Raw genomic sequence first — 57490 nt, forward strand, 5'->3', positions numbered from 1 at the left:
ATCACCGACCGGGTGGTGACCGTGTCGTCCGGCGCACACCGGATGCCGGGCAGCCCGCGCATCCACTTCGACAACCTGAACCTCACCGGTGAGTACGCCCCGATCAAGGCATACAGCCAGTCGAAGCTGGCCAACCTGCTGTTCACCCTGGAACTGCAGCGCCGGCTCGAGGCGGCGGGCTCGTCCGTGCGGGCGCTCGCCGCGCATCCCGGGTGGGCCGCGACCAACCTCCAGAGTCACGACGGCAGCGCACTGCGCCGCCTGCTGATGCGGTTCGGCAACCGCTTCATCGCCCAGGACAACAGGGCGGGCGCCCTGCCCACCCTGTACGCCGCCGTCCAGGACCTGCCGGGTGCGAGCTACGTCGGTCCGGACGGCCTCGGCGAGATGCGCGGCGCCCCGGCCCTGGTCGGCCGTTCCGCGGCGGCCAGCGACCCGGTCACCGCCCGCCGCCTGTGGGACGTCTCCGAGGAACTGACCGGCGTCGCCTTCCCGCTGTCCGCGGCCGTGGCACGGGTGTGAGCGGTGACGGGTCTGCTCCTCGTGTCCGTCCTCCTGCTCGGCATCGCCTGCCTGGTGACCGCGGTCGCCCAGTGACCCGCCGCGGCCCGGCATTCGTGCGGCCCCTGCGCCGGCACGCGCCGGACGGACCGGGTGGCGACCCCGCCGGTGCGAACGGTGGCCACTTCGCCCTCCCGGCTGCCGCGGTCACCCTCCTGCCCGCCCGACCTGGGCACGCTCCGGGCGCCTGCGGCCCGGCACACGTGTCGCCCTGTGCCCGCAGACACCCGGCGGAGTCGGAGGCGACCCGCGCCTCCGGGCCACCCTGCCGTATCCCGGTTTCTGACGACGGCGGCCGGGCTCAGGCTGTCGGCCCCGCCGCCGGTGGGCGGCCCGAGGAGCCCTCGCCCGGTCTGCGGTCGGCCGGTCTGCGCGGTGGGATGGGCGTCGAGGTGAAGTCGCGCGGGCCGGTCCACAGGGCCGGGACGGCATCGCAGCGGCGGCACAGCCGGTAGGCGATCGCCTCGTAGTTGACCCGCCAGCCGTGGAAGTGCGGCCAGGCCTCCTCGGTGGCGCGTTCGACGCGGAAGCCCGCCGCCTCCAGCATGGCGACCGCCGCCCCGAACTCGACGGGGTCGAGCTGGATCGGGGCGCCGGGGTCGGGATCGGGATCGAAGGGGATGCGCAGGGCACGGGCGACGTCGCGCAGGGCGGTGAACCCCGCCCGCAGCACGAGGCGCGCCTCGGGCGGAGCGCTGCGCGGGGTGAGCGCCAGTTGCATGGCCGCCGCGTCCATCACGGCCACGAGGCCGACCAGCCAGTGCCGGTAGGGCCGGGGCGAACGGAACGCCAGCAGGACGGGATAGGTGGAGTGGCTCTCGCCGATGTCGGAGGCCAGCCGCTCCCAGGCCCGGTACAGCTCGGGCAGCGCGGTCTCGGTGTCGACGAGGTACTGCCGGGCCAGGATCTCCGGGCCCCAGGCCGGTTCGCCGGCCCGTGACTGCAGGAGGGTCACCTCCAGTTCACGGCGGTTGTAGGCGGCGTAGAGCGTGGGCAGGTAGGCGATCTGCAGGGCGATGAGGACGGGGCCGGTGGCCGCCGCCACGAAGTCCAGCGCGGACAGCCGCAGCCGGGCGCCGCTGGCGAAGCCGAGGGTGAACAGGCTGGAGCCGGCCTCCCGGAAGGAGCTGCCCCAGGCCAGCCCGGCCAGGGCGTGCAGCATCAGCCCGAAGCCGGCCAGTGCGCCGCCCAGCCAGGTGGCGAGCATGCCGATCAGGATCAGCGGGGCGAGCCAGGTCTGCGCGCGGTCGATGGCGCCGTAGTCGCCGCGCGGGGCCGCGAGGCGCAGCAGCCGGCGCAGCGTCCACCACAGCCGGTACACCAGCGTCGAGTACAGGCCCCGGGGAACCACCAGGGTGCGCAGCACGCTGAAGGCCATGGCCGCCAGCAGCAGCCCGCCGGCCACGCCGGAGATCCATGTCATGCGGTCATTGTGGCCCCGGCCGGCGTCCGGCGATCAGACCACGAACTGGAGGTGCTGCCGGGCGGGCCGCCCACCCGGTGAGCCGGACCCGGACGTCTCGGTGCGGGCGGGAGTCCGTGGACGGGGCCTACGGCCGGGCCAGCAGCGTGCGCACGCCCTCCGAGGTGAGCGTCAGCGGGTGCTCGGAACCCGCGTCGATGGTGAGCGACAGATCGTCGGCGGGCCACTGCGAGGCGAGCGCGCCCAGCGGCACAAGGCGGTAGCGCGAGACGAAGGGCAGCAGGTCGGCCAGCTCCCCCTCCGACGTGAACACGGGCACCACCGGGTCGCCGCCCGGCTGCTCCAGAACGGGCAGCGCGACGGCCGACGGGTCGGCGGCGTCCTCCTGGTTCGCGTCGTCGGGTACGGGCACGAGCACCTCGCTGCCGGCGAGTGTGTCCAGCGCCGCGGTGTCGTCGGTGTTCACGGCCAGCGCGTCCAGCGCCTGCCGGGCCGGTGTGGCGGTGTGGTCGTTGGCAGGTGTGTCCATGGCAGATCCCCAGGTAGCGGCGGTCGTACGGTCCACCCGGGGCAAGATCGCCCCAGGGCGGGTTCTGCTCGCGTACCCGGACCCCGGCGGGGCATTCCTGTGACCGCGGGGAATTACGGGATGTCCCAGCCCGCCCCGGCCCGGTCGGCCGTCCGCCGTCGGGGACGATCCGCGCCGGCCCGGCGGTTCAGGGCAGCGGGCGGCACTCCAGTGCCTGCTCGTCGGCGCCGCCGCGTCCGTCCGGTTCCACGCGGTGCACGCGGGCGTGCGGCAGGCGGGTCACCGTCTCGGTCAGCCGCCCGTCCGTGAACAGGGCGCCGGTTCCGTCGTCCAGCGCCCATCCGGCCGGCAGCGATCCGGCGGCGACGGCGGATCGGTAGGAGGGGCGCCGGCCCGGTTCGCTGTCGTAGTGGGGGCAGACGGAGCCGGGCAGCAGTCCGAGTCCGTCCTTGAGGAAGGTCAGCGGACCGAAGGAGTCGGTGTGCGAGCCTTCCGCCCAGCAGTTGGCGCCTGCGCTGATGCCGCACAGCAGGGTGCCGCGGTCGTAGGCCTCGCGCAGCAGCCGGTCCACACCGTGCACGCGCCACACCGCGAGCATGTTCGCGGTGTTGCCGCCGCCGACGTACACGACGTCCTGGGCGAGCAGGTGGGCGCGCAGCGCCTCGTCCTCCAACTCCCTTCTAAACAGGGGCAGTACGGAGGGCATGCAGTGCCGGCGGGGCCGGAAGGCGTCGAGGAAGCGCTCGATGTACGCGGGCTCGTCGCCGCTGGCGGTCGGCAGGAAGCAGATGCGCGGCCAGTCGGTGCGCACATGGCTCAGCATCCAGTCGTCCAGGAGGCCGTCGTCGTCGGTGCCGAAGCCTCCGCCGAGGAGGGCCACGCGCCGCCGCGGGGGCGGGATGGGGTTCGTTCCGGGTCTCACTGCGCCTCCGCGAGCAGTTCGTCGACCGTGGTGACGGTCACCAGCGGCCGGTAGAGGTCCATGATGTGCAGCGCCCTGGCGTGCGCGTCGTCGTCGGCGCCCGCGCAGGCGTCCGCCGCGACCCGTACGTCGATGCCGGCGTCGGCGGCGGCGAGCGCGGTGGACAGCACGCAGCAGTCGGTGCTGACGCCGGCCAGGACCAGGCGGCCCTCCGGCTCCGCGAGAGCGGCGAGGGACGGGTTCCACTTGCCGAAGGTCGGGGCGTCCAGGACGCGCGTGGCGAGGCCGCCGAACTCCTCGGTCAGCTCCCACAGCGGGGCGTCCGGCGGCTGGAGGGCGAAGGGCCAGCGGTCGTAGTAGGCACGCCAGGCGCCCTCGGGTCGCGCGGGGGCTACGAAGCGGGTGAAGACGGTGCGGTCGCGGTGGGCCGGCAGCAGGCGTCGTACTCCCGCCGCGGCCTCGGCGTAGCGCGGGGCCGCCCAGGGGCTGCCGGGTTCCGCGAAGACGCGTTGCATGTCGATGACGGCGAGCAGGCCGCGGGTCATACGACCGCTCCCGCGTCCGCCGGGCTCGGGGCCTGCGCTTCCTGATCGCGCACCCGGGCGCGGCCCAGGGCGAGGGTGCCGAGGAAGCCGAGTGCCAGGGCGGCGAGGACGCCGAGGTTGGCGTAGGCCCAGGCGCCGGACTTGCCGCCGAGGCCGAGGGGCCGGAGCAGGTAGCCCTGCCAGGTGAGCCAGTGGGCGGCCGAGTTGGTGACCAGGCCCCAGCCGAGGGCGGTGGCGGCGACGGTGAGCAGGAGCGGGGTGAGGGGTACGTCGCCGTAGCGGCCGGAGGGGCGGTAGAGGTCGGTCTCGTCGTAGTCGCGGCGGCGCAGGGCGAGGTCGGCGAGCATGATCCCGCACCAGGCGGCGATGGGGACGCCCAGGGTGGTGAGGAAGCCCATGAACTGGCCGAGGAAGTCGTCGGCGACGAACACGATGTAGACCGAGCCCGCGATCATGAGGACGCCGTCGACGAGGGCGGCCAGGTAGCGGGGGATCCGCAGGCCCGCGGAGAGCAGGGCGAGGCCGGAGGAGTAGATGTCGAGGACGGCGCCGCCGACCAGGCCGAGGACGGCGACGACGGCGAACGGCACCAGGAACCAGGTGGGCAGCAGGGTCGTGAGCGCACCGATGGGGTCGGCGGCGACCGCGGCGCCGAGCTTGTCGGAGGAGCCCGCGAGCAGCAGGCCGAAGACGAGCAGGAGCAGCGGGGCCACCGAGGCGCCGAAGGTGGTCCAGCCGATCACGCCGCGGCTGGAGGAGCCGCGCGGCAGATAGCGGGAGTAGTCGGCGGCGGCGTTGACCCAGCCGAGGCCGAAGCCGGTCATCATGAACACGAGCGCGCCGATGAACTCCTGGGTGGAGCCCGGCGGGATCGCGCTGACGGTGCTCCAGTGGATGTGGTCGGCGACGAGGACGACGTAGACGACGGTCAGGACGCCCGTGACCACGGTGATCACCGTCTGCAGCCGCATGATCAGGTCGAAGCCCATGACGCCGCCGGCGACGGTGAGCGCGCCGACCAGGATCAGGGCGACCACCTTGGTCTCGGTGCCGCCGCCCCAGCCGAGGCGGGAGAAGACGGTGGCGGTGGCCATGGTGGCCAGCGCGCACAGCACGGTCTCCCAGCCGACGGTGAGCACCCAGGAGATCACCGAGGGCAGGCGGTTGCCGCGTACGCCGTAGGCGGCCCGGCCGAGCACCATCGTCGGCGCCGAGCCGCGCTTGCCGGCGACGGCGATGAAGCCGCACAGCAGGAACGAGAAGACGATGCCGACGACTCCGGCGATCAGCGCCTGCCAGAAGGAGATCGAGAAGCCGAGGGCGAAGGCGCCGTAGCTCAGCCCGAGGATGGAGACGTTGGCGCCGAACCAGGGCCAGAACAGGGTGCGCGGGGTGCCCTTGCGCTCGGTGCCGCCGATGACGTCGAGCCCGTGCGTCTCCACCTGGAGCTGCCGGGCCGGCGCTCTGCCCTCGGGGTTGTCCGCGGAGCCTGCCATCGACGACCTCCCGTGTTCGCGCGTGATGGCTGGAGGCTAAGTGGGGTCCGGTCGGCCGTCAATGATCAATGGTCCGGACCACGGCCGGGCTCGCCGTGGACCGGGTGGGGCGCCCCGGTCCGACGGCGGGAGCAGGCGGTTCAGCGGGCCCAGAACGGCAGGGGGGCGCAGGTGTTCGCGCAGGTGTAGCCGCCGGGCATGAGCAGGCCCGCGTCGTCCTCGTTGTTGTCGCCGCCCGCGAAGTACACCTCGGGGACCCAGCCCCAGCGGCCGTTGTCGGCCACGGTGCTGCCCCACCAGTAGTTCTCGGCGGCGCCGTCCCGGAAGGTCTGGCCCTGCATCTCGGTGACGAACCAGTTCGCCGCGCCGCCCTGTTCGAGGTACCCGACGACCGGGGCGCCGGGTGAGCGGGAGGCGAACACCGGGACGTGGCCGCGGGTGAGGTTGCAGTGCAGGACGGTGGTGCCCGGCCAGACCCGGCCGGAGAGCGGGTCGGTGAGGTCCCGCTTGACGGGGCTGTGGCAGGGGACGTCGTCGGTGGCGTGGGCGGCGGGGGCGGTCAGGGCCGCCAGGGCGGCGAGCGCCGCGGCGGCCGTGAGGAGTCCGCGCTTGATGTGGATCATGCAGAACGGAACGACCCGTTCTGCCCGGGGGTCACGGCGGTGTGGGTCAGGCGGGGGTCTCGGGACGGCCGGGCGCGGCCCAGTGGGTGTGGAAGGCGCCGGGGCGGTCGGTGCGCAGATAGGTGTGGGCGCCGAAGTAGTCGCGCTGGCCCTGCAGAAGGGCGGCGGGCAGGCGGCCGGCGCGCAGGGTGTCGTAGTGGGCGAGCGCGGCGGAGAAGGCGGGGACGGGGATGCCGCGGCGGGCGGCGGAGGCGACGGTCTCGCGCCAGGGCACCTGCGCGTCGGTGATCTCCATGGCGAACTCCATCTCGCCGAGGAGGCTGACCAGTTCGCGGTCGGCGGCGTAGGCGGCGCGGATGCGGTCGAGGAAGGAGGCGCGGATGATGCAGCCGCCGCGCCAGATCTTCGCGACCGTGCCGAGGTCGATCTTCCAGCCGTACTCGGCGGCCGCGTCCTGGATCATCTTCAGCCCCTGGTCGTAGGCGATGACCTTGGAGGCGTACAGGGCGTGCTCGACCTGGGAGGCGAAGCGTTCGGCCTCGGTGCGGGTGAGCTGGGGGCGGGTGCCGCCGGGCAGCCCGGCGTAGGCGGCGCGCAGTTCGCTCTGGCCGGAGGCGGCGCGGGCGAAGGTGCCCTGGGCGATCGCGGTGACCGGTGAGGCGAGGTCGAGCGCGGTCTGCACGGTCCAGCGGCCGGTGCCCTTCTGGCCGGCGGCGTCGGCGACGACGTCGACGAAGGGGAGGCCGGTCTCGGCGTCGGTGTGGGCGAGGACGTCGGCGGTGATCTCCACCAGGTAGGAGCCGAGCCGGCCGCGGTTCCAGTGGCGGAAGACGTCCGCGATCTCGGCGGGCGTGTATCCGGCCACCTGCCGGAGCAGGTCGTAGGCCTCGGCGATGAGCTGCATGTCGGCGTACTCGATGCCGTTGTGGACCATCTTCACGAAGTGCCCGGCGCCGTCGCTGCCGATGTGGGCGGCGCAGGGCTCGCCGTCGACCTTCGCGCTGATCCGCTCGAACATCGGCCCGAGGACGTCGTACGCCTCCGCCGAGCCGCCGACCATGATCGACGGCCCCTCCAGCGCGCCCTCCTCGCCGCCGGAGACGCCGGTGCCGACGAAGTGGATGCCGCGCTCGCGCAGGGCCGCCTCGCGGCGGCGGGTGTCGGAGTAGTGCGCGTTGCCGCTGTCGATGATCATGTCGCCGGGCTCCAGGAGCGGGGCGAACTCGTCGATGACGGCGTCGGTGGCCGCTCCCGCCTGCACCATGATCATGAGGCGGCGGGGGCGTTCGAGGGCGGCGACGAACTCCTCGGCCGTCTCGGCGGGCACGAACGCGCCCTCGTCGCCGTAGACCTCGATCAGCGCGCGCGTGCGACCGGCCGAGCGGTTGTGGACGGCGACGGTGTAGCCGTTGCGGGCGAAGTTGCGCGCCAGGTTGCGGCCCATCACGCCCAGGCCGGTCACGCCGATGGCTGCGGTTGCGTTCATGGAGTTCGTCCCTCGATCGGAGCGGTGGCGGGGCGGGCGTGCCCCATGCCCGTCAGGTACGGACGGGCGGCCGGATCGTCTCGATGTCCGAGGCAAGCGGATGTGACGAACCCCGCTCAAACGATCGATCAACCAGGGTTTAACATATGAGCGCCGCCTAGCTCGAAAGATGGATCAGTGACTGCTGTCAACGACGACTCGTTCACCAACTGGAAGACCCGCGAGGAGATCGCGGAGTCGATGATCCCCCTCATCGGGAAGCTGCACCGCGAGCGGGACGTCACCGTCCTGCTGCACAGCCGCTCCCTGGTGAACAAGTCGGTGGTGAGCATCCTCAAGACCCACCGCTTCGCCCGGCAGATCGCCGGCACGGAACTGTCGGTCACCGAGACCATGCCGTTCCTGCAGGCGCTGACCGCGCTCGACCTCGGCCCCTCCCAGATCGACCTGGGCATGCTCGCCGCGACCTACCGGAGCGACGACCGCGGCCTGACGGTGGAGGCGTTCACCGCCGAGGCCGTCGCGGGTGCCACGGGCGCCAACAAGATCGAGCGCGGCGAGGGCCGGGACGTCGTCCTGTACGGCTTCGGCCGCATCGGCCGGCTCGTGGCCCGGCTGCTGATCGAGAAGTCGGGTTCGGGCAACGGCCTGCGGCTGCGCGCGATCGTGGTGCGCGGCGGCGGCGAGCAGGACATCGTCAAGCGGGCCTCGCTGCTGCGCCGGGACTCCATCCACGGCCAGTTCCAGGGCACCATCACCGTCGACGAGGCGTCCAGCACGATCTTCGCCAACGGCAACGCGATCAAGGTGATCTACGCGAACGACCCCTCCGAGGTCGACTACACCGCGTACGGCATCCGCAACGCGATCCTCATCGACAACACCGGCAAGTGGCGCGACCGCGAGGGCCTGTCCCAGCACCTGCGTCCCGGCATCGACAAGGTCGTGCTGACCGCGCCGGGCAAGGGCGACGTCCCCAACATCGTGCACGGCGTCAACCACGACACGATCAAGCCGGACGAGCAGATCCTGTCCTGCGCGTCCTGCACCACCAACGCGATCGTGCCGCCGCTGAAGGCCATGGACGACGAGTACGGCGTGCTGCGCGGCCACGTGGAGACGGTCCACTCGTTCACCAACGACCAGAACCTGCTGGACAATTACCACAAGGCCGACCGCCGCGGCCGCTCGGCGCCGCTGAACATGGTCATCACCGAGACCGGTGCCGCCTCCGCGGTGGCCAAGGCGCTGCCCGACCTCAAGGCGCGCATCACCGGCAGCTCGATCCGTGTGCCGGTCCCGGACGTCTCGATCGCGATCCTCAACCTGCAACTCGCCCGGGAGACGGACCGCGAGGAGGTCCTCGAGTACCTGCGCGACGTGTCGCTGACCTCGCCGCTCAAGCGCCAGATCGACTTCACCACCGCCCCCGACGCGGTCTCCAGCGACTTCATCGGCTCACGGCACGCCTCGATCGTGGACGCCGGCGCGACCAAGGTGGAGGGCGACAACGCGATCCTCTACCTCTGGTACGACAACGAGTTCGGCTACTCCTGCCAGGTGATCCGGGTCGTCCAGCACGTCTCCGGCGTCGAGTACCCGACGTTTCCGAGTCCGGCGGCCTGACCTGGGAACCCGTCTGGTCAAGGGTCGGCAATGCCACCTTTGGCCAGACCGTTCCAGGGAATGAATCCGGCCACAGAGTGGATCTGTTCTCTGGAGGCGCCGTGACCACATCATCGGAACCGCGGGTGCAGGGCCTGGAGATACGGTCGATCGACTACGTCCCGCTGGACGAGCGCCACGGCAAGCTGTGGCACCTCGGCCCGCTGTGGTTCATGTCGAACGCCCAGATCGCCACACTGGCCGTGGGCCTCATCAGCATCACCGAGGGCGGCAACCTCATCTGGTCGCTCATCGCGATCGTGGCGGGCACCGTCCTCGGCACCTTCTTCATGGCCTTCCACTCGGCCCAGGGCCCCCAGCTCGGCCTGCCGCAGATGATCCAGTCGCGGCCCCAGTTCGGCTACGTCGGCGCCCTGCTCGTGTGGCTGTTCGCGTACGTCCAGTACGCGGGCTTCAACGTCTTCAACACGATCCTCGCGGGCGAGGCCATGCACACCACCGTGCACGGCGGCGTGAAGCTGTGGGTGGTCGCCGTCACCGTGCTCGCCCTGGTGATCGCGCTGGTGGGCTACGACATCATCCACAAGGCCGAACGGTTCCTGACGTACACGTTCCTGGTCGTCTTCGGGATCTTCACCGTCGGGGTCCTGCTCACCCTGCACTACCCGGCCGGCTCCTTCGACCTCGGCGCCTTCAAGTGGACGCCGTTCCTGGCGCAGTTCGGCGTGGTCGCCGGCTACCAGATCAGCTGGGCGATCTACGTCTCCGACTACTCCCGCTACCTGCCGCCGAACGTCACCGTCCGCAAGACCTTCTACTGGACCTACTTCGGCTCCGCCCTCGGCGGCATCTGGCTGATGGTCCTGGGCGCCCTGCTCGCCGCCTGGGCGGGCAAGGACTTCGACACGATCAGGTCGATCAACGCGGCGGGCGACAAGGTGTTCAGCGGCTTCGGCGCGATCGTGCTGCTGTTCGCCGCGCTGGGCCTGGTCTCCGTCACCGCGCTGAACATGTACGGCGGCTCGCTCACCCTCATCAGTGCCATCGACTCCTTCAAGCGGGTGCGGCCCACCCTCGCCGTCCGCCTGGTCACCATCGGCCTCACCGCGGCCCTCTCCCTGGTCGGCGCGCTGGCCGCCACCTCCCACTTCCTGGAGAACTTCAACAACTTCCTGCTGCTGGTCCTCTATCTCTTCATCCCCTGGACCGCGGTGAACCTGATGGACTACTACGTGGTGCGCCGCGGCCACTACGCCATCGCCGAGATCTTCAACCCACGGGGCATGTACGGTCGTTGGGGCTGGCACGGCATCATCGCCTACCTGGTCGGCTTCGCCGTCATGATCCCGTTCTTCTCGGTCGGCACCCTCTACACCGGCCCGGTCGCCGACGCCCTCGGCGGCGCCGACATCTCGCTGTTCATCGGGCTGCCGGTCTCCGCGCTGCTGTACTGGTGGCTGACCCGCTCGATCGACGTGGCGGCCGAGCAGCGGGTGGCCCAGGCCGAGGCCCAGGCACTGGAGCTCGCGGCGCACGAGCATCGTGAGCCCTGAGACGCCCGCCTTGTCACCGCCGCACTAACAGCGTCGCCCGGGCACTCAACTCCCGCAAAACACACCCCTCGACCATCCCCTTCGCACGGGCGTCACTGCCATATTCGAAAGCCACTTCGGAGGTGGCTGTGACGCGAGAGGCGACGACATCCCGGGCCGAGGACACGGCGGCGCACGCCCCCGACCGCACCGCCGCGCGGCTCGCCGAGCTGGAGAGCCGCCGGATGCGGGCGGTGGCCCCGGGCGGCGCGAGACGCCGGGGGCTGCTCGGTGCGCGGGAGCGGATCGAACGGCTGCTGGACGCGGGCTCCTTCACCGAGACCGGTCTGTTCGTGCGGGCCCACCGGGCCGGGGACGGCGCCCGGCGCCCGTACGGGGACGGGGTGGTCACCGGGCACGGCACGGTCGACGGCCGTACCGTCTGCGTGTTCGCCCAGGACTCCACGGTCTTCGGCGGCAGCATGGGCGAGTCCTTCGGCGAGAAGACGGTGGCCCTGATGGACCTCGCACTGAAGATCGGCTGCCCGGTCGTCGGGCTCAACGACGGCGGCGGGGCCCGCATCCAGGAGGGCGTCGCCTCCCTCGCCCTCTACGCCGAACTCGTGCGCCGCAACGTCCGGGCCTCCGGGGTCGTCCCGCAGATCTCCGTCGTCCTCGGCCCCTGCGCGGGAGGCGCCGCCTACTCCCCTGCGATCACCGACCTCACGGTGATGGTGGACGGCGCCTCCCACATGTTCGTCACCGGCCCCGACGTCATCGAGGCCGTCACCGGCGAGCGCACCAGCGCCGAGGAGCTGGGCGGCGCCCGCACCAGCAACACCGTCAACGGCAACGCGCACTTCCTCGCCGCCGACGAGGAGGACGCCCTGGACACCGTGCGCGACCTGCTGTCGTACCTGCCCGCCAACAACCTCGAACGGCCCCCGGAGTACGCCCCGGGCTGCGCGCGCGACGGCGCCTGGCTGGACGAGGTCGTGCCCGACCGGCCGGACCAGGCCTACGACATGCGGGACGTCCTGCACACGGTCGTGGACGACGGCGAACTCCTGGAGGTCCAGGCCCTGTTCGCGCCCAACATCATCTGCGCGCTGGCCCGGGTCGAGGGCCGCTCCGTCGGCGTCGTCGCCAACCAGCCCCTGCACGCGGCCGGTGTGCTGGACATCGACGCCTCGGAGAAGGCCGCCCGCTTCGTACGGTTCTGCGACGCGTTCGGCATCCCGCTGCTGACCTTCGCTGACGTGCCGGGCTACCTGTCCGGCGTCCGCCAGGAGCAGGCGGGGATCATCCGCCGGGGCGCCAAACTGCTGTACGCGTACGCCGAGGCGACCGTCCCGAAGGTCACCGTCGTGGTCCGCAAGGCCTACGGCGGCGGCTACGCGGTGATGGGCTCCAAGCACCTGGGCGCGGACGTCAACCTCGCCTGGCCCACGGCCCGCATCGCCGTGATGGGCGCCGAGGGCGCCGTCGGCATCCTGCACCGGCGCGAACTCGCCGCCGCGGCCGACCCCCAGGCACTGCGCGCCCGACTCGTCGCGGCGTACGAGAGCACCCACGGCACGCCGTATCTCGCCGCCGAGCGCGGCTACATCGACGCGGTCATCGCCCCGCGCGAGACCCGCGAGCAGGTCTGCCGCGCGCTGCGGACCTTGCGCGGCAAGCGTGCCCCGATGCCGGAGCGCCGGCACGGCAACATCCCCCTCTGAAGCCGCTGAACTCGCTGAGTATGTGCGGCCCCTGCCCTCTCTGATCCCGCGCACCGCTCCCACCGCCGCGCCCCACACGCCGACCACGTCAGGAGCCATGCCCGATGGACAGCCGCCGTCCCCCGCACGCGCCCGCCCACCGCAGCCTGCCCGCATGCGTGCGGCACTGGGCCGAGACCACCCCGGACCGCCGGGCGTTCACCTACGTCGACCATCCCGCGCCCGGCTCCCGCGGCGTCCACCGCACGCTGACCTGGCGGCGCCTGGACCTGCGGGTGCGCGCCCTGGCCGCCCGGCTCGCCGAGGACGCCGGACCGGGCGACCGGGTGGCGCTGCTGTGTCCGCAGGGCACGGAGTACGTCACCGCCTTCCTCGCCGCGCTCACCGCCGGTCTGGTCGCCGTACCCCTGTATCCGCCGGACCTGCCGGGGCACGGCGGCCGGCTCGCGGCCGTGCTCGCCGACGCGCGTCCGGCGGTCGTGGTGACCACCAGCCCGGCCGCCGGCATGGTGCGGGACTTCTGCGCGGACACCGGGGCCCGCGTCGTCGTCGCGGACCAGGTGCCCGACGCGGCCGCGGAGGGATGGCAGCCGTCGACGACGCCGGAGTCGGCGGTCGCGTACCTGCAGTACACCTCCGGCTCCACCCGCACCCCGGCGGGCGTGGAGATCACCCACGCCAACGTCGTCGCCAACGCCCACCAGGCGCTGACCGCCTACGGCGCCGACACCGAACCGTTGACCTGCGTGGGCTGGCTGCCGCTCTACCACGACATGGGGCTGGTGCTGAGCGTGGCAGCCCCGGTGGTGCGCGGGCTGCTGTCGGTGCTGATGGATCCGGCGGCGTTCCTGCACGAGCCGGTGCGCTGGCTGCGGCTGCTGGCCGCGCATCCGCGCGCGGTGAGCGCGGCACCCAACTTCGCCTACGACTACTGCGCCGCCGCCGTCACCGAGGCGCAGAAGGCGGATCTGCGGCTGGCCGGCGTCGCCGCGCTGATCAACGGCAGCGAGCCGGTACGCCCGGGCACCGCGGACCGCTTCCACGCCGCCTTCGCCGCCCAGGGGCTCGATCCGGCGACGCACTGCCCGTCGTACGGGCTGGCCGAGGCCACCGTCTTCGTCAGCGCCGCCCGGCCTGGCCGGCCGCCGCAGCGTTTCGCCCTGGACCGGGACGCCCTGGCGGCCGGCAAGGCGCTGCCCGCGCGGCCCGACGACCCCAGGGCCGTGCTGCTCGCGGGCTGCGGCACTCCGGCGGGCCAGCGGGTGCGCATCACCGATCCGGTGACGGACGCCGTCCTGTCCGAGGGCGAGGTCGGCGAGATCCGCGTCCAGGGGCCGAACGTCGGGCGCGGCTACTGGAACCAGGAGGAGCACAGCCGGCGCGTCTTCGGCCCCGGCGGCTGGCTGCGCACCGGGGACCTCGGGACCCTGCTGGACGGGCAGTTGCTCGTCACCGGCCGGCTGAAGGACCTCATCGTGGTCGACGGCCGCAACCACTACCCGCAGGACGTGGAGGCCACCGCCCAGGACGCCCACCCGGCGCTGCGGCCCGACCGGCTCGCCGCCTTCGGCACACCGGGGGACCCGGGCGAGCGGGCGGTCGTCGTCGCCGAGCACGTGCGCGGCACCTCCCTGGCCGAGATCGACGTACCGGCCCTGGTGGCGGCCGTGCGCGCGGCCGTGTCGGCCCGGCACGGGCTGCGGCTGGCCGACGTCGTCCTCGTGCCCCCGGGCACCGTGCCGCGGACCTCCAGCGGCAAGGTGTCGCGGGCGTTGACCCGTGAGCGCTATCTGGCGGGCGCGTACCCGGCCGAGGGGGTGCGGTGAGCGCCGTCGACGAACGGGCGGTGCGCCGGCTGATCGCCCGGCGGGTGGCCGAGTGGGGCGGCACGGAGGCCGAACACGCCCCGATGGACCGCCCGTTGGCGGATCTCGGCATGTCCTCGCGGGACGCCGTGACGCTCGCCGGGGAACTGTCGGTCCTGGCGAGGCGCGAGCTGCCGGCCACGCTGGTGTGGGAGGCGCCGACCGGGGAGGCGCTCGTTGCGCGGCTGTGCGGCCCCCGGGCAGCGGCCGCCGCGCCGGTCCCGCGGGAGACGGCCGCCGCCCCGGCCTCGTTGCCGTCGATCTCCGGGGAGCCCGTGGCGGTCGTCGGTGTCGGCTGCCGGCTGCCCGGCGGGGTGCACGGCCCGGACGACTACTGGCGGCTGCTGTGCGAGGGCGCCGACGCGATCCGCCGGGTGCCCGAGGACCGCTGGCGCGACTTCACCGCCTTCCCGCCCGCCGACGCACTCCCCTACGGCGGCTACCTGGACGACATCGCCGGGTTCGACGCGGAGTTCTTCCGCGTCACCCCGCGCGAGGCCGCCGTGATGGACCCGCAGCAGCGGATCCTGCTGGAGGTCGTCCAGGAGACGCTCGACCACGCCGCCGTCCCGGCCACCTCCCTGGCCGGCACCAACACCGGTGTCTTCGTGGGGGTTTCGGCACCCGAGTACGGCGGGCTCACCGGCGCCGACACGAAGACGGTCGACCCGTGGGCCCCGGCGGGCGCCGCGCTCAGTGTGACCGCGGGGCGCCTGGCGTACGTGCTGGACACCCGGGGGCCCAGCATGGCCGTCGACACCGCCTGCTCGTCGTCGCTGGTCGCCGTGCACCACGCGTGTGTGAGCCTGCGGACGGGCGAGAGCGACACGGCGATCGCCGCCGGAGTCAACCTGCTGCTCTCCCCCACCGTCACCGTCGCGTTCCGGCGGGCGGGCGCCCTGGCCCCGGACGGGCGCTGCAAGCCGTTCTCCGCGGGGGCGGACGGCATCGGGCGCGGCGAGGGCTGCGCCGCCGTGCTGCTGAAACGGCTGTCGGACGCCGAACGGGACGGCGACCGCGTGCTGGCCGTCATCAGGGCGACGGCCGTCAACTCAGACGGCCGCTCCAACGGCCTGCTGGCCCCCAACCCGGCCGCCCAGCAGGCCCTGTTGACCACCGCGTACGCGCGTGCCGGTGTCCGGCCGGCGCACGTCGACCACGTCGAGGCGCACGGCACCGGCACCCCGCTCGGCGACCCGATCGAGGCGGGCGCGCTGGCGGCGGTCCTCGGCGCGGACCGCGACCCCGACCAGCCGCTGCTGCTGGGCTCGGTCAAGGGCAACCTCGGTCATCTGGAGTCGGCGGCGGGCATCGCCGGGCTGGTCAAGACGGTCCTCGCCCTGCACCACGACCTCGTCCCGCCGTCCCTGCACTGCGCGGACGGCAGCGCCCTGGGCGGCGTACCGCTGCGGGTGGTGACCGAGCCGGAACCCTGGCCGCGCTACGGCGGCACGGCCGTGGCGGGCGTCTCCGGGTTCGGATTCGGCGGCACCAACGCCCATGCGGTGCTGGAGGAATGGCGTCCCGCGCCCACTCCGCCCGCCCGCAGTCGGGCGGCCTTGCTGCATGTGCTGTCCGACCTCGACGGCGAACGGCTCCGGGACACCGCGTCGCGGCTGGCCGACTGGCTGCGCACTCCCGCGGGCGCCGGGGCGCACCCGGCCGACGTCGCGCGCACGCTCGCGGGGCGGACCGGCCGGGGACCCGTGCGGGCCGCGGTCGTCGCCCGTGACCGGGCCGAACTCGTCGAGACGCTGGACGCGTTGGGTTCCGGGAGGGCGCATCACGGGGTGGTGACCGAGGACCGGGACCGTGTCGGGCGCGGGCCGGTGTGGGTCTTCTCCGGGTACGGCAGCCAGTGGGCCGGCATGGGGCGCCGGCTGCTCTCCGAGGAGCCCGCCTTCGCCGCGGCCGTGGAGAAGACGGATGCCCAACTCGCCGCCGAGTGCGGGTTCTCCCTCTACGACCACCTCGCCTCCGGCGGTGACCTGGAACGCCTGGAGGTCGCCCAGCCCGTGCTGTTCGGGGTCCAGGTGGCCCTCGCCGAGCTGTGGCGTGCCCACGGCGTCGAACCCGCCGCGGTCATCGGCCACTCCATGGGCGAGGTCGCGGCGGCGGTGTGCTCGGGTGCCCTGGACCTGTCGGACGGGGCGCGGGTCGTCGCCGTAAGGGCGCGGCTGCTCGGTCGGCTGCGGGGCGGCGCGATGGCCGTGGTCGACCTCGACGAGAGCGAAGTCGCCGCGCTGCCACGGGACTTCCCCGGTGTTCATGTCGCCGTGCACTCCTCACCCGGCCGGCAGGTCGTCACCGGCGAGGAGGAGGCGGTGGCCCGGCTCGTGCGGCGGCTGCGGGACGAGGGCCGGGCCGTCAGGGCGATGAAGGTCGTCGGCGCCGGTCACTCCCCGCAAGTCGACCCGCTGCTGGTCGAGTTGGCGGAGCAGCTGGCCGATGTCCGGGGCAGGCGGTCGCGCGTTCCCGTCTACTCCACCGTCCTGGACGACCCGCGTGGGGAGAGCGTCTTCGACGCCGCCCACTGGGTGGCGAACCTGCGGCGCCCGGTCCGGCTGGACCGGGCCGTCGCGTCGGCCGCGGCCGACGGTCACACCGCCTTCGTCGAGATCTCGCCCCACCCGGTGCTGCTGGGGGCCCTCACCGGGTCCGCGCCCGGCGCGCTGGCCCTGGGCACGCTCCACCGCGACGCCGACGACTCGGCCGCCTTCCTCGGCCGGCTGGGCGCCCTGTACACGGCGGGCCTGCGGCTGCCGCTTCCGCCCGGGCGCGTCATCGACCTGCCCGCGCCCCGCTGGCGGCATGTGCGGCACTGGTGGACGGACGGGCGGACGGCGGCCCCCGCGACGCCGAAGCAGGAGCCCGCTGAGGCCGACGACTCCGTCACCGCCCGCCTGCGCCACCACATCGCGACCGTCACCGGGCATGCGCCGGCCCGCCTCACTTCCGCCACCCGACTGGCCGACCTGGGACTGGACTCGCTGATGGCCGTCCGCGTCCGCACCGCGCTGGAGCGCGAGTTCGGGACCGAACTGCCGCTGCGCGACCTGATGGGCGCCGCCTGCCTCGGCGATCTCGCCGACCGCCTCCGACAAGCCGTCCCCAAGGGGGAGTTCGCGCCGCTGCGTCCCCTGAACACCACCGGCTCCGGGACCCCGCTCTTCCTGGTCCACGCGGCAGGCGGGACGAGCGACGTCTACCGGACGCTCGCCGAACGCCTCGGCGACGACCGGCCGGTGTACGGCCTCGACCGGATCGAAGAAGCCCGTACGGTCACCGAGAAGTCCCGCCGCTACGCCCAGGTCATCACCGCCGCCCGCCCGAACGGGCCGCTGCTGCTGGGCGGTTGGTCCTTCGGCGGGTTCGTCGCGCAGGAGACGGCACGGCAGCTGACGGCCGCCGGGCGCGAGGTGGGGCTGGTGGTGCTCATCGACTCCGTACGGCCCCTCCCCCGGCCCGACCGGCTCCGCACCCGTCTGACGGGCTTCGCGGCCCACGTCGCCGATGTCTACGGAGTGCGGCTGGAGCTGCCGTACGACGAACTCGTCGCGGTGGAGGACGACGGTGAGCGCATCGACATCGTGCTGCGGGCGCTGCGCGCGGCCGCCGAGGTGCCGGGCGCCGCGCTGGAGCACCAGCGCGCCTCCTACCTGGACCTGCGGATCGGCGAGGCGCACCGGCCGCGGCACTACGACGGCCGCGTGGTGCTGTACCGGGCGACCGAGCCGGCGCCGCACACCGTGCGCGACCCGGCCTACGAACGCGACGACGCGGCGCTCGGCTGGGACGAGGTGTGTCCGCGACTGACCGTCGTACCGGTCGCGGGGCACCATCTGTCGCTCCTCGACCCGCCCCACGTCGACGAACTCGCCGCACGGCTGCGGCGGGAGTTCGCCGCGCAGGTCCGCTGAACCCGAGACCCGAGGAGCCGCCATGTCCCACCCGCACCGCCCCGCCGCAGTGTCCCGACGCACCGTCGCCAAGGCCGCCGCGGTCACCGGGCTGGCCGCGCTCTTCGGCGCCGCGACCGGCACCGCGCGGGCCGCCACCCGTCTGACGGCCCGCACCCTCGACGTGTCGGTCCCCTCCGCCGCGCTGGGCCGCGGCGCACCCGTACGGCTGATCCTGCCGTCGGGCTTCGACACCCAGCCCGGACGGACCTACCCGGTGCTGTACCTGCTGCACGGCGCCCACGACGACTACACGTCCTGGACGAGGGAGACGGACATCGAGGCCTTCACCGAGGGCCGGAACCTGATCGTGGCGATGCCGGACGCGGGGCCCACGGGCATTCCCACGGCCTGGCGGGGCGGCCCAGACTACGAGACCTTCCAGCTCTCGGAGGTGCCGGCGCTGCTCGCCCGCGACTACCGGGCCTCCGCGGTGCGGGCCGTCGCCGGCGTCTCCACCGGCGGCTACGGCGCCATGGCCCACGCGGCCCGCCATCCGGGCGTGTTCACGGCCGCGGCCTCCTACAGCGGCATCCTCGACACCACCTTCCCCGGCGTGCCCACGCTCGTCGACGCGATCGTGGCCCGCGAGAACCTCGCCCCCCTGTCCCTGTGGGGCAACCCGATACTGGACCTGCTCACCTGGCAGAACTTCAACCCCCGGGCCCGCGCGCAGGGGCTGCGCGGCACGCCCCTGTACGTCTCCAGCGGCAGCGGCGTGCTGGGCGGCATCGGCGACTGGCTGCCCGAGGCGCTGGAGAGCACACTGTGGCCGTCGGCCCACAGCTTCACCGACACCCTCGACCGGCTCGGCATCGCCGTGACGAAACACTTCTACGCGGGCGGCGGACACAGCTGGCCGTACTGGAAGCAGGAGTTCACCGCGTCGTGGCCGATGCTCGCCCGTGCGCTCGGGGTGCCGGAGTGATGTCGGTGCCGTCGGGGCACGGAACGGAGCGCAGGGGACGTCCGTCCAACACCGGACACACCCCGCGTCCCACGGGCAACAGCCCGCGGGTGAGCCGGATCCGGGTGAAAGGAGTGACCTCGATGGCCGTCCCCACCCCCCACGACGGGCCGGCCGGGCGGGCGACGCCCCTGCTTCCGCCCGATCTGGCCGACGTGCTGCGCTCCCGGCTCGAGGCGGTCGCCGACGAGGTGGAGGAGGAGGTCCGCAGACAGGTCCCCGAGTACGCGGGCCCGGCGGACGGCGCCTACACCAGGAACCTGCGGGCCGGCGTGGTGCAGGCCCTGACCCTGTTCGTCGACCACATCGCCGACCCCCGCGGTCCGGGCGACGCGATCGCGGCGACGTACTACGAACTCGGGCGCGGCGAGGCCCTGGTGGGCCGCAGCCTGGACGCGCTGCAGTCCGCGCTGCGGATCGGCGGGCTGCACGCCTGGCGGCTGATGGGCCGCACCGTGGAGGAACTCGGCCTGGACTCCCAGGTGGTGGCCGCGCTGGGCGAGCTCGCCTTCCGGACCGTGCACGAGGTCGCCGAGGCGGCCGCCGAGGGCTACGCGGACGCCCGGCTGCGCAGCACCGACGAGCTGGAGCGGCGGCGCCGCCGCTTGCTGGACCTGCTGCTGGGCGAGGGGCCGGTGCCGGTGGAGGCCGTGCACGAACTGGCGCACGGGGCACGGTGGACCGTGCCACGGTACGTGGCCGTCGTCGCGCTCGCCGCCGCCGGCGAACGGAGCGCGGACGACCGGCCGCTCGCGGCCGCCGGGGCGCTGGTGGACATGGGGGCGCGGCCGCCGCGGATGCTGGTGCCCGATCCGGACGGCTCGGGCCGCTTCGCCGGGCGCGCCTTCGCGCTCGCCCTGCGCGGCCGGCCCGCGGCGATCGGACCGACGGTGCCGCTCGCCGAGGCCGCGCGCTCGCTGCGCTGGGCGTCGCTGGCGCTGGGGCTGATGGGCCGGGGCATCCTGCCCCGGCAGGGGGCGGTGCGGTGCGACGAGCACCTGTCGACCCTGCTGCTGCACAGCGACGAGCCGCTGCTCGTCCAGCTCCGGGCGCGCGCCCTCGCACCGCTGGAGCGGGTCTCCGAGGGCCAGCGCGCCCGGCTCACGGAGACCCTGCTGGCCTGGCTGCTCAGCGGCAGCAACGTCCCCGACGTCGCCACCCGGCTGCACGTCCACCCGCAGACGGTCCGCTACCGGATGCGGCAACTGGAGAAGGTCTTCGGCGACGCTCTGCACGACCCGGACACCCGGCTGGAGATGATTCTCGCACTGCGTTCCGCGGACCCCGTCCGCACGCAACAAAAGCAGGGGAATTTCTGAATTCCCGGCAATAACACCCCGTCACCGAACGCGAATACGTTCGGGGGGTCCTTTTCCCCAGGCGCGCCAACGCGCCCGACCCGCAAAGGATCCCCATGCGTATCCGCTTGTGCCTCGCCGCGCTCTCCCTCGTCGGAGGGGCCGGACTCACCACGCTCTCGGCGCCCGCCGCATCGGCCGCCACCTGCTCGGACATCGACGTCGTCGCGGCCCGCGGCACGTTCGAGCTGGGCACCCTGGGCGCGATCGTCGGCGACCCCGTGTATGCGGCGCTGCAGCAGAAACTGACCGGCCGGAATCTCTCCGGCTACAAGGTGAACTACCCGGCCGACCTTTCTCCCACGTCGGCGGCGCAGGGAAACGCGGACCTCGTTCGTCACGTCAGCGCTCAGGCGGCGGCCTGCCCGAACCAGCGTTTTGTTCTCGTCGGCTATTCGCAGGGCGCGAACGTGGTCGACAACTCCATCGGCGTCAGCAGCGACGGCGCGGTCGTGGGCAGCCCCATCGTGGCCACGCTTCCGGCCGCCGTGGCACCGAGAGTGGCGGCGGTGCTGCTGTTCGGCAATCCGATCCGGGCCCTGGGCAAGAGCGTCACCGGCCCCTACCAGAGCCGCACCCTCGACTTCTGCGCCAAGGGCGACCCGATCTGCGAGAACGGCGGCGGCGACGTCCTGGCCCACCTCGGTTACACCGCCGATGCGGGCGCGGCGGCCGACTTCGCGGCGACGAAGGTCTGACGGGCGGCGCCGGCACGGTCGTCTTCGCGCCATGTGCGGAGGCGGCCGTGGGGCACGGCCGGGATGGCCTTCATGGAGGTTGCGCGGATACCTCGCCACCGAACTATGTAGCCCCACCACATGTGCGCCCGACGTGCGTGTTCCTACGGTGTGCCGACACGTACCCGTCCCCATCGCACACGAGGAAGTGGCGCACATGGCCTCCGCAGCAGCATCCGCTCCACCGACCCCCGCCAACCTCAAGCGCATCGTCGCCGCCAGTCTGATCGGCACCACGATCGAGTGGTACGACTTCTTCCTCTACGGTTCCGCCGCCGCGCTCGTTTTCAACAAGCTGTTCTTCCCGGACTCCGACCCGCTGGTCGGCACGCTGCTGTCGTTCCTGACGTACGCCGTCGGTTTCGCGGCCCGGCCGCTGGGCGCCCTGGTCTTCGGGCACTACGGGGACCGGATCGGGCGCAAGAAGCTGCTGGTGCTGAGTCTGCTGATGATGGGCGGGGCGACCTTCGCGATCGGTCTGCTGCCCACGCACGCGACCGTCGGCAGCGCCGCTCCGGTGCTGCTGACGACGCTGCGGCTGGTCCAGGGCTTCGCGCTCGGCGGCGAGTGGGGCGGCGCGGTGCTGCTGGTGTCCGAGCACGGCGACGCGCGGCGGCGCGGCTTCTGGGCCTCGTGGCCGCAGACCGGCGCACCTGCCGGGCAGTTGCTGGCCACCGGTGTGCTGTCCCTGCTGACGGCCCTGCTGTCGGACGCCGCCTTCGGATCGTGGGGCTGGCGGATTCCGTTCCTGCTCTCCGGTGTCCTGGTGGTCGTCGGTCTGTGGATCCGGCTGTCCGTCGACGAGTCGCCGGTGTTCAAGGAGGCGCTGGCGCAGGCCGAGGCCCGCAAGGCGGCCCGCAACGGCGAGGCGGAGAAGCTGCCGCTGGTGTCGGTGCTGCGCCACCACTGGCGGGACGTGCTGGTCGCGATGGGCGCACGCATGGCCGAGAACATCAGCTACTACGTCATCACCGCGTTCATCCTCGTCTACGCCACCACCTCGGCCGGCGTCTCCAAGCAGACCGCGCTGAACGCGGTGCTCATCGCCTCGGCCGTGCACTTCGCGGTCATCCCTGCGTGGGGCGCCCTGTCGGACCGCGTCGGACGGCGGCCGGTGTACCTGCTGGGCGCGGTGGGCGTCGGGCTGTGGATGTTCCCCTTCTTCTCCCTCGTCGACACGGGCGGTTTCGGCGCCCTGGTCCTCGCCGTCACGGTGGGCCTGATCCTGCACGGCGCCATGTACGCGCCCCAGGCGGCCTTCTTCTCCGAGATGTTCGCGACCCGGATGCGCTACTCGGGTGCCTCCATCGGCGCCCAGTTCGCCTCCGTCGCCGCGGGCGCGCCGGCCCCGCTGATCGCCACCGCGCTGCTGGCCGACTACGACAGCTCCACCCCGATCGCGCTGTACGTCGTCGCCGCGGCCGTCCTGACGGTGATCGCCGTGCTCGCGGCCAAGGAGACCCGCCACCGGGACCTGGCCGACGTCGAGCCGTCCGTGGGCGCGGAGGCCTCGGCGGTTCCGGCGGCGGACGCGCGCACCGTCTGAGCGGACGGCACCGGCCCCCGTACGCCCGCGCGTACGGGGGTCAGTGCTGTGCCGGTGCGGACAACCGGTGCAGCCGCAGGGCGAGTTGTATCTCCAGGGCGCGGGCGGGGTCCTGCCAGTCGTCGCCGAGGAGCCGGCCGACGCGCTCCAGGCGCTGGGCGACGGTGTTGACGTGGACGTGCAGCGCGTCCTTGGTGCGGGCCGGGCTCATGCCGCAGGTGAAGTAGGCGTCCAGGGTGCGCACCAGGTCGGTGCCGCGGCGTTCGTCGTAGGCGACGACCTGGCCGATGGTGCGGTCGACGAAGCCGGCGATGTCCCGGTCGCCCGCCAGCAGCAGGCCGAGGAAGCCGAAGTCCTCGGCGGCGGCACCGTCACCGGCGCGGCCCAGCAGGCGCAGGGCCTCCAGGCAGCGCCGGCCCTCGGCGTAGCCGGCGGCCACGTGGTCGGGGTGGGCGGCGAGGTCCCGGACGGGGGCGGAGGCGCCGACGGTGACCGGTTCGTGGACGGCGCTGCCCAGTTGTCGGGCGGTGCGGCGGGCCAGGCCGGTCGCGGTCTCCCCGGCGGTGAGGGGCAGCAGCAGGACGGTGCCGCCGTCGCGGGCGGCGGCCAGGCCGTGCCGGGTCGCGGCGAGGTGGGAGGCGGCGGCTCCCAGGCGTCTGCGGGCGGCCGCCTCCTGCTCGGCGTCGGCGGCGGGGCCGTCGAGGCGGGCGGCGAGGACGACATGGGTGGAGTCGAGGTCGGCGTGCAGCCGGCAGGCACGCTCGCGCAGCAGCCGCGGGTCACGGTCGCGGGCGTCGAGCAGGTCGTCCAGGAGTTCGCCGCGGACGCGCTGCTCGGCGTCGGCGGCGGAGCGTCTGGCCAGCAGGAGCAGCGAGGTGACCATCGCGGCCCGCTCCAGGGTGAGCTGGTCGACGGGGTCGAGGCCGGGGTGGCCGTGCAGCACGAGAGCGCCGAGCAGTTCGCCGCCGGCGGTGACGGCGGCGATCCAGTCGTCCGCGTGCCGTACGGCGTGGCCCTCCGCACGGGAGGCCTCCAGGGGCGCCGCGGCGGTGTCGGCGGCTTCGGTGAACTCGACCGTGCCGTCGAGGACCTGGGAGACGGCCGCGGCCACGTCGTGCACCCCGCCGCCGCGCAGCACGAGCTCGGCGAGCCGGTCGTGGACGTCGGAGGCACGCTCGATGACCGCGCTGCGGTCCCGGATGATCTCGTTGGCCCGCTCCAGGCCGGCGAGGGCCGAGCGGGTCTCGGTGAGCAGGTTGGCGGTGTCGATGGCGGCCGCGGCCAGTGCGGCGAAGGAGCCCAGCAGGGCGATCTGCTCGCGTTCGAAGACGCGGGCGCGCCGGTCGGCGGCGAAGAGCACGCCGATCACGTGGTGGCCCAGCGTCAGGGGCACGCCGAGGATGGCGACCAGGCCCTCGTCGCGGACACCGGCGTCGATCGTGCGGGTGTGCTGGAAGCGGGCGTCCTTGAAGTAGTCGTCGGTGACGTAGGGGCGGGCGGTCTGGGCCACCAGCCCGCCGAGGCCCTCCCCCATGCCGAGCCGCAGCTGCTGGAAGCGGGCGGCGACCGAACCCTCGGTCACCCGCATGTAGGTGTCGCCGCGCTCGGGGTCGTTCAGGCTCAGGTAGGCGACGTCCGTGCCCAGCAGCGAGCGGGCGCGCTGCACGATCGCCTTGAGGACCGCGTCCAGGTCGCGCAGTCCCGCGAGGTCGTGGGCGGTCTCGAAGAGTGCCGACAGCTCGGCCTCGCGGCGGCGCCGGCCCTCCAGCTCCGCGCGCACCCGCAGGGCGAGCGCCTTGGCCCGCTCCAGCCCGCCGATCGTCTCGGCGGGCCGTCCCTCGGCGCGGGCCAGCAGCACCGGCTGCTCGTAGGCGTCGGCCGACGCTCCCCTGGCCAGCAGCTCCAGGAACGGCGTCTCGACGCCGGTGGGCGCGGCGGGCGGCGCTTCGGCGGTGGAGCGCTCGGCGGACTGCACGTGATCGCGGGACATGCTCACAGCATCACCCATCGCACGGCCGCCCCGTCAGCCCTGTGGACAACTCCTCCTCGCACAGACGTACGCCTGGTCAGTGGGCGGTCCAGCCGCCGTCGAGGACGAGCGAGGTGCCCGTGACGAAGGAGGCCTGCGGGCCGCACAGATACGCCACGGCCTCGGCGACCTCCGCCGGTTCGACGAGGCGCTTGAGGGCACTGTCCTGCAGCAGCACCTCGGTCAGGACGCGTTCCACCGGGATGCCGTGCGCCTCGGCCTGGTCGGCCAGCTGCCGCTCGACCAGGGGGGTGCGCACATAGCCGGGGTTCACGCAGTTCGAGGTCACTCCGTGGGCGGCGCCTTCCAGGGCGGCGGTCTTGGACAGGCCCTCCAGTCCGTGCTTGGCGGCCACATAGGCGGATTTGTACGGCGAGGCGCGCAGTCCGTGGACGGAGGAGACGTTGACGATGCGCCCCCAGCCCTGCCCGTACATGTGCGGCAGGGCGCCGCGGATCAGCCGGAAGGGCGCCTCCAGCATGACCGTCAGCACGGTGTGGAAGACGTCGGGCGGGAACTCCTCGATGGGACGGACCAGTTGCAGGCCCGCGTTGTTGACGAGGACGTCGGTTCCGGCGGCCGCGTGCTCCGCGGCGTCGAGGTCGGTCAGGTCCAGGACGTGCGGTTCGATGGCGCCCGTGAGGCCGGCGGCCTCCTCGGCGAGGGACTCGAGTCCTTCGGCGTCCCGGTCGACGGCTCTGACCTTGGCCCCGGCGGCCGCGAGCCGCAGCGCACAGGCGCGGCCGATACCACTGGCGGCGCCGGTGACGAGGGCGGCGCGGCCACCGAGGTCGAGGGCGAGGGCGTGTGGGGGCGGAAGGGCACCGGTCGGGGTCATGGAACGACCCTAGGCAGCGCTATGCCCTCGCCACATGTGGTCGAAGCACATACTTCACTGCGGCGCGGTGGGGTCGAACCATGTGGGTTCGTCGGACAGGGCCTGCTTGATGCGGAAGTGGTGGAACTCGGTCATCTCGGGCAGCTCGTCGAGCGAGAACCAGCCGACGGCCAGCGACTCGTCGTCGTTCACCCGCGCCTCGCCGCCCAGGACGCGGCAGCGGAAGCAGAGGTCCATGAACTGGCAGACGTCGCCGTTGGGGTAGGTGACCGGCCGGCTGGAGCGCACCGAGACCAGCCGCTCGACGGCGACCCGGACGCCGGTCTCCTCCTCCACCTCCCGCACGACGGCGGCGGCGGGCTGCTCGCCGGGGTCCGGGATGCCGGAGATCAGCGCCCACCTGTAATTGTCGGCACGCTGTCCGAGCAGCACTCTGCCCTCGCCGTCGAAGACGACGGCGCTGACGCCGGGGAGCCAGAGCAGCTGGTGGCCCGCGGTGGCCCGGATCTCGCGGATGAAGTCAGGAGTCGGCATGGCACCGACCCTACGGGGCCGTCGCCCACGCCCCCGCGCGCTCCCTGGGGCATGTGCCCGGCGTACCGCCGCACGGCCCCGGCGCGCCCGGCCCGCGGGACCGCTAAGCGTCCCTCGTCCGCCGCCCGCGCACCCCCGCGCCGATCGCCCAGCCGAGACCGCCGGCGGCGACCAGCACCAGAGCGATCTCCGGGAGGACGCCCAGCCGGGTGGCGGGGGTCTCGGAGGAGCGCAGCGGCACCTTCTGCACCAGGTGGGCGTGGACGAACATGCCGGTCTTCTGGGTGATCCTCCCGTCCGGCATGATGATCGCGCTGACGCCACTGGTGACGGGCACGGTGACGGTGCGGCTGTGCTCGACGGCGCGGACCCGGGACATGGCGAGCTGCTGGTAGGTCATCTCGCTGCGGTCGAAGGTCGCGTTGTTGCTGGGCACGGAGATCAGCTGGGCGCCGTCGGTGACCTCGGAGCGCACGGCCCAGTCGAAGGCGGCCTCGTAGCAGGTGACCAGGCCGACCTTGGCGCGGTCCATGGTGAACACGCCCGGCTTGGTGCCCCGGCTGAAGTCCTGGCGGACCATCGAGGTCCAGTTGCCGTTGATCGCGCCGATCAGGCCGCGCAGCGGCAGGTACTCGCCGAAGGGCTGGATCTGCCGCTTGTCGTAGGTGTCGGTGGGGCCCTTCTTCGGGTCCCAGAGGATCTGCTCGTTCCACAGCTTGCCGTCCCGGGCGACGACGCCGCCGACCGAGATCGGCGCGCCGATCGCCTTGGCCGCGTGGTCGATGACCGCGTAGGCGTCGGCGTTGGCGAAGGGATCGACGTCGGAGGAGTTCTCCGGCCACAGCACGAGGTCGGGCCTGGCGATCTTGCCGGCCTTGACCTCGGCGGCCAGGCGCTCGGTCTCGCGCGCGTGGTAGTCGAGGACGGCCCTGCGCTGGGCGTTGAACTCCAGCCCGGAGCGGGGCACGTTGCCCTGGATGAGCGCGACGGTCGTGTAACCGTCCTGCGCCTTGTCGCTGACCAGCGCGCGGGCGGCCACCGCGCCCGCCACCGGTACGGCCACGCTGAGCAGGGCCACGGCCGCGGCCGACCGCCGGATCTCCCGGGTGCGCCGCGCGTCCAGGCCCAGGCGTACGGCCTCGTACAGGCCGAAGCCGCACAGGACGACCGCGAAGCCCAGCACCGGGGTGCCGCCCACCGCGGCCAGCGGCAGGAACACGCCGTCGGCCTGGCCGAAGGCGATCTTGCCCCAGGGGAAGCCGTGGAAGGGCACGCGCGCGCGTGCCGCCTCGCCCGCGATCCACACCGCCGCCGCCCACAGCGGCCAGGCGGGCAGTCTCGACACCGCGGCGACGCCCGCGCCGACCAGCGCGATGAACATCGCTTCGATCGCGGCCAGCGCGATCCACGGCACGGGACCGACCTCCACGCCCGTCCACACCAGCAGCGGCAGCAGGAAGCCGAGGCCGAACAGGTAGCCGAGACCAAGACCCGCCTTCCAGCCGCGGCCGCGCAGCACCCAGCCGAGACCGGCGAAGGCCGGCAGCGCCAGCCACCACAGGGGGCGCGGCGGGAAACTGACGTAGAGCAGCACTCCGCAGAGTGCGGCGGCGAGGGCCGGAACGAGGCGTACGAGGCGCGCCGCGCGCGAGGAGGGCGCGGTCTGCGGCTGCAACTGGTCCGACTCGTCCACGGAGGTTGCGGTGACGGTCACTCGGGGAGTGTACGGCGGGTGACCTTGGCCGGGACAGCGCGGTCCACATGGCAGCACACCGGCCCCCGGGAACCGGCCGCCCCACCGTTCCTGCGCATCTCGGTCCAACTCATCCACAAAACGCCCATCAGCGGTTACGGTGTGCCCAGCCACAGTCGCCCGGCCGGTCACGGCCTCGACGGGCGGGTCGTGCGAGGTCGGGGGGCTTCGGTCGGGTGTGGGGGGCGGGGTGGGTTCCACGGGGACGACGTCCGTCGCCGGTCCTGCGGAGGACGGCGACAGACGAAACGTTTCGGACGCGGCGGGCGTCATGGCGCTGGGTGGCTGTGCCACCTGGTCGCTGGTCACGGCGACCGCACACGACGGCCGCCCGGAGGGCGTGCTGCTGGCGGTGCTGGCCGTGGCGGCCGGCTATGCAGCGGGACGGATCTGCGGTGCGTTGCTGCCGGTCGCGGCGCTGTGCGCGGGCTCGCTGGCCGGGCTCGTCGTGATGCTGGCCGTGCCGCGCCTCGCGGCCGGCCCGCAGATCGACGCGCCGCTCGGTCACGCCGGGGGCACCGCCGCCCTGCTCACCCTCTGCACCGGTGCCGCGTGCTGCGCCGCGTGGGAGGCAGGGTCACCGGCCCTGCGGTTCGCCCTGGGCGCGCTGGCGGCCGCGATCACGGCGGCCGCGCCGCTGCTCGGCTCGATCAGCGGGTTCATCGGCTGTACGGCCGTACTGCTGTGCTCGCTCGCCGCCGGCCGGATGCGGCGGCGCGCCCTGGGGATGGCCGGTCTGGCGCTCGGTGCCGCGGCTGCGGGCCTGCTCACCTGGACCATCGCCGCCGGCGCGGTGCCCGGCGGGCTGACCGCGTCGCTCCAGGGCGAGCTGACGCCGTACCGCCTGCGGCTGTGGCACGACGCCCTGCTCCTGTCGCACGACAACGCGGGGCTCGGCGTGGGGCCCGGGCGCTTCGGCGAGGTGAGCGCCACGGCGACCCGCACCCTGTCCTCCGACGGCAAACCGCACTCGGCGCTGTTGCAGCAGGCGGCGGAGCAGGGGGTGGTCGGCGTGCTGCTGCTGGGGGCGGTGTTCGGGTGGCTGCTGTACACGCTGTGGCGCTCACCGCGCCCCACCCCGGTCGTGCTCACGGCGGGCGCGGCGCTGACGCTGCTCGCGGCGATCGCCTCGGTCGGCAACGCGCTGAGCTTCACCGCCGTGTCGGTGGGTGCGGGGCTCCTGGCGGGCCTGGCCACCGCGCGGCCGCTCGCCGACGGCTCGCCCGAGCAGGAGGTGCCACGGGTGCGACCGCGGGGCGACCGCCTCACGCCGTGAGACCGAGGCGGTGCGGACGGAACGAGCGGCTGGTGACGCCGTTCAGTGCGCCGTGCCGGGGGTGCCCGACCGCAGCCGGTCCCTGATGACCCGCACGGCGGCCTCGGCGTTGTCCACGGTGATCGTGAACGTGTGGCCGTCCCACAGCCGCAGCACGACACCCTCGCCCCGGCGTACGACGACCGCGGTGCCCTTCTCGGGCCGCCAGCGGTAGCCCCAGCCGCCCCACTGGCGCGGAGTGACGTGCGGGGCGAACTCGGCGCCCGCCACGTGGTCGAGGGGGATGCGCCGGCGCGGCACGCCGATGTGGCCGCAGCGCACCTCGAGGGACTCCTTGTCGAGCTTCAGGTCCACGTGCACGAACGCGAGCGTGCCGAACAGCACCAGCAGTCCGGCGGCGATGCAGCCGACGACGGACATGACCAGCGGGGCGATGCCGGAGTTCCAGGCGGAGTCGACGGCCAGCTCGACGCCGAGGGCCATGAAGGCCGCGCCGCCGAGCGCCAGCAGCCACTGGGCGCGGTTGGTGGCCCGGCCCGTCCAGACGTCGGGGTGCCGGGAGCTCTCGTCGTGGGGGTGGTCCCTCATACCGATGAGGTTACCCAGGTTTCGCAGCGGTGGTACCGGGTCGCGGACAGTGACTGCGCCGACCCGGGCACCCGCCGGTCACCGGGCGGCGCCGACCGCCTGGAGGAAACGTCCCTCCTCGTACGTCAGCGCCGTCGCGGGCAGCTCCGCCGGGCGGCCGCTGAGCAGCACCGTGAGGGTGCCCTCGGCGTCGGCCTCGGGGACCGGCTGAGCGCCGATCCGGCGCAGCGCCTGGGCGACCACCGCGCCGGCGGTGCCGTGCAGGATGAGCGGCGGTCCGTCCGGCCGCTGCACGGCGGCGCGGATGCGCTCGGCGACCAGTTCGTAGTTGGTGCAGCCCAGGACGAGTGTGGTGACGTCGTCCGGGGTGCGCGCGGCGGCCGCGGCGACGGCGGCCTCGACCGCCGCGTCGTCGGCGTGGTGCACGGCGTCCGCGAGCCCCGGGCAGGGCACCTCGGCGACGTCGACGCCCGCAGCGAACTCCTGGATGAGGCCGCGCTGGTAGGGGCTGCCGGTGGTGGCGGGCGTCGCCCAGATCGCGACGGGGCCGCCGCCCGCGGCGGCGGGCTTGATCGCGGGCACGGTGCCGATGATCGGCAGCTTCGGCTCGAAACGGGCGCGCAGCGCGGGCAGCGAGTGCACGGAGGCCGTGTTGCAGGCGACGATCAGCACGTCCGGGTCGTGCTCCGCGGCCGCTCCGGCGACGGCCAGGGCCCGCTCGGTGATGTCCTCCGGCGTGCGCGGCCCCCAGGGCATCCCGTCGGGGTCCCAGGACAGGACGAGGTCGGCGTCGGGGCGCAGACGGCGCGCCACGGCGGCGGCGGGAAGCAGACCGATTCCGGAGTCCATGAGCGCGATCTTCACCCGGCCACGATAGACGATGAGCCGTTCAGGGCCGGTCGGGTGGGGCAGACTGCGCGGGTGAGCGCCCTCGTGTGGATTGCCGCCGTGTCCCTCGCCGCCTGGCTGTGGCTGCTGCTGTGTCAGGGCTTCTTCTGGCGCACGGACGTCAGGCTGCCGCGCCGCGCGGATCCCGGCGACTGGCCCCCGGTGTGCGTCGTCGTCCCGGCCCGCGACGAGGCCGCCGTGCTGCCCGCCGCCCTGCCTTCCCTGCTCGCCCAGGACTATCCGGGGCGTGCCGAGATCTTCCTGATCGACGACGGCAGTTCGGACGGCACCGGCGACCTCGCCCGCGAACTGGCCGCCTCCCACGGCGGTCTGCCCCTGACCGTCGGCTCCCCCGGCGAGCCGCCGGCCGGCTGGACGGGCAAGCTGTGGGCCGTGCGGCACGGCATCGGCCTGGCACGCGCGCGTGGACCGGAGTACCTGCTGCTGACGGACGCCGACATCGCGCACAAGCCGGACAGCCTGCGGGAACTGGTCGCGGCGGCGCGCGCCGGCGGCTTCGACATGGTCTCGCAGATGGCCCGGCTGCGGGTGGAGAGCGCGTGGGAGCGGCTGGTGGTTCCCGCGTTCGTCTACTTCTTCGCGCAGCTGTATCCGTTCCGCCGGATCGGCCGGCGGCGGGCGCGGACGGCGGCCGCGGCGGGCGGCTGCGTCCTGCTGCGGGCGGACACCGCCGAGCGGGCGCGGATCCCGGACGCCATCCGGCACGCCGTGATCGACGACGTGGCGCTGGCGCGGACCGTGAAGGGCACGGGCGGGCACATCTGGCTGGGGCTGGCGGAGAGGGTGGACAGCGTCCGGCCCTATCCGCGCCTGCACGACCTGTGGCGGATGGTGTCGCGCAGCGCGTACGCCCAGCTGCGGCACAACCCCCTGCTGTTGCTCGGGACGGTCGCCGGGCTGCTGCTGGTCTACCTGGTGCCGCCGCTGGCGCTGGTCGTGGGCGCGGCGGCAGGGGCCTGGCCCGCGGCTGTCCTCGGCGGGCTCGCCTGGCTGGTGATGACGGGCACGTACCTGCCGATGCTCCGCTACTACCGCCAGCGGCTGTGGCTCGCCCCGCTGCTGCCGTTCACCGCGTGCCTGTACCTGCTGATGACCGTGGACAGCGCGGTCCAGCACTACCGGGGGCGGGGTGCGGCCTGGAAGGGCCGCACCTACACGCGCCCCGACACCGTCGCGGACGAGAGGCCCCTCTGACGACTCCGGGGGCGGTCACTTCCGGCCGGGGGTCCAGTTCATGCCCCAGCCGTAGGCGTGGTCGACGGTGCGCTGGGGGCTCACCCCGCGCTCGGGCACCAGGTAGCGGGCCTCGCGCTGGACGATCAGATCACCGCCGGTGTTGGTGATGAGGGCGAGCGCGCACACGGTCGAGGGGACCGTGCACTCGTCGAGCGAGAAGTCGATCGGCGCGCCGTACTGCGGCTGGAGCGTGACCGTGGCGTGCAGGTCGGCGAAGGAACGCGCGCCCTCGTAGATGGTGACGAAGACGAGGATCCGCCGGAAGCTCGCCTTGTGGTCGAGGTTGACGGTGAGGTTCTCCCCGCTCGCCACGGCACCGGTGCGGTCGTCGCCGTCGAGGTGGATGTACGGCGGGCGGTTCAGGGAGCCGAAGGCGTTGCCGAGGGCCTGGACTACTCCCTTGCTGCCGTCGGTGAGTTCGTACAGGGCGCACAGGTCGAGGTCGAGGTCGGCGTGCAGGGCGACCGCGCGGCCGCGCTTGCTGCCCCAGCCCGAGAACTGCTTGCGCACCTCCCAGTTGAGGTTCACGCGCAGGGCGCCGGAGGTGCCGCCCTGTTTGGCGAGGGAGACCGCCGGGGCCGCCTTGGTCAGCGTGACCTTGCTCAGCCGGACCGGCGCGGTGGGCGGCGCCGGGGGCTGGACGGGGGCCGGGGGCCCGGCCGGCGGCGGCATCGTCACGGGCGGTGCGACGGGGGGCGGCATGGTGACGGGCGGCGCGACGGCCGGCGGAGCGGTCACCGGCGGGGCGACCGGGGGCGTCACGGGAGCGGCGGCGGACGGGGCCTGCTGGGGTTCGTCGACGGTGATGCCGAAGTCGGTGGCGAGGCCCTCGAGTCCGCTGCTGTATCCCTGGCCGACCGCACGGAATTTCCACGCGCCCTGCCGACGGTAGAACTCACCCAATACGAAAGCGGTTTCTACACTCGCGCCCGTACTGTCGAATCGAGCGACCACCGCATGGGAGCCGGCATCACGCACTTCGATATAGAGATCCGGCACCTGTCCGAACGTACCGCCGTCGGCGGACGCGGCGAGGACGACCGTCTCGATGGCCGGCTCCACGCGCGCGAGGTCGACGAGAAGGGTGTCGGTGACCCTGCCGCCGCCGTCCCTCTTGCCCTCGTGCCGGACCGCCCCGGAGGCGTGCGCCGGCTGGTTGTAGAAGACGAAGTCACTGTCCGAGCGGACCTTGCGGCCCGCGAGCAGCAGCGCCGAGGCGTCCGCGTCGGGGACCCCGGGTCCGGAGCGCCAGCCCAGTTCCACCCGCAGCGCCGCCGTCGGCACCGGAGTGTTCGATCCCTTGGGCATTGACATGTCCGTCCCCCTCGCGTGTCTCGGCGCCGCTCCGCGCCCGGAAGCCGCCTACGGGTTCTCCTGAGCACAACCTATTCCTCGGTGCGCCGGACTCCCATGCGAGGCGCGACCGGACCGTCGGGTGACCCGCTGGTAACCCGTCCGGAACTCGGCCTTTATCGGATCACGGCCCCCTTGGGCGCCCCTTTTTGGCCCGTTCGCTCGCATTGGGTATCCCGAGCCACTGCGGCCACGGAAAACAACCTTCTTATCGGTCTCCCCAACCAGCACATCGTGGGCTTAACTTATGTGCCATGACCTCCCCCCGCTCCACTTATGGCGGCGGTTACTACTCCGCCTTCCCGGACACCCCGATCTACGACAGGCTCGTCGCCGAGCGGGGCACCCCGCAGATCGCTCCGATCAGGGTCCCCGCCGCCTACGACATGCCGGGCAGCAACCTGCCCGCGCTGCCGTCGGCCCTGCCCGCCCTCCCGGCGGGCCCCTCCCAGCCCTCCTACGGCTACCCGCAGGCGCAGCAGCCCTCACCGCTGCAGCAGGCGCCCGCCGCCTACATCCCGCAGCAGGCCACCGCGCCGCGCGGCTATCCCGGCCCACAGCAGCAGCCGCAGCGCCCCATGGCGGCAGGCACGGGCTACGAGGCCATGCGTCCCGCGGCTCCCCGTCCTGCGGCCCCCTACCAGGATCCGTACAACCAGCAGCAGTACCGCGGCTACTGAGCCGCCCTCCCCGCTGTCACCGCCACCTGGCACGATGGCTCCATGGGGAATGCGCGGCTGCGGTCGATTCACGTACATCCGGTCAAGGCGTTCCGGGGCCTCGCGTCCCGGGAGGCCGTCGTGGAGCCCTGGGGGCTGGCCGGAGACCGGCGCTGGGCGCTGATCGACGACGGGGGAAAGGTCGTCACACAACGTCAGCAGCCGCGCCTCGCACTGGCCGCCGCCGAGCTCCTGCCCGGCGGCGGCGTACGGCTGTCCGCCCCGGGCATGGACCCGCTGGCGGTTCCGGTGCCGCGGCCGCAGGGCACGGTGCCGGTGGAGATCTTCGGCGAGAAGGTGGAGGGCATCCTCGCGGAGCAGCCGGACGCGCACGCCTGGTGCAGCGCCTACCTGGGCGCCGGGACCCGCCTCGTGCACATGGACGATCCGGCCGTGTGCCGCCCCGTCGAGCCCGAGTTCGCCCTTCCGGGCGAGACGGTGACCTTCGCGGACGGCTATCCCCTGCTGCTCACCGCCGACGCCTCCCTCGACGCCCTCAACTCCCTGATCGCGCAAGGCGAGCACGCGGACGAGGGCCCGCTGCCGATGAACCGGTTCCGGCCCAACGTCGTCGTGTCCGGCACCGATGCCTGGGCCGAGGACCACTGGACCCGCATCGCGATCGGCGAGGTCGCCTTCCGTGTCGCCAAGGTGTGCGGGCGCTGCGTGGTCACGACGACCGACCAGTCCACGGCAGCGGTGGGCCGGGAACCCCTGCGCACGCTCGGCCGGCACCGCCGGATCGGCAACAAGCTGGCGTTCGGCCAGAATCTGGTCCCCCTCGACCGGGGCACGATCCGGGTCGGGGACCCTGTCACGGTCCTGGAGTAGGCCCGGCCGGCCGGTCGCGGGGAAAGATCCGGCCAACACCCGTGCGGCGGGAACCGACGCCGGGGCGCCGGACGTTGCACGGTCGGTGAGAACTCCATGCCAGGCCCCGCTCGGAGGTGATTTCGCTCTCTCTTCGACCGGGCCCGGCCGTGGAGGAGTCCGCCAGGGGCTATCACGGAGCGGGGAAGGGGGTGCGGGGGCGATGCGAGCGATCGGCGGACTCTGGCGCTGGCGGCACAATCCGCTGCGCCGCACGAGCGATCTGGTCGAGGCATGGATGGCGCTGGCCGCCCTGCTGCTGATCCTGGCCGCCGCGCCCGTCGTCGGCTCCCTCGTCGGCCGGGTCGCCCAGAACTCCCTGCAGCAGTCCGTCCGCGACCAACGGGCCGCGCGCCACGCGGTCACGGCCACGGTCGTGCGCAAGCTGGACCGGTCCCCGCTGGACACCGACCCCGAGACCTCCTCGGCACGGGACCTGCGCAGCCGCGTCCTCGCGGACTGGACGGCCCCCGACGGCACCGCCCACCACGCCGTGACCCTGGCCGCCCTCAAGTCCCCGCACCGCGGCGACCACTTCACGATATGGACGGACACCCACGGCCGCCCGGTGGCCCGTCCACTGGACCCGGCGACGGCGACGACCCACGCGGTGCTCGCCGGATTCGGCGCCGCCCTGCTGACCGCGGGCGCCGTCGAGGGCACCCGGCGACTGGTCCTGTGGCGCATGGTCCTTCGCCGCTACGCCCGTTGGGACCAGGCATGGGACCGGGCGGGCCCGGACTGGGGCAGGACCGGCACCGGCAGCTGACGGCCTTCCGGCTCTGGTCAACCCACCCCCCGTGCGCACGCTACGGTGGACCGGCCGAGCTCATTCGGCAGCACGAACCCGCGTACGACGAGGTGGGGGCACAGCAACGCCATGGCACAGGGCACGGTCCAGGTGACGCACACCGGAACATCGCGGTGGCGGCGCCGCACGGGTGAGTACGCGTCGCTCGCCGCCGCCCTGGAGGCCGCGGCCGACGGCGACGTCCTCACCGTCGCCCCCGGCACCTACCGGGAGAACCTCGTCGTGGAGCGGGTGGTGACCCTGCGCGGCCCCGAGGGCTCCCCCGGCTCGGTGCGGATCGCGCCCCTGGACGGCGTGCCGCTGACGGTGCGGGCCTCCGCCGTGGTCCAGGACCTGCACGTGGAGGGCCAGGACGCGGCCGCGCCCGCGCTGCTGGTCGAGGAGGGCACCCCGGAACTGCTGGACGTACGGATCGTGACCCGCTCCGCGGCCGGGATCGAGGTCCGCGGCGGCGCACGGCCCACCGTGCGGCGGTGCACCGTCGACAATCCGGCGGGCATCGGCATCGCCGTGCTCGACGGCGGCAGCGGGGTGTTCGAGGAGTGCGAGGTGGTCGCGGCCGGGCAGGCCGGCGTCGCGGTCCGCGGCGGCGCGCACCCGCGTCTGGAGCGCTGCCGCATCCACCACGCCTCGGGCTCGGGACTGACCGCGACGGGCGAGAACTCCGCCCTGGAGGCGGTCGGTTGCGAGGTGTACGAGGTCCGCGGCAGCGGGGTGCAGATCACCGGCCGGGCCACCGCCCACCTCACGGACTGCGACGTCCACCGCACCACGGCCGACGGGGTCACCCTCGACACGGACGCGGTGCTCACGCTCGCGGACTGCCGTATCCACGACATCCCGGAGAACGCGGTCGACCTGCGGTCGCGTTCGGTGCTGACGCTGACGCGCACGACGGTGCGTCAGTTCGGGCGCAACGGCCTGTCGGTGTGGGACCCGGGCACCCGCGTGGACGCCAACCAGTGCGAGATCTTCGACAGCACCGGCGACTACCCGGCGGTGTGGGTCAGCGACGGCGCCACGGCGGTGCTGGAGTCCTGCCGGGTGCACGACGTGCCGGACGCCCTGTTCGTCCTGGACCGCGGTTCGCGCGCGGACGTCGTCGACAGCGACCTGTCGCAGGTGCGCAACACGGCCGTCTCGGTGAGCGACGGGGCCACGGCCCAGCTCGACGACTGCCGGATCCGGGACGCGGCGACCGGCGCCTGGTTCCGCGACCACGGCAGCGGCGGCACCCTCAACAACTGCGCGGTGGACGGCACCCAGACCGGTGTGATCGTCACCAAGGGCGCCGATCCGACCATCGAGCGGTGCACGGTCGACTCCCCCGCCGAGGCCGGCTTCTACGTGTCGGCGGGCGGCCGCGGCAGCTTCCTGAACTGCCGGGTGACCGGCAGCGGCGGCTACGGCTTCCACGTCATCGACGGCTGCCGTACGACGCTGCGCAAGTGCCGTACCGAGCGGTGCGCGCGCGGCGGTTACGAGTTCGCCGACGGCGGCCCGGACGCGGCGGCCGGCACGGGCCCCGACGTCGAGGACTGCACCAGCGACGAGACCGGCGTCCGCCCGCCGGCCGCGCCGGAGACGGCGGTGCAGACGGCGCACCAGTCGTCCGGGCTGCTGGGCGCCATCCCCGGGCAGCGCCTCACCGAGCAGGGAGCCCCGGCCGTCCCCGCGGAACCGGAGCAGCCGGTGCGGGCCTCCAAGGCAGTGCTCGGTGAACTCGACGCGCTGGTCGGCCTGGACAGCGTCAAGCGGGAGGTGCGGGCGCTGACCGACATGATCGAGGTGGGCCGGCGCCGGCAGCAGGCGGGCCTGAAGGCCGCCTCGGTCAAGCGGCACCTCGTCTTCACCGGCTCCCCCGGCACCGGCAAGACCACCGTGGCCCGCCTGTACGGCGAGATCCTCGCCTCCCTCGGGGTGCTGGAGAAGGGCCACCTCGTCGAGGTCTCCCGTGTCGACCTGGTCGGCGAGCACATCGGGTCCACGGCGATCCGCACCCAGGAGGCGTTCGACCGGGCGCGCGGCGGGGTGCTGTTCATCGACGAGGCCTACGCCCTGTCGCCGGAGGACTCGGGGCGGGACTTCGGCAAGGAGGCCATCGACACCCTGGTGAAGCTGATGGAGGACCACCGGGACGCGGTCGTCGTCATCGTGGCGGGCTACACCGCCGAGATGGAACGGTTCCTTTCGGTCAACCCCGGTGTGGCGTCCCGTTTCTCACGGACCATCACCTTCAGCGACTACACCCCCGAGGAGCTGCTGCGGATCGTCGGGCAGCAGGCCGACGAGCACGAGTACCGGCTGGCGGAGGGCACGGGGGAAGCGCTGCTGAAGTACTTCACGGCGATCCCGAAGGGCCCGGCGTTCGGCAACGGCCGCACCGCGCGGCAGACCTTCGAGGCGATGGTCGAGCGGCACGCGAGCCGGGTCGCCCAGGTCGACGAGCCCAGCACGGACGACCTGACGCTCCTCTACGCCGAGGACCTGCCCGACTCCCCCTGAGGACGCGGGGCCGGCACCTCCGGGCGCAGCCGGGCCAGCAGCCGTTCCCGCTCCTCGGCGAAGACGGGGTCGGCCTGGTAGTCGCTGTGCCCGAGGATCGGCGCGGGCAGCGGGTGGCGGGCGGTGCGGCCGTAGGCGAGGGGGTCCTTCAGCGGGGCGTGGTCGACCTCGGGGCCGCAGTCGCCGGGCAGCCGGACGGGGCCGCCGATCGGGTCGGTCAGCCGGTAGAGGTTGCGCCAGCAGTCGACCTCGTGGTGCAGGGAGCTGAGTGCGGCCGGGCCGAAGTGGGCGGGGAACCAGCGGCCGTAGAGGCGCTCCAGGGGTGAGCCGTAGGTCAGCAGGGCGACCCGCTTGCGGTCGGACGGGTTCAGCTGCCAGGCGGCCGCCGCGGCGAGCACACTGCCCTGGGAGTGGCCGGAGATGACCAGCCGGCCTCCGGTGGAGCGGGTCCAGGTGGCCATGCGCCAGGTGAGGTCGGGCACCGCCCGCTCGGCGTAACAGGGCGGGGCGAAGGGGTGGGCGGCCCGCGGCCAGAACGTGCCGACGTCCCACAGGATGCCGATGGTGCGCCGCGCGGAGGCGTCCTTGTAGGCGCGCCGCCCCCAGGTGACGAAGAGGACGAAGCCGACGCCGATCAGCCAGGAGCCCAGTGCCTGGGCGGTCTGCGCGGTGCCGTGCACGAAGGCCTGGCCGTCGCGGGCGGCGGGGCCGGGCGCCTCGTCGGTGAAGGCGGCCCCCGCCAACGCGGCGGCGCCCAGCGCCAGGGTGGTGGCGGCGGTCACGGCGGCGATGAGGGGGCCCCGGTCGGTCAGGGTGGCCATCGCGCGCGTGGTGGCGATGGCCCGGGTGCGCGCGGCGTCCCGGCGCTCGTCCGGGTAGTCCGCCTCCACCTCGGCCAGCTCGCCGCGGCGCAGCCGCCAGGTGCCGCGTCCCAGCCAGGCGCACAGCGCCAGCAGGACGAGGAGCAGGACGGGGATGACGGAGGACTGCCAGGTCAGCAGGACGGGCGGTCCGGCGAGGGAGGCCCTGGTGCCGTCCAGCCAGTCCGAGACGCGCTGGGAGACGCCGCCCGACATCACCCCGCCCAGCGCGCAGGCCAGCATCGCGACGGCCGGTCCGGCCAGGCCCCGCATCGCCGCCCGGGGGTCGGGGTGGGTGCGGTGCAGCACCCGGGCGACGACGGCGAGGGCGACGACCAGGCCGCCCTGGGCGAGCGCGATGGATCCGAACGCGGTGCCGCCGCCCGGCAGCCGGCCCGCGGAAACCCAGCCCGGCCGCTCCCAGCCGGCGTACACGGCGGCGAGCAGCAGCAGGCCCAGCGCGGTCAGCGGCAGGCGTCGTACGAGATGCCGGTCGAGCCGCCGGTCCAGGCGGTTCTCGGTGCGACCGCGGCGGCAGACCACCCACAGGGTCACGACGGCGGTGGCGGCGAGCCCGGCGTACAGGAGCCGTCCCAGCAGGTCGAGGAGGGCCGGGCCGCCCGGTTCGCGGTCGAAGCGGGCTGCCGAGGAGGCCAGCGCCGCGGCGACCGTCAGCAGGCCGGCCGCGGTGTGGGCGGCGCGCAGCCGGGCGACGAGGCGGCGGCCGTACCAGAAGCCGGGGCGGCCCAGCGAGGTGCGGGTGCTGTCCTCCTCGGGCGCCTCGTGGTGGGAGACCGGCTGTACGGATTCGTACGCGCTCCAGGTGCGGCGCGAGAGGTACCACAGCAGGCCGGTGAGCGCCGCGGGGACCACGGCGGCGAGGGCGAGACGGCGGCCCGGGCGGCTCCACCAGCCGTCGTGGGAGACCTCCGGCGAGAGGAAGCCGAGCCAGGAGTGGCGCCCGGCGCACGCGCGGGTGCCGGCGCACTGCCAGGCCGCGAGGTCCAGGGCGACCTCGCAGGCGGCGGCGACCAGCAGCACGGTCAGGGTCAGGCCGGCGAGTCGCACGAGCAGCCCGTAGAAGCGGACCGTGCGGGCGCGTCCGAGGGCGGTGGGGCGCATCCAGTGGGCGAGGTTGACGACCATGAACGGCAGCAGCAGGAGCCACAGGGCCCGGGCGCTGTTGCCGGAGGTGAGGTTGCACCAGACGTAGGCCTCCGGGACCGGGCGGCCGCGGTAGTCCTCGGGGCGGCTCTCGGCGTCGGCGTCCTCGGCGCGGCGGAAGACGGCGGCCGTGTCGTCGCCGGTGACCCGCACCGTGCGCGGATCGCCGAGCATGTCCTGCGGAGTGGTGCCTCCCACCCCGTGGACCAGCAGTTCCAGGGCGATTCCGGATTTCCCGGCCGCGGGGCCGGCGCCTTGCGTCGAGGCGGTCTCCTGCGCGCGTTCCACTGTTCGCACTTCCCCCGTGACGAGCCGTCGGCTAGTGCCCGTGCGGCCTGAAGGTTCTCCGGTGCCACGGCGCCCTACACCTCTTCTCACCGAATCTCCCCTGTACGTGTGACAAGCGGCGGGCGGATGATGCCTGGCCGGCATGCACGCGTCGTGACAGTCGGTGGGGCCACCGGGACCGAGGCGTGCGAGGATGGGACGTCCGCGCACCGGGGCCGGGAAGAATGTCCTTGTCGGAGAGGGTGTGCCGGGCGTGTCGGACTGCATGTGGCGAAAGGACCGGAGCGTACGTGAGTGAGAATCAGAACCTCCTCGCGGAGCAGCGGCGCGCCCTGATCCTGGACGAGGTGCGGCGCCGGGGCGGGGTCCGTGTGAACGAGCTGACGCGCAAGCTCGGCGTGTCGGACATGACCGTGCGCCGCGATCTGGACGCGCTGGCCCGGCAGGGCGTGCTGGAGAAGGTGCACGGCGGCGCGGTGCCGGTGGTCGAGGCGAGCACGCACGAGCCGGGTTTCGAGGCCAAGTCGGGTCTGGAGCTGACGGCCAAGGAGGACATCGCGCGCTCGGCGGCCGAGCTGGTCGCCCCGGGCAGCGCGATCGCGCTGTCGGGCGGGACGACGACGTTCGCGCTGGCCCACCAGCTGGTCGACGTGCCCGATCTGACCGTGGTGACCAACTCGGTGCGGGTCGCCGACGTCTTCCACGCCGCGCAGCGCAGCTCCGGCCCCCGGCAGGGTGCGGCCACGGTGGTGCTGACCGGCGGGGTGCGCACCCCGTCCGACTCGCTGGTGGGGCCGGTCGCCGACCAGGCGATCGCGGCGCTCCACTTCGACGTGCTCTTCCTCGGCGTGCACGGCATATCGGTCGAGGCCGGCCTGTCGACGCCGAACCTCGCGGAGGCCGAGACCAACCGCCGTCTGGTGCAGTCCGCACGACGGGTCGTGGTGGTCGCCGACCACACCAAGTGGGGTGTGGTGGGCCTGAGTTCGTTCGCGGCGCTGGAGCAGGTCGACACGCTGGTGACCGATGCGGGGCTGCCGGGCGAGGCCCGCGAGGAGATCGCCGATCATCTGCGGCGGCTGGTGGTGGCGGGCGAGCCGGAGGACTGACGGCGGTGAGGTGGTGCTGACATCTGACGGGGCGCCAGTTATCGTGACGTCGCCCGCCCCGGTCAACCACCCTTAACCGTCACGGGGGTTCGCGTCCATGGCCAACCGTCTGCGCCCTGTCGGGCTCGACTTCATCGCGACCGCCCCGGTGCGGCTGGTCTTCGCACAGGAGATCTCCGCGGCGCCCGAGGCGGTCTTCCGCGCCCTCAACGACGACGTGCCGGGCTGGGCGGAGTGGTTCGCGGCCGTGTCGCACGCCCGGTCCATCGACGACGGCGCCGGGCGCGACATCCGGCTCAAGGGCGGCGGACGCTTCCGGGAGACGGTCATCGCGGCCAAGGAGGCGGAGCTGTACGCCTACCGGGTCGACGTGACCAACGCGCCGGGCGCCCGAGCCCTCGCCGAGGAGTGGCGGCTGACGCCGGCCGGGACCGGCACGCACGTGCGGTGGACCTTCGGCGCGGACGGCACGGCGCCGTTCCGGTGGGTGCTCAAGGCGGCCCGCCCCGGACTCGGCCGGGCCTTCCGGGACGCGGTGACCAGCCTGGACCGACGGCTGGCCGAAGAGCGCTAGCCGCCCGGCGGCGGGTGCCCGGGGCCGCGGTGCGGTGTCCGTCCTACGGCGACGCCAGCCGTCCGGCGCCGGGTTCACGGGGCTGCGGTGCGGTGTCCGTCCTACGGCGACGCCAGGCGTCCCGCGCCGGGCGCCCCGCCTCTGCGATGCGGTATCCGTGCCACAGCGGCGGCAGGCGTCCGGCGCCGGGTTCACGGGGCTGCGGTGCGGTGTCCGTCCTACGGCGACGCCAGCCGTCCGGCGCCGGGTTCACGGGGCTGCGGTGCGGTGTCCGTCTTACGGCGACGCCAGGCGTCCCGCGCCGGGCGCCCCGCCTCTGCGATGCGGTGTCCGTTCCACGGCGACGGCAGCCGTCCCGCGCCGGGCGCCCCGCCTCTGCGATGCGGTGTCCGTTCCACGGCGACGGCAGCCGTCCCGCGCCGGGCGCCCCGCCTCTGCGGTGCGCCGGTCAGCGACGCCCGGCGTCGGCGGCGCGGTCTGCGTTCTTCGTCGACGGCAGGCGTCAGCGCCAGACGCCCGTCGCCAGCAGGGAGTCGATCGCCGCCGTGTACGGAGCGATGTCCAGGCCCTGCTCGGCGAGCCACGCGTCCGAGTAGTACTTGTCGAGGTAGCGGTCGCCCGGGTCGCACAGCAGGGTCACCACGCTCCCCCGCCGTCCCGCGGCCACCATCTCCGCGACGATCTTCAGCGCGCTCCACAGCCCGGTGCCCGTCGAACCGCCCGCCTTGCGGCCGATGGCGCGCTCCAGGGCCCGCACCGCGGCCACGCTCGCGGCGTCCGGGACCTTCATCATCCGGTCGATCGCGCCGGGGACGAAGCTCGGTTCCATCCGGGGCCGGCCGATGCCCTCGATGCGGGAGCCGCAGTCGCAGGTGACGTCCGGGTCGCCGGTCGTCCAGCCGTCGAAGAAGCAGGAGTTCTCCGGGTCGGCGACACAGATGCGGGTGTCGTACTGCATGTAGTGGACGTAGCGGGCGAGGGTCGCCGAGGTGCCGCCGGTGCCGGCCGTCGCGACGATCCACGCGGGCTCCGGGAACCGCTCCAACTCCAGCTGGCGGAAGATGGATTCGGCGATGTTGTTGTTGCCGCGCCAGTCGGTGGCCCGCTCGGCGTAGGTGAACTGGTCCATGTAGTGGCCGCCCGTCTCGGCAGCCAGACGGGCCGACTCCTCGTACATCTTCCGCGAGTCGTCCACGAAGTGGCACTGCCCGCCGTGGAACTCGATCAGTCGGCACTTCTCGGCGCTCGTCGTGCGCGGCATGACGGCGATGAAGGGCACGCCGATCAGCTTCGCGAAGTACGCCTCCGAGACGGCCGTCGACCCGCTGGACGCCTCGATCACCGGGCGGCCCGGCCGGATCCAGCCGTTGCACAGGCCGTAGAGGAAGAGCGAGCGGGCGAGCCGGTGCTTGAGGCTGCCGGTCGGGTGGGTCGACTCGTCCTTCAGGTACAGGTCGATGCCCCACCTCTCGGGCAGCGGGAAGCGCAGAAGGTGGGTGTCGGCCGAGCGGTTGGCGTCGGCCTGGACCTTTCGCACGGCTTCTTTCAGCCAGTCGCGGTAGGCGGCGTCACTGTGGTCGACGTCGAGGGTCTCACCGGTCGGGGCTTGCTGAGTGGTGCTCACCACGGGGCTCCTTAAGACGTCGCGCCGACGGCGTGTCGCTCTGCCGACACACCGATCATAGACACCTTCCGCACCCGTCTCACCTGCATAAACACCACTTTGAGCAGCCCAAAGGACAAGCTGGGGGCGCGCGGGGGGCCGGGGTGGGGGCGCATTCGCGCGAGTGCTCCGAGTGCCTCGCGCCAGCGCGCCATGCGCACTGGTGCTCGACGTCGGGTGCGGGCAGACTGCAGCGAACGGGGCGGCACACTGGATCACGAAAGGCGCTGGACCCGGGCCCGCACAGGAGCCACGGACCGGCGCACCCACGCGTACGAGGGGGCATACGGCATGGCGGAGCCGGAGTTCACGGCTACGGGCGTGCGGATCGAGAAGCGGCTGCGTTCGCTCACCCGGGCCGGGCAGGTCCGGATCAGGGACGGCAGAGTGCAGTTGCTGACCAGCTACGGCAGCGAGATCGACAGCGCGCCGGTCCAGGCGGTGCGCGCCTCCAAGCCGTGGTTCGCGGCCGACGACCGGGCGCTCGCCGACCTCAACGGCAAGCGCTACACGCTCACACTCGGCGACCACGACCCCGCACCGGGCGAAGGAGGGCCGCCGGCGGCACGGCGGTTCATCGAAGCCGTACGGAGGGCCGCGGGCCGCGGGGGCTGACCGGCCCGGCCCGATGACGCACAGCCCGTGCGGGGTGACCGCGAGTTGCACTCCCGCGCCCCTTGCGTCACGCTGGTCTCACGTCACTCTGGGTTTACCGGCGATAACGCTGCGAACCAGCCCGCCGGGCACGACAGCAGCCGACCATCTCCGTCCGGGCCGCTGCTGCATCCGAACTCCGTGTTCTTCCGGACCTCACGTCGGGGAGTCGCAGCCGTGATCAGTCACCCAAGCAGGCACTGCACGGTGGAGCTCCAAGCCCTGCCGTCGCGGATCGGCCAGGTCCGCAGAATCCTTTCAGCGCAGTTGCGCTACTGGCATCTCGATCCCCTCATAGACCGGGCCGCGCTCGCCGTGACCGAACTGCTGACCAACGTCCACCGGCATGCCCAGCCGGACAAGCAGTGCACCGTCAAGATCGAGCTTCTGCTGGACCGGCTCACGGTCTCGGTGCGCGACCACGACCCGCGCCTGCCCGAAGTGCAGGACGTGGAACCCTCCGCCACCAGCGGGCGCGGGCTCGCCATGGTGGCCGCCGTCAGCGAGAGCTGGGGGGTACGGCCCGAGGGCGAGTCGGGCAAGGTCGTCTGGTTCACGCTGCCCGCCTCCGCCGTGACGGTGACGGCACCCAGCCGCCGCCCACGGCGTACGGCCGAGAAACCCGTACGGCGCTTCGTCGAGGCCGAGCACGCGGTGGACGGCCACAGGGCCGGGCACGCTCCCGCCCGGTCGGCCGTTGTCGGTTGACCGGGCGGTGACGGGGGCGGCTACTGCGTCGCTATCGCGCGCAGTACGTCCAGGCGAGCCGCTCTGCGGGCGGGGCGCAGGCCCGCCAGAGCGCCGGCCGTCAGGCCCACCAGGGCCACGATCAGCAGGCGGGTCGGGGGGAGGGCGAAGGCGAAGCCGCTGTCGCTCGCCCCGTCCGAGGCCTTGACCAGGACCCAGCCCAGGAAGGCGCCCAGGCCCAGGCCGCCCGCCGTGCCGAAGGCCGCCACGAGGACCGACTCCCAGCGGACCATGGCCCGCAGCTGTGAGCGGGTCTGGCCGACGGCGCGCAACAGGCCCAGTTCGCGGGTGCGTTCGTGGATCGCCAGCGTGAGGGTGTTGGCGATGCCGAGCAGCGCGATGAGCACCGCGAGGGCCAGGAGCGCGTAGACAAGGGTGAGCATCATGTCGATGCCTCCGGCCGAGGACTGCGCGTACTCCTCCCGCGTCTGGACGGCGGGGTCGCCGTAGCGGGCGGCGACCTTCTCGACCGCGGCCTTGCCCGCCTTCGTGCTCACGCCCGGACCGAAGGTGACGGCGACGAGTGTGTCGGAGTCCTGGGTGCGGTGCGGGGCCCAGGCGGCGCGGGTGATGACGTAGTCCCCGGCGAGCTCGGAGCGGCCGTAGACCGCGCGGACCGTGAAGGTCTTCCGCCGGCCGTCGGTGAAGGTGAGCCGGGTCGTGTCCCCGGGGGTGAGGTGCCGTCGGGTGGCCTCGGTGCGGGTGATCGCGATGCCGTCGGTGCCCAGGCCGGCGAGGGAACCGTCGATCCGGCCGAGGTCGAAGGTGCGTTCCAGGGCGAGGGGGTCGGTGACGGTCAGGGCGCGTCCCTCGCCGTCGACCTTCGCGACGCCGCGGCCGAGGCCCACCGCCGTGTCGACCTGGGGCAGTTGCTGGATCGCGCTGGCCAGGCGAGGACTCAGACCGCTGCCGCCCGCGCCGAAGGACGGGGTGCTGACCGCCACGTCGCCCGCGAAGGAGCGGGAGACGGTCTGGTCCATGGTCGCCTTGAGGGAAGCGGCGAAGACCGTGAACAGGGAGACGACCGCCACGCCGATCATCAGGGCGCCCGCGGTGGCGGCCGTTCGCTTGGGACTGCGCAGGGCGTTGCGGCGGGCGAGGGAGCCGGTGACGCCGCGCAGCCTGTCCACGGGGGCGCCGAGGAGCCGTACGACCTTCGTGGCGGCGACCGGGCCCAGGACGATGAAGGCGGCCAGGGCGAGGACGGCGCCGAGTCCCGCCAGCGGCAGGGAGGGTGAGGCCAGGACGCCGTAGAGGGTCGCGGCCGTGGCGAGGGCCGCCATGGCCGTGCCGGTGAGGGCTCGGGTGCGGGAGGCGCCGGAGGCGTCGACGGCCGTCTCGCGCAGGGCCGCCAACGGGGCGATGCGGCCCGCCCGGAGAGCCGGCAGGAGGGCGGAGGCCAGACAGACGGTGATGCCGACGGCGAGCGGGACCGCCAGGGACGGGGTCTTGATGACCAAGTCGCCGTCGGGGAAGGGGAATCCGATCGCCGGGAAGAGGGCCTGCAGGCCGGCCGCCATGCCGATGCCGCCCGCGAGGCCGGCGGCGGACGCGGTCACGGCGACCGCCGTGGCCTCGATGAGGGTGGTGGCGGTGATCTGGCGGCGGGAGGCGCCCAGGGCCCGCAACAGGGCGTTCTCGCGGGTGCGTTGGGCCACGACGATCGCGAAGGTGTTGTGGATGGAGAAGGTCGCCACGAGGAGGGCGATGCCGGAGAAGACCAGGAGGAAGGTGGTGAAGAGGGTCAGGAACTGGCTGGAGACCATGTCCGTGTTCTCCTGGGCCGACTCCTGGCCGGTGATCGCCTCCACTCCCTTGGGGAGTACGGACGTCAGGCGGGCGACCAGGTCGCGCTGACCGGTGCCCGGGGTCGCCCGGACCTTGATGCTCGCCGCCTCGCCGGGGCGGGCGGTGAGGTACTTCTCGGCGTCCGCGCGCGTCATGCCGGTGAAGGTCACCTGGGCCATGCCGTCCTGGCCCGCGAACGTCGCGAGGCCCACGACGGTCACCCGGACCGGGTCGGGGGTGCGCAGAGTGGTCGTGTCGCCGATCTTCAGGTGGCCCTTGGCGGCGGTGCCCCGGTTGATCACCACTTCGCCGGAGCTCCGCGGTGCCCGGCCCTCGGCGAGGCGGTAGGGGTTGAGTTCGGGGTCGGCGATCCAGTTGCCGGCGAGGGTGGGCGGTCCTTTCCCGCCGATCGCCTTGCCGTTCTTGCCGACGAGTTGGCCGGCGCCCTCGATGTCGGGTTCGGCGGCCGCGACGCCCGGCACCTTCTCGATCGTGTCCGCGAGCGTCGCGGGAACCGGTTGCCGGGTGCCCTGGCTCTCGCCGGGGGTGGTGATGGCGTCGGCGCTGCGGACGACGGCGTCCGTGCCGGCGGCCGCGCGTCCGAACATGGTGTCGAAGCCGGCGCGCAGCGTGTCACCCATGACGAGGGTGCCGGCCAGGAACGCGACGCCGAGGAAGACGGCCAGAAAGGTGCCGGCGAAGCGGCGTTTGTGGGCGCGCAGGGAGGACGCGCTCAGGCGTACGGCGGCGTTCACGCGGGCACCTCGAACGCTTTCATCCGGTCCAGGACCCGGTCGGCGGTCGGGGCTTCCATGCGGTCGACGAGACGGCCGTCGGCGAGGAAGACGACCTCGTCGGCGTGGGCCGCGGCCACGGGGTCGTGCGTGACCATGACGACCGTGCGGGAGGTCTGGCGCACGGCCCGGCCCAGCAGGCCCAGGACCTCCCCGCCGGCGCGCGAGTCGAGGTTGCCGGTGGGTTCGTCGGCGAAGACGACGTCCGGCCGTCCGGCGAACGCCCTTGCCACGGCGACGCGTTGCTGCTGGCCGCCGGAGAGTTCGGAGGGGCGGTGGTGGAGGCGGTCGCGCAGGCCGACGACGTCGATCAGGGCGTCGAGCCACTCCTGGTCGCGTCCGCCGCCCGCGAGGTCGAGGGGCAGCGTGATGTTCTCGGCCACGGTGAGCGTCGGGATCAGGTTGAAGGCCTGGAAGACGAAGCCGACGCGGTCGCGGCGCAGCAGGGTGAGGCGGCGGTCGTCCAGCGCGCCGAGCTCTGTGCCGCCGATGTGGGCGGTGCCGGAGGTGAGGGTGTCCAGGCCGGCGGCGCAGTGCATCAGGGTGGACTTGCCGGAGCCCGAGGGCCCCATGATCGCGGTGAACCGGCCGGCCGGGAAGTCGACGCTCACCCCGTCCAGGGCCCTGACCTCGGTGTCGCCGCGGCCGTACACCTTCACGGCGTCGACGACCCGGGCGGCCGCGCGCACGGTGGTGGCGGTCGTCATGCCGCACCGCCCTTGGTGCGGCCGAACTGCTCGTCCAGGACGGACAGCCGGCGCCAGTACTCGTCCTCGTCGATCTCGCCGGAGGCGAAGCGGCGGCCGAGCACCGCGAGGGGTGAGTCGCCGGAGGGCCGCGGGTCGTCCATCGGACGCCAGGGGCCGCGGCGGCCGCGCCATACGGTGCGGCGCAGGAAGCCGGCGACGCCGATCACGACGGCCGCCCAGATCAGCGGGAAGAACAGGATCCAGGGGCCGGGGCCGCCGTGCCAGTCTGCGAGGGTCTGCATCTCGGTCATCTCCTGAGGGGTCGCCGTCGGTGATGTCTCGAGATTCGCGCCGGAAGGGGGTCCGGGTCGTCGTACGGCCAGCGGCAGTGCGGATACCTCCCGGGGAGTACCGGCGGGCCCCCGGGCTGCTCCCCTCACCTCTGGAATTCTGTAACTACTAGTATGTACAGTGCGTGGGTGAGCACTTCGGAGAGCACCGCGGACCGACTCGTCGACGCCACCCGTGAGCTGCTGTGGGAGCGCGGGTACGTGGGGACGAGCCCCAAGGCGATCCTGGCGCGGGCGGGCGCCGGACAGGGCAGCATGTACCACCACTTCAAGGGGAAACCCGACCTCGCGCTGGCGGCGATCCGGCGGACGGCCGCGGAACTGCGGACCACCGCCGAGGCGCTGCTGAGTGGGCCGGGGACACCGTACGAACGCATCGAGGCGTATCTGCTGCGCGAGCGCGACGTGTTGCGGGGCTGCCCGGTGGGGCGGCTGACGATGGACCCGGACGTCGTCGCCAGTGCCGCGCTGCGCGCTCCGGTCGACGAGACGCTGGACGCGATCCGTGAGCTGATCGCGGGGATCGTGGAGGAGGGCAAGGAACTCGGCCAGTTCGCGCCCTCGCTGGACGGCGAGGAGATCGCCGCGGCCGTCCTCGCGACCGTCCAGGGCGGCTATGTGCTCGCCCGCGCCTCCGGATCTGCGGCCGACTTCGACGCCGGTGTCCGGGGCCTGCTCTCCCTGCTCGCCCCGCGCCCCGCCTGAGGAGGCATCGATGCACGCCATGCAGTACGAGCTGCCCCTCCCCGCCGATTACGACACCGGCATCGTGCGCGCCCGGGTCGACCGCAAGGGACACCTGCTGGACGACTGGGAGGGGCTCGGGTACAAGGCCTACCTGCTGCGCGAGCGCGGGGTGGACGGCTCGCCGGTCAACCAGTACGCGCCGTTCTACCTGTGGAACACCATGGAGGGCATGAACTCCTTCCTCTGGGGGGGGCCTTCCAGGGGCTGAGCGACGACTTCGGGCGGCCGTCGGTGCGGCAGTGGTCGGGGCTCGCGTACGCGCAGGGCACGGCCGGCGCGGGTGCGGCGTGCAGGGCGGTGCGTCGGCGGCGGCGCCTGCCGGACGGCGTCGTCCTGGCCGACGTCATGGCGGAGGCGGTGGACGAGGTCGGGCGGCTGGCAGGCGAGGACGGGGCCGTGCTCGCGGCGGCCGCGGTGGACACCAGCCGCTGGGAACTGCTGCACTTCTCGCTCTGGGAGCACCCGGCGCCGACGGCGCGAGGGGACGTGTTCCAGGTGCTGCACCTGTCCGCGCCGGGGCGGGACGCGCTGCCGGAGGGCCGGCAGTGGTGACTTCGGTCCGTACGGTGCTGGGGGACGTGCGTCCCGAGGAGCTGGGCGTGTGCGACGCGCACGACCATCTCTTCCTGCGCAGTCCCTTGTTGCCCGGCCAGGAACTCAACGACGGCGCCGCCGCCCGGGCCGAGTTGGCCGCGTTCCGGGCGGTGGGCGGCGGCACGGTGGTGCAGTGGACGCCGTACGGCATGGGGCGGCGGGCCGCCGATCTGCCCGAGCTGTCCCGGTCCTCGGGAGTACATGTGGTGTGCGCGACCGGTCTGCACCAAGCGGCGCACTACAGCGCGCAGTTGCTGGAGGAGCTGCGCGGCCGGCTCGCCGAGGTGTTCGTCGCGGAGCTCACGCAGGGCATCGGCACCTCCGGGGTGCGGGCCGGGCTGATCAAGGTCGCGGGCGGCTTCCACACGCTGGACGCGCACGCCCGCTGGACGATGACCGCGGCCGCCGAGGCCCATCACGCGACCGGGGCGCCGATCGCCGTGCACCTGGAGATGGGGACCGGAGCGCTGGATGTCCTCGACCTGCTGTGCGGCAGCCTCGGCGTGGAGCCGCACCGGGTGATCCTCGGGCACCTGAACCGCTCCCCCGACCCGGTCGTCCACCGGCAGGCCGCCGAGGCCGGCGTGTACCTCGCCTTCGACGGCCCGTCGCGGGCGCACCACGCCACCGACTGGCGGATGCCGGAGGCCGTGCGGGCCCTGGCCGAGGCCGGTTTCGGGCATCGGCTGCTGCTCGGCGGGGACACCGTGGTCGCCGGGGCCCGGTCGGTCGACGGCGGCCCCGGAATGCCGTATCTCCTGCGCCGTGTCCGGCCCCGACTGGTGCTGGAGCTGGGCGAGGAGCTGACGGATCACATCCTGACGGAGAATCCCGGCCGGGCGTTCGCTGTGGAGTGGCGGTGAGGCCAGTCGGAGGGCGCGGGCCGACGGCAGTTCAGCGGCAGAGGGCGTCGATGTCGTCGCAGAAGGACGGGAACTCGGTCCGGGCCTCGTCGACGATCTCCCCGGCGGGGCGGCGGGGCGTGGTGGCGTGGCGCTCGGCGAGCGCGGTCAGGGCCGGGTTCGGCCGGCCCTCGCGCTGTCCGAACTCCACGACCTCCAAGGGCCCGAGGCCGTCGGCCAGGACCCACAGGAAGTCGGAGAGGTTCGCCGCGACCACACCCATTTCCCCCTCGGAGCCGAAGAACACCACGGGCTGCTCGGCGAGCGGCCGGCCGGGGCGTACACACCACAGGGCGGCGAGACCGCCGGTGCCGTCCTGGCCGAAGACCCGGTAGGCGTCGCCGTCGAGTTCGTGGTTGCCGGTCCAGTGGCGCAGCCAGTCGGTGGTCTCCTCGGCGGAGTCGAAGGCGCCGTACGGCTCGAAGTCGACGCCCTCGCCGTCGTCGTAGTCGAACTCCGCCTGGGCCACGTCGGCCAGCGCCGGCGGGAAGCGGCGGGAGTCGTCCGTTGTCTCGATCATGCCCGCAGGCTAGCGACCGGCACTGACAACGCCCGGCTGAGTCAGGGCGCGGTCCGGCCCAGGTCGAGCCGCTCGACGCGGGCCACGTTCTCGCGGTCCTCGGCGTCCTCGCTGGCCGTGGCGGCGAACCAGGCGTCGAGGATCTCCTTCAGCAGCGGCTCCGAGGTCAGCCGCAGGCTGAGCGCGAGCACGTTGGCGTCGTTCCAGCGGCGGGCGCCGTCCGCGCTGTAGGCGTCCGTGCACAGCGCGGCCCGTACACCGGGCACCTTGTTCGCGGCGATGGACGCGCCGGTGCCGGTCCAGCAGCACACGACCGCCTGGTCCGCCCGGCCGGCGGCGACCTCCCGGGCCGCCGCCTCCGAGCAGGCCGCCCACTGCGGGTCGTCGCCGGGGCTGAGCGCGCCGTGGGCCAGGACCTCGTGGCCGCGCCGGCCCAGCTCGGCGACGAGGGCGCGGGCGACGGGTTCGTCCATGTCGGAGGAGACGGAGATCCGCATGCCGACGAGCGTAACTCGCCGCGCCGCCGCTGACCGGCGGCGTCTGCCGTCCGGACTCCTTGGACCGGCGGCGTCGGTCGCTCGGAGCTCCTCGGACCGGCGTCGGCCGCCCGGCACTCCCCGGACCGGCGACGTCGTGTGCCCGGGCGCTCGGGCGCTCGCCGGACCGGCGGCATCGGCCGCCCGGCACTCCCCGGTCCGGCTCGCCCCGATGCCACCCCGCACCGGCCAACCCGCCCCGCCCAGGCCGTCCTACGTGAGTGCTCCGAGCGGGTCGTCGAGGACCGGTTGCCATGCCAACTCCGCCGCTCCGACCAGGCTGTTGTGGTCGAGGGTGCAGGCCAGGATGGGCACTCCCCCGCTCTGGCCCCACAGGCTGCGGTCGGCGACGACGGCGCGCAGGCGGTCGGGGTCGGCGTCCAGGAGGGTGCGGTGCAGGCCGCCGAGGATGATGCGGTCGGGGTTGAGGATGTTGACCAGGCCCGCGAGGCCGAGGCCGAGGCGGTCGATGAGGGTTTCGGCGGCCGCGCGGACGGCAGGGTCGTCGTAGTGCTCGCGCACGAGGTCGTCGGCCTGCCGGAGCAGGGACACCTCGGGGCCCGGGTCGAGGCCGGCCGCCGTGAGGAGGGCGAGCGGATCGGCCTCGACGTCGAGGCAGCCGCGGCTGCCGCAGTGGCAGGGGCGCCCTTCGGGGTTGACGGTGAGGTGGCCGACCTCCAGGGCCAGGCCCGAACTGCCGGTGTGCAGGCGGCCGTCGAGGACCAGGGCGCCGCCGACGCCCCGGTGTCCGGTGGCCACGCACAGCAGGTCCCGGGCGCCGCGGCCGGCGCCGTGCCGGTGCTCGGCGAGCGCGGCCAGGTTGACGTCGTTGCCGGCGAAGGCCGGCCCGGTGATGCCGGCCTCTCGCACGCGCTCGGCGAAGATCCGCCGGACCGGCGCGCCGACGGGCCAGGCCAGGTGCAGGGGGTTGAGGGCCAGGCCGTCGGGCTCGGCGACCGCGGAGGGCACGGCGAGTCCGGCGCCGACGCAGCGCCGTCCGGTGGAGCGCAGCAGGTCCGTGCCCGCCTCCACGACCGAGCCGAGGACCTTGGCCGGGTCGGCGTCGACGGTCTCGCAGCCGGGCGCGGTGGCCACGATCCGGCCGCCCAGGCCGACCAGCGCGGCCCGGAAGCCGTCGGCGTGGACCTGCGCGGCGAGCACGACCGGGCCGTCGTCGGCGACCGCGAGCCGGTGCGAGGGCCGGCCCTGGGAGCCGGCGGCCGCGCCGGGCCGGGCGTCGACCCGGATGAGCCCCAGGGCCTCCAGTTCGGCGGCGACCGCGCCCGCCGTCGCCCGGGTGACCCCGAGTTCGGCGGTGAGCACGGCGCGGGTGGGCGCGCGGCCGGTGTGCACGAGCTCCAACGCGGGCCCGAGCGCACCGCGCCCCCGGTCCAGCCGCGTCCTCGAGGTGGTTCCTTCCCCCGCCGGCCGGGGGTCAGCCTTGCCGCTCATGAGGGCGAGTCTCCCATGATCCGCAGCCGCCTCCGGCTACAGGCCGCTGACCCGGAGCGTGATGTTCAGACGTCCGGACAGCCCCAGCCGGGGCGGCGCGGTGCCCGCGTGCACCCGGGGCACCCCGTGGTAGGCGAGCCGGGAGGGGCCGCCGAACACGAACAGGTCACCGCTGCGCAGCTCCACGTCCGTGTAGGGCCGGGTGCGGGTCTCGGTGTTGCCGAAGCGGAAGACGCAGGTGTCGCCGAGGCTCAGGGACACCACCGGCGCGTCCGATCTCTCGTCGCTGTCGCGGTGCATGCCCATCCGGGCGTCGCCGTCGTAGAAGTTGATCAGTGCGATGTCGTACGGCGGTGCGGGGGCGCCCAGCGCGTCGGCGACGGCCCGCCGCCCCAGCTCGCCGAGCCATGCGGGGAACGGCTTCACGGGCGCGCCGTCGCCGTCGACGACCGTAGGCGCGTAGCCGTACGGGTACCAGTGGTGGCCGAGGCAGACCTGGCGGGCGGACATGGTGCCCCCGCCGGGTACGCGTACCGTCCGCAGTCCGGCCGGCGGGCGCGCCCATTCCCGGCAGGCGTCCAGCAGTTCGCGCTGGCGGCCGTCGTCGAGCCAGTCCGGCAGGTGCACGGCTCCCGGGGAGACCTCGGTGCGGGGTCGGGGGAACAGCTCGGCTTCCATACCGGCCATCCTGCTCCACCCGGTCAGCTCCGGCGACGGCGGCGTCGGCGGTCGCGCAGGCGGGTGGTGAACCACAGGGCGTGGAACGCGAGCAGTGATCCCAGGGTCAGGAGGGCGTCGGCGAGGTCGAGGCCGGTGCGTGCCGTGCGCAGACCGGTGACCGCGGTGAGGATCAGCCGGAGGTCCGCCGGGAGGGTGTAGAGGGCGAGTCCGGCCAGGCAGAGGGCGGTTCCGGCGACCTGGACGACGCTGTAGACGCGCACCGCGCGCCGTTCCGCCGGGGGCAGCTTCCGGGTGGGGTCGGCGTCCGGGGCGCGTCTGCGCAGCAGGCGGCCGGCCAGGTGACGGGCGTGGGCGCGGCCGTCCCCGTACAGGTCGCGGCAGCCGGTCAGGTCCTGCAGGACGAAGTACACGTCCGTCCGCATGAAGACCATGAGCTGGAAGGTGAGGGGCAGCAGCGCCCACAGCACGGTCGCGGCGAGCAGCCGGTGCGGGGCGGACCCGGGGGGCGTCACGAGCAGGAGCAGGAACGACGAGGCGGCGACGGCGAGATTGACGGCGATGCCGGCCAGGTAGGCGGTCAACCGGTGGCGGCGGGGGGCGAGTTCGATGCCGCTGATGTCCGTCTGGGCGACGAGGAACTGCAGCCGGGTGGCGAAGCCGATCCGGCCCGGGACGCCCGCGGCCCTGGCCACGGCGAGGTGGGCCAGTTCGTGCAGCAGCAGGATGGACCAGCCCACGACGGCGCCGGAGAGGATCACCACGCTGCCCCGGTCGCTCCACAGCAGGTCGCGGTAGGTGGGGGCGAGTTCGGGATGCCGGAGGAGGACGGCCAGAGCGGCGGCGGCGAGGGCTGCGGTCAGCAGCGGCAGCAGGGGGTGGAGCAGGAAGCGCACGTGCTCGGGGCGCAGCCGGGGCAGGGTCGGCGGGCGCACCGGCTCCGTCGCCACCGGGCGGCCCGCGGCCTCGGCCACGAAGCCCAGGGCGATGAGGTCGCGCACGAACTCGGCCACGTCGAGTTCCTCGCCGGTCTCGGCGAGCGCCTGCTCCTGGGCCTGGCCGACGCTCAGTCCGCGCTCCAGCAGGCGGACGACCCTGATGCCGGCTTCGGGGAGGGCGACGAACGTCCGCGTCTCGCGCCGTCCGACGATCCACTCGGCGCCGTCCGGTCGCCGGGTCAGGGCGTGCAGCCGGACGTGGGACTCCGGCCCCACCGTGATCGTCGTTGCGTCGGCGTCCTTCGCCGTGCTGTGCGGACGCATGGCCGGTTCGGTCACCGGAGCGGACACCCCCCGTGTTGACTCGGTCATGCCATCCTGGGCCGGTCGCCGGACCCCTGACAAGGGCCGCCCCGGTCCCGGCGGGGCCGTGGCGTCGGCGACCGGGGCGCTACGGCGGCCGCCCGACCGGGGATGACCTGCGGCTCCGCTAGCCTGGTCGCACGATGAACGACCGTATGACGACGCCCTGGGGCGAGTTCGCGCTGACCCGTTTCCCGGAGGACCCGCGCGAGAGGCTGCGCGCGTGGGACGCCTCCGACGAGTACCTGCTCGGCCATCTCGCCGAGGAGAAGGTCCCGCTGTCCGGCACGGTCGTGGTCCTCGGTGACCGCTGGGGCGCCCTGGTCACGGCGCTGGCCGAGCACGGGCCCACCCAGATCACCGACTCCTTCCTCGCCCAGGAGGCCACCCGGCTCAACCTCGCGCGCAACGGCGTCGAGGCCGGCGCCGTACGCCTGCTGACCACGCAGGACGTGCCGCCGGAGCGGGTCGACGTCCTGCTGGTGCGGGTGCCGAAGAGCCTCGCGCTGCTGGAGGACCAGCTGCTGCGGCTGGCGCCCGCCGTGCACGAGGGCACGGTCGTGGTCGGCACGGGCATGGTGAAGGAGATCCACACCTCGACGCTGGAGCTGTTCGAGCGGATCCTCGGTCCGACGCGCACCTCCCTCGCCGTGAAGAAGGCCCGGCTGATCTTCTGCACGCCCGATCCGTCGCTGGAACGGCCCGCCGACCCGTGGCCGTACACCTACACGCTGCCCGAGGACATCGGTGCGGTCTCGGGCCGTACGGTCGTCAACCACGCGGGCGTGTTCTGCGCCGACCGGCTGGACATCGGCACCCGGTTCCTCCTGCGGCATCTGCCCGCCCCGGGCGCCCGCCGGGTCGTGGACCTCGGCTGCGGCAACGGGGTCGTGGGGACGGCCGTGGCGGTCGCCGACCCGGCCGCCGAGGTGCTGTTCGTCGACGAGTCGTTCCAGGCCGTGGCCTCAGCCGAGGCGACGTACCGGGCTAACGGGGTGCCCGGGCACGCCGAGTTCCGGGTCGGGGACGGCCTGGCGGGGGTGCCGGACGGGAGTGTCGACCTGGTCCTCAACAATCCGCCGTTCCACTCCCACCAGGCGACGACGGACGCGACGGCGTGGCGGATGTTCACCGGGGCGAAGCGGGTGCTGCGCCCCGGCGGCGAGCTGTGGGTGGTCGGCAACCGGCACCTGGGCTACCACGTCAAGCTCAGGCGGCTGTTCGGCAACAGCCGCCTGGTCGCGAGCGACCCGAAGTTCGTGGTGCTCAAGGCCGTCAAGCGGTGATCAGTTCAGCGTCCGGATGATGCCGGTCACGGCCTGCACCATCGCCTCCCGGCCGACGCCGAGATACTTGCGCGAGTCGACCGCTTCCGGATGGGCGGCGAGGAAGTCGCGGATCGCGCCGGTCATGGCGATGTTGAGGGCGGTGCCCACGTTCACCTTGGAGATGCCGCCCGCGACGGCCGCGACGAGCTCGTCGTCCGGTACGCCCGAGGAGCCGTGCAGCACGAGGGGCACGTCCAGGGCGGCCGAGAGGCGCTTGAGGAGGGTGTGGTCGAGGGCGGCGGTGCGGGTCGTCATGGCGTGCGTGCTGCCGACGGCGACGGCGAGGGCGTCCACGCCGGAGTCGGCGACGAAGGCGCGGGCCTGGTCGGGGTCGGTGCGGGCGCCGGGGGCATGGGCGTCCAGGGCGGGCTGCCCGGCCTTGCCGCCGACCTGGCCCAACTCGGCCTCGATCCACAACCCTTGGGCGTGCGC

The 57490-nt window shown here is 73.7% G+C and carries 48 protein-coding genes and 1 pseudogene (2 of these 49 running past the window's edge); 24 read left to right on the top strand and 25 right to left on the bottom strand.

Going from position 1 to position 57490, the window contains the following annotated elements; all coding sequences use genetic code 11:
* A protein-coding gene (locus tag M8J74_RS06685; protein WP_249835523.1) for an oxidoreductase crosses the window boundary here: on the top strand, positions 1-522 show its 3' portion. The gene continues 396 nt to the left of window position 1, outside the view; 522 of the gene's 918 nt are visible here — the last part of the coding sequence; its start codon lies off the left edge, out of view; the stop codon is at positions 520-522.
* Positions 523-862: 340 nt separating this feature from the next.
* On the opposite strand, the gene M8J74_RS06690 is transcribed toward M8J74_RS06685, so the two are convergent.
* The 7 genes from M8J74_RS06690 to gnd form a co-directional block, all read right to left on the bottom strand.
* Positions 863-1984 carry a hypothetical protein gene (locus tag M8J74_RS06690; protein ID WP_249835524.1) on the bottom strand — a complete coding sequence of 374 codons (1122 nt, stop codon included), beginning with the start codon at positions 1982-1984 and terminating at the stop codon, positions 863-865.
* A gap of 127 nt (positions 1985-2111) precedes the next feature.
* Positions 2112-2513, bottom strand: a complete 402-nt coding sequence (locus tag M8J74_RS06695) for an SseB family protein (RefSeq protein WP_058927056.1) — start codon at positions 2511-2513, stop codon at positions 2112-2114.
* Positions 2514-2700: 187 nt separating this feature from the next.
* Complete coding sequence (locus tag M8J74_RS06700) at positions 2701-3435, bottom strand: Type 1 glutamine amidotransferase-like domain-containing protein (protein ID WP_308406012.1); 735 nt, start codon at positions 3433-3435, stop codon at positions 2701-2703.
* The gene (locus M8J74_RS06705; protein WP_249835525.1) at positions 3432-3980 is read right to left on the bottom strand and encodes a cysteine hydrolase family protein; all 549 of its coding nucleotides are present in this window, start codon (positions 3978-3980) and stop codon (positions 3432-3434) included. The genes M8J74_RS06700 and M8J74_RS06705 overlap by 4 nt, the downstream gene beginning before the upstream one ends.
* Positions 3977-5476 (bottom strand): purine-cytosine permease family protein, encoded by a 1500-nt coding sequence (locus tag M8J74_RS06710; protein WP_249835526.1) that lies wholly within the window; start codon positions 5474-5476, stop codon positions 3977-3979. The genes M8J74_RS06705 and M8J74_RS06710 overlap by 4 nt, the downstream gene beginning before the upstream one ends.
* A gap of 140 nt (positions 5477-5616) precedes the next feature.
* Positions 5617-6099 carry a hypothetical protein gene (locus M8J74_RS06715; RefSeq protein ID WP_249835527.1) on the bottom strand — a complete coding sequence of 161 codons (483 nt, stop codon included), beginning with the start codon at positions 6097-6099 and terminating at the stop codon, positions 5617-5619.
* A 46-nt stretch (positions 6100-6145) separates the two neighbouring features.
* Entirely contained in the window at positions 6146-7585 is a 1440-nt protein-coding gene (gene gnd, locus M8J74_RS06720) for an NADP-dependent phosphogluconate dehydrogenase (RefSeq protein WP_249835528.1), read from the bottom strand.
* A gap of 177 nt (positions 7586-7762) precedes the next feature.
* Between gnd and M8J74_RS06725 the strand changes: the two genes are divergently transcribed.
* From M8J74_RS06725 to M8J74_RS06765, 9 genes are all read left to right on the top strand, one after another.
* Positions 7763-9211, top strand: a complete 1449-nt coding sequence (locus M8J74_RS06725; RefSeq protein WP_308406013.1) for a glyceraldehyde-3-phosphate dehydrogenase — start codon at positions 7763-7765, stop codon at positions 9209-9211.
* A gap of 101 nt (positions 9212-9312) precedes the next feature.
* Entirely contained in the window at positions 9313-10764 is a 1452-nt protein-coding gene (locus tag M8J74_RS06730) for a purine-cytosine permease family protein (protein ID WP_249835529.1), read from the top strand.
* A 224-nt stretch (positions 10765-10988) separates the two neighbouring features.
* A complete protein-coding gene (locus M8J74_RS06735; RefSeq protein WP_249835581.1) occupies positions 10989-12467 on the top strand; it encodes an acyl-CoA carboxylase subunit beta in 1479 nt (492 codons plus the stop codon).
* Positions 12468-12571: 104 nt separating this feature from the next.
* Positions 12572-14293 carry a fatty acyl-AMP ligase gene (locus M8J74_RS06740; protein ID WP_249835530.1) on the top strand — a complete coding sequence of 574 codons (1722 nt, stop codon included), beginning with the start codon at positions 12572-12574 and terminating at the stop codon, positions 14291-14293.
* The gene (locus tag M8J74_RS06745) at positions 14290-18252 is read left to right on the top strand and encodes a type I polyketide synthase (RefSeq protein ID WP_249835531.1); all 3963 of its coding nucleotides are present in this window, start codon (positions 14290-14292) and stop codon (positions 18250-18252) included. The genes M8J74_RS06740 and M8J74_RS06745 overlap by 4 nt, the downstream gene beginning before the upstream one ends.
* A 22-nt stretch (positions 18253-18274) precedes the next feature.
* The gene (locus M8J74_RS06750; RefSeq protein ID WP_249835532.1) at positions 18275-19219 is read left to right on the top strand and encodes an alpha/beta hydrolase; all 945 of its coding nucleotides are present in this window, start codon (positions 18275-18277) and stop codon (positions 19217-19219) included.
* A 122-nt stretch (positions 19220-19341) separates the two neighbouring features.
* A complete protein-coding gene (locus tag M8J74_RS06755; protein ID WP_249835533.1) occupies positions 19342-20577 on the top strand; it encodes a PucR family transcriptional regulator in 1236 nt (411 codons plus the stop codon).
* A gap of 95 nt (positions 20578-20672) precedes the next feature.
* Positions 20673-21314 carry a cutinase family protein gene (locus M8J74_RS06760; protein ID WP_249835534.1) on the top strand — a complete coding sequence of 214 codons (642 nt, stop codon included), beginning with the start codon at positions 20673-20675 and terminating at the stop codon, positions 21312-21314.
* A gap of 196 nt (positions 21315-21510) precedes the next feature.
* Positions 21511-22899, top strand: a complete 1389-nt coding sequence (locus tag M8J74_RS06765) for an MFS transporter (RefSeq protein ID WP_249835535.1) — start codon at positions 21511-21513, stop codon at positions 22897-22899.
* 40 nt (positions 22900-22939) lie between these two features.
* On the opposite strand, the gene M8J74_RS06770 is transcribed toward M8J74_RS06765, so the two are convergent.
* The 4 genes from M8J74_RS06770 to lnt form a co-directional block, all read right to left on the bottom strand.
* Positions 22940-24889 carry a helix-turn-helix domain-containing protein gene (locus tag M8J74_RS06770; RefSeq protein ID WP_249835536.1) on the bottom strand — a complete coding sequence of 650 codons (1950 nt, stop codon included), beginning with the start codon at positions 24887-24889 and terminating at the stop codon, positions 22940-22942.
* A 76-nt stretch (positions 24890-24965) separates the two neighbouring features.
* Positions 24966-25766, bottom strand: coding sequence for a 3-hydroxybutyrate dehydrogenase (locus M8J74_RS06775; protein ID WP_249835537.1), 801 nt, complete (start codon positions 25764-25766; stop codon positions 24966-24968).
* Between the two features lie 54 nt (positions 25767-25820).
* Positions 25821-26300 (bottom strand): NUDIX hydrolase, encoded by a 480-nt coding sequence (locus M8J74_RS06780; protein WP_249835538.1) that lies wholly within the window; start codon positions 26298-26300, stop codon positions 25821-25823.
* A gap of 103 nt (positions 26301-26403) precedes the next feature.
* Positions 26404-28014, bottom strand: a complete 1611-nt coding sequence (lnt, locus tag M8J74_RS06785; protein ID WP_249835539.1) for an apolipoprotein N-acyltransferase — start codon at positions 28012-28014, stop codon at positions 26404-26406.
* A 310-nt stretch (positions 28015-28324) separates the two neighbouring features.
* Here lnt and M8J74_RS06790 point away from each other — a divergent pair, with 310 nt between their 5' ends.
* Positions 28325-29329 carry an O-antigen ligase family protein gene (locus tag M8J74_RS06790; RefSeq protein WP_249835540.1) on the top strand — a complete coding sequence of 335 codons (1005 nt, stop codon included), beginning with the start codon at positions 28325-28327 and terminating at the stop codon, positions 29327-29329.
* Between the two features lie 42 nt (positions 29330-29371).
* Here the strand turns inward: M8J74_RS06790 and M8J74_RS06795 are convergent, their stop codons facing one another.
* Together M8J74_RS06795 and M8J74_RS06800 are read right to left on the bottom strand one after the other, a co-directional pair.
* Positions 29372-29917 carry a hypothetical protein gene (locus M8J74_RS06795; protein ID WP_249835541.1) on the bottom strand — a complete coding sequence of 182 codons (546 nt, stop codon included), beginning with the start codon at positions 29915-29917 and terminating at the stop codon, positions 29372-29374.
* A 78-nt stretch (positions 29918-29995) separates the two neighbouring features.
* Positions 29996-30781: a glutamate racemase gene (locus M8J74_RS06800; protein WP_058927037.1), complete on the bottom strand. Its 786-nt coding sequence runs from the start codon at positions 30779-30781 to the stop codon at positions 29996-29998.
* Between the two features lie 57 nt (positions 30782-30838).
* Between M8J74_RS06800 and M8J74_RS06805 the strand changes: the two genes are divergently transcribed.
* Entirely contained in the window at positions 30839-32020 is a 1182-nt protein-coding gene (locus M8J74_RS06805) for a glycosyltransferase (protein WP_249835542.1), read from the top strand.
* Between the two features lie 15 nt (positions 32021-32035).
* Here the strand turns inward: M8J74_RS06805 and M8J74_RS06810 are convergent, their stop codons facing one another.
* Positions 32036-33370 carry a TerD family protein gene (locus M8J74_RS06810; protein ID WP_249835543.1) on the bottom strand — a complete coding sequence of 445 codons (1335 nt, stop codon included), beginning with the start codon at positions 33368-33370 and terminating at the stop codon, positions 32036-32038.
* A gap of 299 nt (positions 33371-33669) precedes the next feature.
* On the opposite strand from M8J74_RS06810, the gene M8J74_RS06815 reads away from it, so the two are divergent.
* The 4 genes from M8J74_RS06815 to M8J74_RS06830 all read left to right on the top strand — a co-directional run bounded on the left by M8J74_RS06815 (position 33670) and on the right by M8J74_RS06830 (position 38320).
* Positions 33670-34095: a DUF6643 family protein gene (locus M8J74_RS06815; protein ID WP_058927034.1), complete on the top strand. Its 426-nt coding sequence runs from the start codon at positions 33670-33672 to the stop codon at positions 34093-34095.
* 42 nt (positions 34096-34137) lie between these two features.
* Positions 34138-34965: an MOSC domain-containing protein gene (locus M8J74_RS06820; protein WP_249835544.1), complete on the top strand. Its 828-nt coding sequence runs from the start codon at positions 34138-34140 to the stop codon at positions 34963-34965.
* Between the two features lie 202 nt (positions 34966-35167).
* Positions 35168-35773, top strand: a complete 606-nt coding sequence (locus M8J74_RS06825) for an Rv1733c family protein (protein ID WP_249835545.1) — start codon at positions 35168-35170, stop codon at positions 35771-35773.
* Positions 35774-35884: 111 nt separating this feature from the next.
* Positions 35885-38320, top strand: a complete 2436-nt coding sequence (locus M8J74_RS06830) for a right-handed parallel beta-helix repeat-containing protein (RefSeq protein WP_249835546.1) — start codon at positions 35885-35887, stop codon at positions 38318-38320.
* Here the strand turns inward: M8J74_RS06830 and M8J74_RS06835 are convergent.
* Positions 38290-40632, bottom strand: a complete 2343-nt coding sequence (locus M8J74_RS06835; RefSeq protein WP_249835547.1) for a lipase family protein — start codon at positions 40630-40632, stop codon at positions 38290-38292. The genes M8J74_RS06830 and M8J74_RS06835 overlap by 31 nt on opposite strands.
* Before the next feature lie 290 nt (positions 40633-40922).
* Here M8J74_RS06835 and M8J74_RS06840 point away from each other — a divergent pair, with 290 nt between their 5' ends.
* Both M8J74_RS06840 and M8J74_RS06845 read left to right on the top strand, forming a co-directional pair.
* Positions 40923-41741, top strand: a complete 819-nt coding sequence (locus tag M8J74_RS06840) for a DeoR/GlpR family DNA-binding transcription regulator (RefSeq protein WP_058927029.1) — start codon at positions 40923-40925, stop codon at positions 41739-41741.
* Between the two features lie 97 nt (positions 41742-41838).
* Positions 41839-42315: an SRPBCC family protein gene (locus M8J74_RS06845; RefSeq protein ID WP_249835548.1), complete on the top strand. Its 477-nt coding sequence runs from the start codon at positions 41839-41841 to the stop codon at positions 42313-42315.
* A 502-nt stretch (positions 42316-42817) separates the two neighbouring features.
* Here the strand turns inward: M8J74_RS06845 and cds1 are convergent.
* On the bottom strand, positions 42818-43939 hold the full coding sequence (gene cds1, locus M8J74_RS06850) for an L-cysteine desulfhydrase Cds1 (protein ID WP_249835549.1): 1122 nt from the start codon (positions 43937-43939) through the stop codon (positions 42818-42820).
* A gap of 330 nt (positions 43940-44269) precedes the next feature.
* On the opposite strand from cds1, the gene M8J74_RS06855 reads away from it, so the two are divergent.
* Both M8J74_RS06855 and M8J74_RS06860 read left to right on the top strand, forming a co-directional pair.
* Positions 44270-44593: a hypothetical protein gene (locus M8J74_RS06855; RefSeq protein ID WP_058927026.1), complete on the top strand. Its 324-nt coding sequence runs from the start codon at positions 44270-44272 to the stop codon at positions 44591-44593.
* Positions 44594-44809: 216 nt separating this feature from the next.
* Complete coding sequence (locus M8J74_RS06860; RefSeq protein ID WP_079078233.1) at positions 44810-45340, top strand: ATP-binding protein; 531 nt, start codon at positions 44810-44812, stop codon at positions 45338-45340.
* 20 nt (positions 45341-45360) lie between these two features.
* Here the strand turns inward: M8J74_RS06860 and M8J74_RS06865 are convergent, their stop codons facing one another.
* Genes M8J74_RS06865 through M8J74_RS06875 form a run of 3 tightly spaced genes read right to left on the bottom strand, consistent with a single transcriptional unit; the run spans position 45361 to position 48952 of the window.
* Positions 45361-47922: an ABC transporter permease gene (locus M8J74_RS06865; protein WP_249835550.1), complete on the bottom strand. Its 2562-nt coding sequence runs from the start codon at positions 47920-47922 to the stop codon at positions 45361-45363.
* Entirely contained in the window at positions 47919-48668 is a 750-nt protein-coding gene (locus M8J74_RS06870; RefSeq protein ID WP_249835551.1) for an ABC transporter ATP-binding protein, read from the bottom strand. The genes M8J74_RS06865 and M8J74_RS06870 overlap by 4 nt, the downstream gene beginning before the upstream one ends.
* Entirely contained in the window at positions 48665-48952 is a 288-nt protein-coding gene (locus tag M8J74_RS06875) for an SHOCT domain-containing protein (protein WP_058927022.1), read from the bottom strand. The genes M8J74_RS06870 and M8J74_RS06875 overlap by 4 nt, the downstream gene beginning before the upstream one ends.
* 162 nt (positions 48953-49114) lie before the next feature.
* Here M8J74_RS06875 and M8J74_RS06880 point away from each other — a divergent pair, with 162 nt between their 5' ends.
* From M8J74_RS06880 to M8J74_RS06890, 3 genes and pseudogenes are all read left to right on the top strand, one after another.
* The gene (locus tag M8J74_RS06880) at positions 49115-49705 is read left to right on the top strand and encodes a TetR/AcrR family transcriptional regulator (RefSeq protein WP_249835552.1); all 591 of its coding nucleotides are present in this window, start codon (positions 49115-49117) and stop codon (positions 49703-49705) included.
* A gap of 10 nt (positions 49706-49715) precedes the next feature.
* A pseudogene (locus M8J74_RS06885) lies at positions 49716-50299 on the top strand (DUF4865 family protein).
* On the top strand, positions 50296-51204 hold the full coding sequence (locus M8J74_RS06890; protein WP_249835553.1) for a phosphotriesterase family protein: 909 nt from the start codon (positions 50296-50298) through the stop codon (positions 51202-51204). Before M8J74_RS06885 ends, M8J74_RS06890 begins: the two are co-directional and overlap by 4 nt.
* A 31-nt stretch (positions 51205-51235) precedes the next feature.
* On the opposite strand, the gene M8J74_RS06895 is transcribed toward M8J74_RS06890, so the two are convergent.
* The 5 genes from M8J74_RS06895 to M8J74_RS06915 all read right to left on the bottom strand — a co-directional run bounded on the left by M8J74_RS06895 (position 51236) and on the right by M8J74_RS06915 (position 55739).
* The gene (locus M8J74_RS06895) at positions 51236-51763 is read right to left on the bottom strand and encodes an SMI1/KNR4 family protein (protein WP_249835554.1); all 528 of its coding nucleotides are present in this window, start codon (positions 51761-51763) and stop codon (positions 51236-51238) included.
* Between the two features lie 41 nt (positions 51764-51804).
* A complete protein-coding gene (locus M8J74_RS06900) occupies positions 51805-52260 on the bottom strand; it encodes an RpiB/LacA/LacB family sugar-phosphate isomerase (protein WP_058927018.1) in 456 nt (151 codons plus the stop codon).
* A gap of 252 nt (positions 52261-52512) precedes the next feature.
* Positions 52513-53751 carry an ROK family protein gene (locus M8J74_RS06905; protein ID WP_079078232.1) on the bottom strand — a complete coding sequence of 413 codons (1239 nt, stop codon included), beginning with the start codon at positions 53749-53751 and terminating at the stop codon, positions 52513-52515.
* Positions 53752-53787: 36 nt separating this feature from the next.
* Positions 53788-54429, bottom strand: a complete 642-nt coding sequence (locus tag M8J74_RS06910) for an alpha-ketoglutarate-dependent dioxygenase AlkB family protein (protein WP_249835555.1) — start codon at positions 54427-54429, stop codon at positions 53788-53790.
* Positions 54430-54452: 23 nt separating this feature from the next.
* Entirely contained in the window at positions 54453-55739 is a 1287-nt protein-coding gene (locus M8J74_RS06915; RefSeq protein WP_249835556.1) for a site-2 protease family protein, read from the bottom strand.
* A 134-nt stretch (positions 55740-55873) separates the two neighbouring features.
* Between M8J74_RS06915 and M8J74_RS06920 the strand changes: the two genes are divergently transcribed.
* On the top strand, positions 55874-57016 hold the full coding sequence (locus M8J74_RS06920) for a methyltransferase (protein WP_249835557.1): 1143 nt from the start codon (positions 55874-55876) through the stop codon (positions 57014-57016).
* Here the strand turns inward: M8J74_RS06920 and M8J74_RS06925 are convergent, their stop codons facing one another.
* Positions 57017-57490, bottom strand: partial view of a class II fructose-bisphosphate aldolase gene (locus tag M8J74_RS06925; protein ID WP_249835558.1) — the 3' portion only. 375 nt of this gene lie beyond the right edge of the window; 474 of the gene's 849 nt are visible here — the last part of the coding sequence; the start codon falls outside the window, past its right edge; it ends in the stop codon at positions 57017-57019.

This window comes from Streptomyces panaciradicis (assembly GCF_023516615.1).
In the GTDB taxonomy this organism is placed as follows: domain Bacteria; phylum Actinomycetota; class Actinomycetes; order Streptomycetales; family Streptomycetaceae; genus Streptomyces; species Streptomyces panaciradicis.

Excerpts from the sequence above, each read along its gene's own strand:
- M8J74_RS06690 (WP_249835524.1), bottom strand. The coding sequence starts at position 1,984 with ATGACATGGATCTCCGGCGTGGCCGGCGGGCTGCTGCTGGCGGCCATG.
- M8J74_RS06695 (WP_058927056.1), bottom strand. The coding sequence starts at position 2,513 with ATGGACACACCTGCCAACGACCACACCGCCACACCGGCCCGGCAGGCG.
- M8J74_RS06705 (WP_249835525.1), bottom strand. The coding sequence starts at position 3,980 with ATGACCCGCGGCCTGCTCGCCGTCATCGACATGCAACGCGTCTTCGCG.
- M8J74_RS06710 (WP_249835526.1), bottom strand. The coding sequence starts at position 5,476 with ATGGCAGGCTCCGCGGACAACCCCGAGGGCAGAGCGCCGGCCCGGCAG.
- M8J74_RS06715 (WP_249835527.1), bottom strand. The coding sequence starts at position 6,099 with ATGATCCACATCAAGCGCGGACTCCTCACGGCCGCCGCGGCGCTCGCC.
- gnd (WP_249835528.1), bottom strand. The coding sequence starts at position 7,585 with ATGAACGCAACCGCAGCCATCGGCGTGACCGGCCTGGGCGTGATGGGC.
- M8J74_RS06735 (WP_249835581.1), top strand. The coding sequence starts at position 10,989 with ATGCGGGCGGTGGCCCCGGGCGGCGCGAGACGCCGGGGGCTGCTCGGT.
- M8J74_RS06740 (WP_249835530.1), top strand. The coding sequence starts at position 12,572 with ATGGACAGCCGCCGTCCCCCGCACGCGCCCGCCCACCGCAGCCTGCCC.
- M8J74_RS06750 (WP_249835532.1), top strand. The coding sequence starts at position 18,275 with ATGTCCCACCCGCACCGCCCCGCCGCAGTGTCCCGACGCACCGTCGCC.
- M8J74_RS06755 (WP_249835533.1), top strand. The coding sequence starts at position 19,342 with ATGGCCGTCCCCACCCCCCACGACGGGCCGGCCGGGCGGGCGACGCCC.
- M8J74_RS06760 (WP_249835534.1), top strand. The coding sequence starts at position 20,673 with ATGCGTATCCGCTTGTGCCTCGCCGCGCTCTCCCTCGTCGGAGGGGCC.
- M8J74_RS06765 (WP_249835535.1), top strand. The coding sequence starts at position 21,511 with ATGGCCTCCGCAGCAGCATCCGCTCCACCGACCCCCGCCAACCTCAAG.
- M8J74_RS06770 (WP_249835536.1), bottom strand. The coding sequence starts at position 24,889 with ATGTCCCGCGATCACGTGCAGTCCGCCGAGCGCTCCACCGCCGAAGCG.
- M8J74_RS06775 (WP_249835537.1), bottom strand. The coding sequence starts at position 25,766 with ATGACCCCGACCGGTGCCCTTCCGCCCCCACACGCCCTCGCCCTCGAC.
- M8J74_RS06780 (WP_249835538.1), bottom strand. The coding sequence starts at position 26,300 with ATGCCGACTCCTGACTTCATCCGCGAGATCCGGGCCACCGCGGGCCAC.
- M8J74_RS06790 (WP_249835540.1), top strand. The coding sequence starts at position 28,325 with ATGGCGCTGGGTGGCTGTGCCACCTGGTCGCTGGTCACGGCGACCGCA.
- M8J74_RS06795 (WP_249835541.1), bottom strand. The coding sequence starts at position 29,917 with ATGAGGGACCACCCCCACGACGAGAGCTCCCGGCACCCCGACGTCTGG.
- M8J74_RS06810 (WP_249835543.1), bottom strand. The coding sequence starts at position 33,370 with ATGCCCAAGGGATCGAACACTCCGGTGCCGACGGCGGCGCTGCGGGTG.
- M8J74_RS06815 (WP_058927034.1), top strand. The coding sequence starts at position 33,670 with ATGACCTCCCCCCGCTCCACTTATGGCGGCGGTTACTACTCCGCCTTC.
- M8J74_RS06820 (WP_249835544.1), top strand. The coding sequence starts at position 34,138 with ATGGGGAATGCGCGGCTGCGGTCGATTCACGTACATCCGGTCAAGGCG.
- M8J74_RS06825 (WP_249835545.1), top strand. The coding sequence starts at position 35,168 with ATGCGAGCGATCGGCGGACTCTGGCGCTGGCGGCACAATCCGCTGCGC.
- M8J74_RS06830 (WP_249835546.1), top strand. The coding sequence starts at position 35,885 with ATGGCACAGGGCACGGTCCAGGTGACGCACACCGGAACATCGCGGTGG.
- M8J74_RS06845 (WP_249835548.1), top strand. The coding sequence starts at position 41,839 with ATGGCCAACCGTCTGCGCCCTGTCGGGCTCGACTTCATCGCGACCGCC.
- M8J74_RS06855 (WP_058927026.1), top strand. The coding sequence starts at position 44,270 with ATGGCGGAGCCGGAGTTCACGGCTACGGGCGTGCGGATCGAGAAGCGG.
- M8J74_RS06870 (WP_249835551.1), bottom strand. The coding sequence starts at position 48,668 with ATGACGACCGCCACCACCGTGCGCGCGGCCGCCCGGGTCGTCGACGCC.
- M8J74_RS06875 (WP_058927022.1), bottom strand. The coding sequence starts at position 48,952 with ATGCAGACCCTCGCAGACTGGCACGGCGGCCCCGGCCCCTGGATCCTG.
- M8J74_RS06880 (WP_249835552.1), top strand. The coding sequence starts at position 49,115 with ATGTACAGTGCGTGGGTGAGCACTTCGGAGAGCACCGCGGACCGACTC.
- M8J74_RS06895 (WP_249835554.1), bottom strand. The coding sequence starts at position 51,763 with ATGATCGAGACAACGGACGACTCCCGCCGCTTCCCGCCGGCGCTGGCC.
- M8J74_RS06900 (WP_058927018.1), bottom strand. The coding sequence starts at position 52,260 with ATGCGGATCTCCGTCTCCTCCGACATGGACGAACCCGTCGCCCGCGCC.
- M8J74_RS06905 (WP_079078232.1), bottom strand. The coding sequence starts at position 53,751 with ATGAGCGGCAAGGCTGACCCCCGGCCGGCGGGGGAAGGAACCACCTCG.
- M8J74_RS06910 (WP_249835555.1), bottom strand. The coding sequence starts at position 54,429 with ATGGAAGCCGAGCTGTTCCCCCGACCCCGCACCGAGGTCTCCCCGGGA.
- M8J74_RS06915 (WP_249835556.1), bottom strand. The coding sequence starts at position 55,739 with ATGACCGAGTCAACACGGGGGGTGTCCGCTCCGGTGACCGAACCGGCC.
- M8J74_RS06920 (WP_249835557.1), top strand. The coding sequence starts at position 55,874 with ATGAACGACCGTATGACGACGCCCTGGGGCGAGTTCGCGCTGACCCGT.